Below are 48301 nucleotides of genomic sequence, written 5' to 3'. Positions count from 1 at the left end.
AGCTGACGAGAAAACAAAAATCGAAACAGCAATTACAGCACTAGAAGAAGTTAAGTCTGGTAATGATAAAGAAGTAATCGATGCGAAAACTCAAGAGCTAATGCAAGCAGCACAAAAGCTAATGGAAATCGCTCAACAGAAAGCTCAAGCACAACAAGGTGCTGAAGCGGGTGAGCAACCTAAGCAAGAAGATGATGTAGTAGACGCTGAATTTGAAGAAGTTAAAGACAAATAATTGAGATTTAGTCGCTAGAAAGCTCGATTCCTGTGTCGGAAGTGCTCATTTGCGTTCGCAAACTCCGCGCTTCTTCCTTGGACTCAAACTTTCTAGCTTATAAATCAACAATTATTTCTAATTAGAAACTGATGTTTTTTATTAGAATTCTTCGTTGAAAATATATTGCGGGCGTTGGAGTTTTCTCTACCGCCCGCAAATTTGTAATTAGGTCAATCTAGATAATCACTTTCGGTTTGTGCTGATCCTAATTATCTAGATTGAACTCATACTGATGGTGTCACTGCCGGCAGTATCAAAAGAATTGGTGACCAAAGCATGTCTAAACGTGATTTTTATGAAGTATTGGGCGTAAGCCGTGATGCTTCTGAGCGTGATATTAAGAAAGCCTATAAACGTCTAGCGATGAAATTCCACCCTGACCGTAATCAGGGCGATGAAACAGCGCCAGAAAAGTTTAAAGAAGTAAAAGTAGCGTATGAGATCTTAACGGATGCTCAAAAACGTTCAGCTTATGATCAATACGGTCATGCAGCCTTTGAACAAGGTGGCATGGGCGGTGGCGGCTTCGGTGGCGGTCAAGGTGACTTTGGCGATATCTTTGGCGATGTGTTTGGTGACATCTTTGGTGGCGGTCGTCGTGGCGGTGGTCAACAACGTGCACAACGCGGTTCAGATTTACGTTACAACATGGAACTTACGCTAGAAGAAGCGGTTCGTGGTTGTGATAAAGAGATTGAAGTACCAACATTAGTGTCTTGTGATCCATGTGAAGGTACTGGCGCTAAGAAAGGCACTTCTTCATCAACGTGTAGCACTTGTCATGGTCATGGCCAAGTTCAAATGCGTCAAGGTTTCTTTGCGGTACAGCAGGCTTGTCCTACTTGTCATGGTAAAGGCAAGATCATTAAAGACCCATGTAATTCTTGTCATGGTGAAGGTCGCGTTCAAAAAACGAAAACACTTAATGTTAAGATCCCATCAGGTGTTGATACTGGCGATCGCATTCGTTTATCTGGCGAAGGTGAAGCGGGAGAGCACGGCGCTCCAGCAGGCGATCTATACGTACAAGTGCACGTGAAAGAGCATAATATCTTTGAGCGTGACGGCAACAACTTATACTGCGAAGTGCCAGTAAGCTTTACGATGGCGGCATTAGGTGGTGAAGTTGAAGTTCCTACTCTTGATGGTCGTGTAAGCTTAAAAGTACCTCTAGAAACGCAAACAGGCCGTATGTTCCGTATGCGTGGCAAAGGTGTGAAAGGCGTTCGTACGCACAGTACGGGAGACTTAATTGTTAAACTGATTGTTGAAACACCGGTTAAACTTACCAAACGTCAAAAAGAGCTTCTTCAAGAATTCCAAGAATCTTTTGATGGTAAAGATGCGAAAAAGCACAATCCGAAATCTGAAGGTTTCTTATCAGGTGTTAAAAACTTCTTTGATGATTTAACTAAATAAGTTTATTGCTCAACGAATAAATTGAAACCTAATGATATTAATTTTATATCATTAGGTTTTTTTTATGCCAAAAACAAATGATAAAGTACGGTTTATTTACACCTTTTTGACCGTTACTTATACTTCTCGTTTATTATGTAACCAATTATGTTTTTAGCTTCTTAATAGATGAGAGAGTCGACATGGTGTTATTTAAACGGACATTATTACTGTTTATTGTTTTATTATTTGGTTTAGCTTCTGCTAATGCAGAAATCATGCAAGGTGGAAAAACAGTACCAAGCTTCAAGCAGGATGCGGCGTCTATTCGTCATACTTATGAAACCCAACTCTATACTCTATCGGCATTTAAAGCTGGCCACTATGGTTTACGCATGTATCGTCAAACGATGGACCCTAAATATTCAGCGGCGGTTTGGTCTGATATGGCGCGAGTGGCAAGTCGACTTAATCAATTCTCTTCGGAAGTTCATACACCCGAACAAATAGATATCTATGCTCAAAAGCGATTAAGTAGCTATGTTGATGACACTGACATTCGCAGTACTTTACGTTACCAAGCGACAAAAAATATGCCTGAGTATTTCTATCTTGGTGTGGATTTACTTGGCTCAATGGCTCGTGCTAATGAATATGGTTTAAAGCATCGTAACGATAAACAGTTGCGAGAAATTATCCGTCGTTATGATTTTAAAAAATACGCGACTAATGAAGCGATGATTAAAGCATGGGCAGCTCAGCTAGCGAACCAAGTTTATTGGTTACGTCAATTAGGTGAGCAGGATGTGGTTGATGAGTTTGTTGAAGCATTCAAATTAGCCTACCCAGATAATAAAGATGCAGCGCTTTCTAAGCAGCAGTATGGCAATAAAATCTATGGCTTAACGCATATTTTATTAGCCGACTCTCAATATTATCAATACCCCCTAAAAGAGTCTGATCATCAATGGATATATGATTATCTGCGTAATAATATTGATACTATTTTAGAAAGAGCCAAAGAAGACATTATTTCAGAAGTAGGAATTACCTTCTTATTGGCAGGGTTAGAAGATGACCCTGTAGTCTATAAAACACAAAAACACATTCAAGATGCGATTAACCGTGAGAAGAATATGGTGCCATCAACATCAAATAGTACTGATTTAACTGATGGTGAGCACCGTAATGTATTAGCGATAATGTTACTCGATTGGCAAACGCCACATGCCGCACCGACGATTCAAAATGAACCAAAGGTATTCAAAAGTAAACCGTATGGTCTTGTGAAAAAGTAATACCATTCTGGATAAGTAGTTGTTCAGATAATTGCGTAGGAAAAATCGATTATAGCAAGGCATAAATTACAGTAACTAGTGGATCTAATTACAAAATTTATAACGCAGATATAATCGATTTTAACAAGCAAGAATGATCAAATACTTATGTAGATTGGTATAAATAACTACTTGATGTTATAAGTTACTGAAATAAAAAACGCCCAGAGATAGTGATATCGCTGGGCGTTTTTATTTGAATCAGATCAGGTGATTAGAGATTATTACGCTAGGCCTTGAAGCTTAACGAATTTCTCTAATAACTCTTCATCTGTTTCTACGTTGTTTGGATCTGAAATAACGCAGTTACTGATAGGGCAAACTGACTGACACGTTGGCGCATCATAGTGGCCTTTACATTCAGTACAAAGGTCTGGATTAATTTCGTAAATCTCATCACCCATACTGATTGCTTCATTTGGGCACTCAGGTTCACACATGTCGCAGTTAATGCATTTCTTATTGATCAATAACGCCATTACTTACTTGCCGTGTGGATTACGAGTATCTTCACCCGTGTGTAAGTTACGCATTAGCAGGCCGTATTCTAGATCAACGTTTGCAGGAACAGGAATGAAGACAAAGTGACCATTGCCTTTTGCTTCATCAACAGCTTCACTCTTACGGTTTTCCATTACATCTAGAGTCAGTGTCAGGTTACCTTGTGGTGTCATGATCTCTACAGAGTCACCGACTAAGAATTTATTCTTAACATCAACTTCAGCTAAATCACCACGGCGTTTACCTGTGAACTCACCAACGAATTGTTGAGAATCAGAGATAGAGTAACCGTAATCGTAGTTTTGGTATGCATCGTGTGTATGACGACGTAGGAAACCTTCTGTGTAACCACGGTGAGCTAGGCTTTCTAGCGTACCCATTAGGCTTTCATCAAATGGTTTACCTGCAACCGCATCATCAATCGCTTTACGATAAACTTGCGCAGTACGTGCACAGTAGTAGAAAGACTTAGTACGACCTTCAATTTTAAGAGAGTGAACACCCATCTTAGTTAGACGTTCTACGTGTTGGATAGCACGAAGATCTTTAGAGTTCATGATGTAAGTACCATGCTCGTCTTCAAATGCTGCCATCTTCTCTTCTGGACGGTGTGCTTCAGAAAGAAGAACTACCTCATCCGTTGGTTTACCTAAGCCTAGTGTGTTGTCTGGACGTTCGTTTTGAACTTCAACGTCTTGGATCTCAACACCTGTAGGGTTAGCTTCAACGATTTGACCGTTTTCGTCTTCTTTTGCTTCTTCCGCTTTGTATTCCCAGCGACATGCATTCGTACATGTGCCTTGGTTTGGATCACGCTTGTTCATGTAACCAGATAACAAGCAGCGACCAGAGTACGCCATGCATAATGCACCGTGTACAAAGATTTCTAATTCAGTATCAGGACAGTGCTCACGGATCTCTTCAATTTCTTCTAGTGATAATTCACGAGATAAGATCACACGCTCAACACCTTGAGTTGCCCAGAATTTCACTGTTGCCCAGTTAACCGCATTGGCTTGAACTGACAGGTGAATAACTACTTCAGGGAAAGCTTCACGAACCATCATGATTAAACCAGGATCTGACATTATCAATGCGTCAGGACCCATTTCTACGATTGGCGCTAAATCACGAATGAAGGTTTTTAGCTTTGAGTTGTGTGGTTGAATATTACATACCACATATAGCTTCTTACCTTGCGCATGCGCTTCATTAATACCGATTTGTAGGTTTTCGTGGTTGAATTCGTTGTTACGAACACGAAGGCTGTAACGTGGCTGGCCTGCATAAACGGCATCTGCACCGTAGGCAAACGCATAACGCATATTTTTAAGGCTGCCCGCAGGCGAAAGTAGTTCTGGCTTAAACATGATTGCTTCCCAATGTTGTATTCTGATCTCAGGTCAGGTCATATCACAAGGATATGAAGGAGGCCGGATTTTACATGGAAAGTGAGAGAAGTGCTAGGGTATAAAGAAAGGTTTCAGGTCGCTTCGCTTGCGATTCGACCTGAACCCTGCTTTTACTCTTTCTCTTCAATGCCACCAAGTGCTTTGAAAAGATCAGGTAGTAGAGCATCAAGCTCAGAACTCATTAGAGAGAAATCTGCATCAAAGCGTGCTGCTTTGTCTTCAAAACCAATATCTTCGTTTTGGTCTTTAATTTCGTCGCTGAATTTTAGGCGTTTTAGAGATAGGTCATCAGCAAGGATAAACTCTAAACGTTCCTGCCAAGTTAGCGCTAACTTAGTAACCATTTTGTTTGCATCAATGTGAGCGTGGATTTCATCACATACTAATTCTTGCTGCTTACAACGGATCACGCCGCCGTCTTCTAAAATTGCTTTTAGTTCCGCTTCTTCACCCATCTCAAAACCTTGAGGCGTAGTACCTGTTTTAACCCACTCAGTTAATGCATTTTCAATAGGTTGAGTTGAAGTTAGAGGAACTACAGGCAAGCTGCCGATAGATTTACGAAGCAACGCTAATACATCTTCCGCTTTTTTGTAACTGCCAGCATCAACAATAATAAACCCAGCTTCTGGAAGAATTAATGCATAGGTTTGTTGGTGCTTGCTAAATGCTCGTGGAAGAAGATCAATAACGATGTCATCTTTGATAGAGTCTTTCTCTTTTTTCTTAAGAGGACGACCTTGCTCAAGTTCCATGGCATCAATTTTTGCGTTCATTGATTCTTTAATCACTGACGCGGGTAACATTTTTTCTTCTTTTTTAGCACAGATCAGAATATTTTTGCTTGCGACGTGAGTCAGCATATCACCATGACGGCCCATTGCAGTTACCCAGCCAAACTTTTGCATATCTTGGCTACCACAAGGTGTGAAACGGAAATCGTTCAGTTGTTTTTCAAGTTGCTCAGGGTTGAGATCAACTTCTTTAGTAAAACGATAAATTAAACAATTTTTAAACCACATCATGCTGCTGAATTCCTGTCTTTTTTAAGTGCGCTTATGATAGGAGATTTTGTTGAATATTGCTTGTATAGATTTCAGGTTCTTGGATAAATGACACTGAGATAGTATTTCATTGATGAGAATATGAACTTTTCTTTTCAATAGTCACAAAAGTGTCATAATTAGCTTTAATAATAGCGTTATAAATTTTGTTGGCTAATTTAGGTAAAAAGAATGTCTAGAAGGATACTTGTTGTAGAAGATGAAGCGCCAATCCGTGAGATGCTGTGTTTTGTATTAGAGCAGAAAGGATATGAACCGATAGAAGCAGAAGATTATGACACTGCACTTGGTTTACTCTGCGAACCTTACCCTGATTTAATTTTGTTGGATTGGATGTTGCCAGGTGGCTCAGGCATCAATTTAATCAAACACCTTAAGCGCGATGAATTTACCAAAAAAATCCCAGTAGTTATGCTAACAGCTCGCGGCGAAGAAGAAGATAAAGTTCGCGGCCTTGAAGTGGGTGCAGATGATTACATTACCAAACCATTTTCACCAAAAGAGTTAATGGCGCGCTTAAAGGCCGTTATTCGTCGAGTATCTCCAACCTCTGTTGAAGAGTTGATTGATGTTCAAGGGTTAAAATTAGACCCAGTATCACACCGTGTTACAGCCAATGATAAAGCATTAGATATGGGTCCGACAGAATTTAAAATGCTGCACTTCTTTATGACTCATCAAGAGCGTGTATACAGCCGTGAACAACTATTGAATAATGTTTGGGGTACGAATGTATACGTAGAAGATCGTACGGTTGATGTTCATATTCGTCGTTTACGTAAGGCATTAGAAATGGAAGGGCATGATCGCTTAGTGCAAACCGTTCGTGGCGCGGGTTATCGTTTCTCTGTTCAAACGTCTTAATTCTTAAATATAAATAGAAGCAAAAGGTAAAATACATGGTTGAACGTCTCTCATGGAAAAAGCTCGTTGGAGAACTGGCGTTTTTTTACGTACCTTGGGTGATTGTTGGGTATTTATTTGATGCGCTATGGCCACTATTATTCCTTGCTTCATTTATTTTATTAATTTGGCATTTACATAATCAAATCAAAATGTCGCGCTGGCTGCATGAGGGAAGAAAAGCAACACCACCGTCAGCCTCAGGGAGTTGGGAGCCGATTTTTGATGAGACTTATCGTTTACAAAAACGCCATAAAAAACGTCGTAAAGAGCTGTCTGCGTTAATTCGTCGCTTTCGACAAGGGGCAGAAGCGCTGCCTGATGCTGTAGTGGTATTTCGTCACGAAGGTAATATCGTATGGTGTAATAGCCTAGCTCAATCGCTGCTGGGATTCCGTTGGCCTGACGATTCAGGACACCCTATTACCAACTTAATTAGAACCCCTGATTTTGTGCAATATTTAATGGCGCAACAGTTTGATATTCCATTAGATATGCCATCACCAATTAACACGGATAAGACACTTGAAATACGTATTGTGCCGTATAGTGATGGTGAGTTTTTAATGGTGGTCCGTGATGTGACACAAGTTAAGCAACTAGAAGGTATGCGCCGCAACTTTTTTGCTAACGTTTCTCATGAACTACGTACACCAATGACGGTGCTTCGTGGCTATTTAGAAATGTCTGAAGACCCAGATATGTTGGTTGGCCCAATGTGGAATCGAGCGCATGGGGTGATGACTGAGCAATTATCACGCATGGAAGGCTTGGTTGAACAATTACTGACGCTGTCGAAAATTGAAGCCGCAGCGACGTCTCAATTAGAAGATCATGTTGATGTGCCTTCTATGTTAGATATTTTAGAGAAAGAAGCCATCGCATTAAGTGGTGAGCGTAATCACAGCATTCGTTTTGATGTCGATCCTCGCCTTAAGGTATTAGGGGATGAAGATCAGTTACGCAGTGCGATTTCAAACTTGGTTTATAACGCGGTAAAACATACTACTGATGGCGCAGATATTAGTGTTGAGTGGCAGGCAACGAACCTAGGGGCTAAATTAAGCGTAAAGGATGGTGGGCAAGGAATTGAACCACAGCACATTCCTCGATTAACAGAGCGTTTTTATCGCGTAGATAAGGCGCGTTCAAGAGATACTGGTGGTAGTGGACTTGGACTGGCAATTGTAAAACATGCACTTAGTCATCATGACTCACAGTTAGAAATACAGAGCCAATTGGGTAAAGGAAGTACTTTCTCGTTTGTTCTCCCTAAAAAATTGATTTTAAAGTAATGGAATAATGAAGAAGACGCAGTATAAACAGCAGCGATGGTTTAGGGTATTAATTCCCGTGGGATTGCTTTGGCTGGGGTTTATATCAAATGCGTTTTCTTATGATGGAAAACTCGCTCCCTATGAAAGAGTTGCCGGAATTTCTGGTAACTTATCCTCAATAGGCTCAGATACGTTAGCGAATATGATGACTTTATGGGCTGAAGATTTTCAACGTATTTATCCTAATGTAAATATTCAAATTCAAGCATCAGGATCGTCAACGGCACCGCCAGCATTAATTGAAAGTACGGCTCAGTTTGGCCCTATGAGCCGGCGGATGCGGCAAAGTGAAAAAGCCGCATTTGAACGCCAATTTGGTTACCCGCCAACTGAAATCCGAGTTGCTATTGATGCGCTCGGAATTTTTGTGCATCAAGATAACCCAATAAAAGGACTTAACTTTAGTCAGCTCGATGCTATCTTTTCGGCAACATTACGATGTGGTTCTGTAAAACCCATTAATCGTTGGCAAGATTTAGGTGTAAACAGTAGTTGGTCTAAACACCGAATTCAATTATTTGGTCGAAATTCAGTCTCTGGTACTTATGGTTACTTTAAAAAGAACGCCTTATGTAACGGTGACTTTAAAGTGAATGTCAACGAACAACCAGGATCGGCATCCGTAGTTCAAGGTGTTTCGGCATCATTAAATGGCATTGGTTACTCCGGTGTTGGTTATCACATGTCGGGTGTAAAGCTGTTGCCAATTACAAGGGAAGGGACGAACTATATTGAACCAAGTACTGACAATATTATTAGTGGTCAATACCCTTTAGCTCGTTTTTTATATATTTATATCAATAAGCCACCAACAGCCAAACTGCAGCCTTTAGAAACCGAATTTATTCGTTATATGTTGTCATTAGAAGGGCAGAAAAGAGTTGAGCAGGATGGCTATATCGCATTATCGGAACGTTTTGTCTTACAAGAGCTTTCTAAATTAGATCTCCATTAAGTTGTCATTATAGTGTCATTCCTATACTGAAAAATACGTAAACAATCATTTAATAAATACAGAGGTTATCTCATCATGGCATACGCCAAACCTAATCAGATTATCCGAGACAGGCAACGCTATGTTGTCGATCTGATTATGCGTATTTGGGTGAAATCCAGTGGCATAGGGATCATCGCAGCTCTTATGCTTATCTGTTTTTATTTATTGGCGGTTATTGCGCCTATTTTTACTTCTGTAACGGTTGAACCTTTATCTCAATATTCAGCATCATATGATAATGCCACCCTTGCTATTGGCTCTGATGAACAAGGAAAAATGGCTTACCGAATTGATGATAAAGGCCGAGTTCAGTTTATAGATCTTCTTAACAAGAAGCAGGTCAGTGAAACACAAATTATCACGAATCCCACGGCTTTTGCTGCCACCATTGAAAGCCAAGATTGGTTCGCTTTTGGGGATGTAAAGGGCCAAGTGCAGTTTGCTCAAATTGGCTTTCAAACTAATTACAAACAAGGGCTTCGCCAACTTATTCCTTATGTTGAAAGCTTTACTCCATTTCCTCTGATTCAAATTGATGAACAAAAGAAGGAGCTTACACAAGTTGCGCTTAGCTTAACGGCAACCGAAGGGGTTGTTTTAGCACAAACCAAAGATAAGCGATTGTTAGGGGTAGAACTTGATAGTGTGATTAACCAAATGACGGGTGAGTCCATTTGGAAAGCGATCCCGATTGAGTTTGAAGGGGATGCGTTAGATAAGACGAAAAAATTATTATCCATGGTGATCACTCCAAATAATGATTTTTTGTATTTCTTATATCAACATGAGCTACAAGTTTGGACATTAAAAGATCATAAAGCCAATTTACGAGAGCGTATTGCATTAAAAGAGTCGGCACAGAAACTGACGTTATTATCTGGCGCTCATTCAGTTTTGGTCCAATTTGACAATGGTAGCTTATCTCAGTGGTTTGATACGATTAAGGATGAAAAACGTCAACTAACCTTAATTCGAACCTTTAATGTCGATGCTCCGATCAAGAAATTAGCACCAGAGGTGTACCGTAAAGGCGTGACGATTATTGATGCTAAAGGCAATGTATCTTTAGTTCATACGACAACAGAAAAAACGCTGTATAGCCAGCATCTGTTTAATGAAGAAGTATTGGCGGCAACTCAGCCTCCCAATGCAGAGAAGCTTATTGTATTAACTCAAAAAGGGTGGCAATGCTTTGAGGTAACCAATCCGCACCCTGAAGTCAGTGTTCAATCGGTATTTGGAAAAATATGGTATGAAGGCTATCCGGAGCCTGCCTATATTTGGCAATCGACAGCAGCGAACGATGATTTTGAATCTAAATTCAGTTTAATGCCATTGGCTTTTGGAACCTTAAAAGCGGCTTTTTATGCGCTTATTTTCGCAGGCCCAATAGCCATTGGTAGTGCCATTTATACCGCTTACTTTATGTCTTCTAATGTTCGCCGATATGTAAAACCGACGATTGAGATAATGGAAGCACTGCCGACGGTGATCATTGGTTTATTAGCGGGTATTTGGTTAGCTCCTATTGTTGAGAATAATCTCGTTGCCGTATTTAGCTTATTTGTACTCTTTCCATTAAGTATGATTATTATTGCGTTCATTTGGCACATATTGCCATCGCATATCATGCGAAAGCTCCCGCGAGGGCAGCATGCAATATTATTGATCCCGGCCTTGATAGGGGTTGGGTATCTGATTTTTCAATATGGGTACGTTATTGAAAATTGGTTGTTTAATGGTGATTTACGTAGTTACCTTGGTGATAACGGCGTGGGTTACGACCAGCGTAATGCGTTAGTGGTGGGGATTGCCATGGGCGCCGCGATTATTCCGACAATTTATACCATAGCGGAAGACGCTATTTTCTCAGTACCAAAACACTTATCTGAAGGCTCGTTAGCATTAGGGGCAACGCAATGGCAAACATTAACCAAAGTGGTGTTGCTAACGGCGAGTCCAGGTATTTTCTCAGCGGTAATGATGGGATTAGGGCGAGCAGTTGGTGAAACCATGATTGTATTAATGGCGACCGGAAACACCCCGATTATGGATGGTAATATTTTAGAAGGAATGAGAACCCTTGCCGCAAATATTGCGATTGAAATGCCAGAATCAGAGATAGGAAGCACTCACTTTAGAATGCTTTTCTTAGCTGCATTTTTACTGTTTGTGTTTACTTTTTTTGTGAACTCTTTGGCTGAGTGGATACGCCAAGGGTTGCGTGAAAAGTACCGTAGTTTATAGGTTTGATCTGAATGAAGGTAAATAAATGAAGCATTGGATTAAATCAGGTTCACCTTGGATATGGCTAACCGCAGGCTCTGTGAGCATTAGCATGATTGCCGTTCTTGGTATTTTGTTATTAATTGGTTGGAAGGGCTTATCCTATTTTTGGCCTACAGCATTGCAAGAATGGCACACAACAGATGGACAAGTGATTGTCGGGCAGTTGTATGATGTTGAAAAGTTTCATGGGAAAAGTTCAGAGAACCAAGAGCGTTTAATTATAAAAGTTGGGAATCGAGATATTAATGGATTCGATTTTATTAATATTAATCAGGATAAGATCCAATCGGTTACCAAACCTAAAGATCTTGTTGTGGTTGATCGACTCCAACATGGTAAATATTTTGGCACTATTATTGAAACATCGAATGGCCTTGAGCTTAACCGACAACAGGTAGAGGCATGGGTTAGAAGTGAAAAAGCGAAAATTGATTTATTAGAACAAGAGCAATATAAGCTTTATCGTCAACTTGATGCATTACCAAGTTCTGGCTTGCCTAGTAATGAGCGTAAGCAACAAGAAAGTGTGCTTAATGAACAAGTAAAAACAATTTCAACTCAATTAAGTTATAGTTATTTAACGTTAAAAGACAGTCAAGGAAAGAGCTATAAGTTAAGCAGTGATAATGTGGTGGATATCTGGTTTCCCAATGCGATGTCACTGCAAGAAAAAATAGGCCATTGGTTTGATGAGTTGTATGACTTTGTTTCTGATAGTCCGCGAGAAGCGAACTCGGAAGGCGGTGTTTTCCCAGCTATTTTCGGTACTATTTTATTGGTTCTTCTTATGTCTGTTATTGTGATGCCATTAGGGGTTATTGCTGCGATTTATCTTCATGAATATGCAAAACCTAATATGTTGACTAGGTTAGTTCGAATAGCTGTGATAAACCTTGCAGGTGTGCCGTCCATCGTTTATGGCGTGTTTGGTTTGGGGTTCTTTGTTTATGTGGTGGGTGGAACGCTCGATCAGCTGTTCTATTCTAATGAGTTGCCGACCCCTACATTTGGAACGCCTGGTTTATTATGGTCGGCATTAACCTTGGCTATTTTAACATTACCCGTCGTTATTGTTGCAACAGAGGAGGGGCTCAGTCGTATTCCAAACTCAGTACGTCATGGCTCCTTAGCATTAGGTGCAACTCAGTTTGAAACCTTATGGAAGATCGTTTTGCCTATGGCAAGCCCTGCTATTATGACGGGATTAATTTTAGCGGTAGCAAGAGCCGCGGGAGAGGTCGCGCCTCTTATGTTAGTTGGTGTAGTAAAACTGGCTCCTTCTTTACCCGTTGATAACATTGCGCCCTATTTACACTTAGATAGAAAGTTTATGCACCTTGGTTATCATATTTATGATGTTGGTTTTCAGAGCCCCAATGTTGAAGCGGCAAGACCTATTGTGTATGCAACGGCCTTTTTATTAGTCACGGTTATCATTGGATTAAATTTAACGGCTATCGCGATTCGTAATAATTTACGAGAGAAATATAGAACATTGGAGTTATAACTGTATGTATTCATTATCACCGGATCTCTCTTTTCTATCGCCAATAGACGTAAATAATTTATCAGATGAAAATACAGCCATAGAGATTAATAATCTTAGTTTAAATTATGGTAAAACGTCAGCACTATCGAATATTGAAATGCGTATTCCTAAGGGGCAGGTAACGGCGTTTATTGGGCCGTCCGGCTGCGGTAAATCAACCTTATTACGTTGTATTAATCGCATGAACGATTTGGTTGATAATTGCAAAATTAAAGGGGCAATTAAGTTGTTTGGTGATGATATTTATCAACCCAATACTGATATCCCTTCACTGCGTCGCCGTGTAGGAATGGTCTTCCAAAGGCCAAATCCGTTTCCTAAATCAATTTATGAGAATGTGGTTTACGGTTTACGTTTACAAGGGATTAAAGAAGCGCGAGTATTAGATGAAGCGGTTGAAGATGCGTTGAAAGCAGCTGCATTATGGGATGAAGTCAAACATCGATTACATGAAAATGCCTTTGGGTTATCAGGCGGTCAGCAGCAACGCTTAGTTATCGCTAGAGCTATCGCTATTGAGCCAGAAGTATTATTACTCGATGAGCCAACGTCAGCATTGGATCCTATTTCTACTCTGACGATTGAAGAGCTTATCTATGAGCTAAAAAGTAAATATACCGTTGTTATTGTGACGCATAATATGCAACAAGCAGCGCGAGTGAGTGATCACACCGCTTTTATCAATCAAGGTAAATTGGTTGAATACGGTAATGCAAATACGATTTTCACATCGCCAGTACATAAGCAAACAGAAGACTACATTACAGGCCGTTATGGATAACCTCCTACGATAGGCTAATAATAAAATAAGGACATACCATGCAACTTGGTCGACATATTTCAGGCCAATTTAACACAGAGCTTGAAGCCATTAGAACTCATGTATTAACCATGGGTGGGATGGTGGAGCAGCAGCTTACCTATGCATTAGAGGCATTGCATAATCACGATGCTGATTTAGCAAAACGAGTAATGCATGAAGACCATAAAGTAAATGCTATGGAAGTTGCAATTGATGAAGCGTGCACTCGCATTATTGCTAAGCGACAGCCGACTGCCAGTGACCTGCGTTTGGTTATGGCGATAATCAAAACCATTACCGATCTAGAGCGTATTGGTGATGTAGCTTCTCAAATAGCAAAAGTATCACTAGAAAACTTTTCGAATAAACACCAGTCGTTATTGGTTTCTCTTGAGTCTCTAGGTCGTCAATCCGTTAAAATGATGCATTCAGTGTTGGATGCTTATGCTCGAATGGATGTAAAAGCAGCCACAGAAGCGTATAAGTTTGATGATAAAATAGACGCGGAATATGATGCTGTTATTCGTCAGTTAATGAATTATATGATGGAAGATCCAAGCTCTATTCCAAGCGTGATGAAAGTAATGTGGGCGGCTCGTGCAATTGAGCGAGTGGGGGATCGTTGCCAGAATATTTGTGAGTACATTATTTATTTTGTTAAAGGTAAAGATGTGCGCCATATTGGCGATCAAAATATAGATGATGTGATCAAGTAAGGATTTGGCTTAAAAATAATAATCATAGTGTTACTTTTTGAACTATGCTGTATTTATCAGAATTAATGCGTATATTATGAACTGTCGTACTTATTATGCGATGAATGATACAAAAAAAGATTCAGTTAATAATCATAAATTACAGTAATAAAGGAATATATTATGAAGAAGATTTTAGTTGGTACTTGCGCGGCGTTATCTATGGTTTCATCATTCGCTATGGCGGATAGTACACCTGTGATGTTTTCATCATTGAATGGATTTAACGCACCAGCAGCAAGTGAAGTAAAAGGCGTTCGTTTAGCGGCTCTTCATGGTAAAACTGGCGATGTAACCGGTGTCGATTTTGCTCTTGGTATGTCAGAAAGTGATAATCTAACCGGTGTTAACTTCCCGCTATTTATTGGTGCAAACAAAGTTAATGGCAACATGACAGGTGCATCTTTTGGTCTGTTTAACTGGCATATGGGTGATGACTTAGGTGCGAACCTAGGTTTTGTAAACATCACGAATAATGTTAAAGGTGCAAACGTATCTGCAGTGAACTATTCTGAAGGCTACACCATGGTTGATGTGGGTGTTGCTAACCTTTCAAATGATTCACACGTTCAAGTTGGTTTCTTCAACATGACATCTGACATAAAAGGCGTTCAGGTTGGTTTGATTAACTGTGCAGAAAATGGTTTCCTACCTTGTTTCCCAATCGTAAACTTTGCGATGTAATTTGATTCAATTCGATATTAAATAAAAATGGCGCTGTTTAAATAAACAGCGCCATTTTTGTATCTGAACTTAATGTGATTGGTATAATTATACCAATTCCAGTAATTCTCTAGTCATTATTACTGGTTAAATCACATAATAGCTTCGTTAAAAATTATTTAAGTAGAATAACTACTTATCAGAATTTTTGCCTTGCTCTTAAGTGGTTTCCCTGCGTAATAAATAGACCATTTAATTAATGGCAATGGTATTAAAAAGTGAATGTCATACCGATATTGAAGTTAGTTGATAAATCATAAGGAATATAAGTATCACTCATTGGAAAGTAGTTTAAGTCAACACCGGCTCTTAGTCCTAAATGGTCCGTTGCTTGGAAAACATAAGATGCGCCAATGCTTGAGCCTAATGCACTTTCTTTTGTAGTTTCGCCACTTTTAGTTTTCTTTCCATCATAATCGGCAAGACCGACCTCAAGCTGCATACCATGCATTTTTGATGCGCCAAACATCTGCTGAATACCAAAACGGTATGAATCTATGGTTTCGTCATACATAGAACTGCTATAAACCGTACGTCCATAACTGATAAATGCAGCATCAAAGCCAAGTGCGTCAGTCACACCTGCTTGAATACCAAAGCCGCCGTAAGGACCGATTTTAATTTCAGGAGAAAGGTGGAAGTCATTAGCAAAAGTGTTTGCGCTAAATAGGGTTGCAATAGCAAGAACTAGGTGTGATTTTTTCATAATGGATACTCTCTCATAATCGTTTTAAAAAAGCATCCGTGCTTTGTTTGATCTTTAATTGTTTTGATGGAGCTATAGTAAGAAATCCTTGCATACATCACTAATCACTAGTGTTTATCTCATTCATAACCAGAGCTTATTAATGAGGAGGGGAGTTTTAGGCATAAAAAGTAAAAAGCCCCTGCACCAAGTTACCTATGCAGGGGAGAGAGTTACCAACAGGTAATTATTTATCTTGTAGCATTGATTTTATTGATATAAATAAAATAATTAGAGGGAGTGAAAGCATAATTAAGAAAGTCATAAATCCCCAACGTTTTAAAAGCGTAAATTGAATCCAACTTCATAACTGTTTTCTGTTCTTGTTTTATCTAGCCAATCAGAAAAAAAACAGATTCGCGCCATTCGTGAGAAGTATATGAAATGTACAAAAAATCCTCTAATCCCTTAAAAGAATAGAGGCTTTAACGTTGAGTTATTAATGAGAGAAATGAATAAGACTAATAACTAGTGGTTATTATTGAGCAAGGGTTGCAGTATGTTTTTTAACCATAGCATGGTCGGGTTATTTCTATTTTTATGATGATAATAAGCACAAACTTTTGGATTAATATCTTGATTATCAAAGAGTATTTTTAAACTTCGTAATTGAGTCTGATGTTCAATATCTAAAAATTTTGAGGCAGGAAACATCATGTCAGAGTTATGAATAACATCAATAACGGCTGATGGTAATTCAGATCTAAAACCAATATTTGCTTCTAAGCCTTTAATCTTTAATATTTTTTCAGCTAAAGATTGATGAGAATTCCAATCAACAGCAATGACAGTTGCTAATTCAAAATGAACGCCATCTTTTACTTCAATACTGTTACCTTCATATGGGTGGTCTTTTCTTACATAGCCAGTAAAACGGTCTTGAGCGATTGGTTTTTGAATTAACTCTTTTGGTGCGTGGCCTATCTCATAATTAAGGCCTAATTGAACTTCATCATTAATAATGTCGGTCATTGTTGATTTGGACCAGTTTAATAATTGTACTTGAACATTGGGTGCTTCAGCTCTGATTGCTTGAAATAACTTATTGGCAATAGCGCTTAAAAGAAAAGGAGATAGCGCTAGTTTTATAACACCTTCAAGTTCTTGAGGGTTAAACTCATTACTTTCATTTAATGTAGAAGAAAGCTCATCGAGTATTGGGGATATGCTTTCCGCTAGCTGATTTGCGTATTCAGTTGCACGCAGCCCGTGATGGGTTTTGACAAACAACTCATCATTAAAATGATCACGTAAGCGTTGTAAAGCTTTACTGATTGCAGGCTGAGATACAAATAAGCGATCAGAAGCTTTACGCATATTTCGTTCTTGATGTAGAACGATAAATGTCCTTAAGAGGTTTAAGTCTAAACTGGAGAATAAATCTTTAGCCATAATATCAATCCTTTGATTTTTTATTATTTGAACAAAGAAATTAAGAAGGGTAAAGAAAAAAAGCCTCTGTATGAGAGAACAGAGGCGATACTACCGGTATGGTGAGTTGTCAAAGACAGAAATAGAGTTGCAGTAGAAATCTATTACTAATTTGGTATCAGTATTAGATAAAAGTGCCCTACCAATCCTTAGTGGGGGATTTTAGACATGATACATTTGAAGTAATGTTAAGTGCTCTCTAGAAGTTAAGTTAGGTTTTAATAAGAGAAGTGAAATGTAAAAGATAGCAATTATTGATAGCGTCAATGCAACTTTCTTCATCTAATATGAGTCTCAATATTAATTATCTGTTTCCGTTTGATGGAATGAATAATATTGAGATAGGCGATTGTTTTCTAATCACCTGTAATTATATTGGTTATAAGTATTACTTATTTCTTCGGTTTATTTTCGTTCTTGATTATAATTTTTCTTTAATGTTTGCTTCTGATAATAAATCTGTAATCAATTGATTTATCCAATGGTGTAGGGCATTTTTTTTATGCCTTTGATGGTAGTAACTATAAATAGGATAGTTTAATGGAATATCATCAAAACAGAGGTCAATACGTCTTAAGCCTGAATATTGATGTATAGGAAAAAGTGAGGTAGAAGGGAAGTACATATCCGTATGCTGAACCACATCTATTAATGCCATTGGAAGTTCTGAGCGAAATCCTATTTTGTGTTCAATATCCATATTGGTTAGAACTTCACTCGCTAAGCTTTTATTATCGTTCCAGCCAGGGATGATTAATGATGCAAGTTCATAGCCTTCAAAATCATAAGGTGTCGCGATAGTTTTCTTTATTGGGTGATCCTTCCTAATGATTACGCAACCTGTTATTGTCATTAGGTTTTTTGAAAGTAATTCTTTTGGAACCTTGTCATATTCGTAATTGATTGCCATATCTAACTTGCCTTTAGAAAGATCATCAAAAGTTGATGCTGACCAATTTACAAGTTGTAGATCGACATTGGGTGCCTTTTCTTTTATTTCATGAAATAACGCGCCAGATAAGCAGGTTAATACTTGAGGTGCTAGAGCTATTTTTAGCATTTTATTTAAATTTGCGGGCTGAAATTCTTGAGAGGCGTTTAATACTGAAGATAAACCATCTAAATAAGGCTGGATATTTTCAGCTAACTCTTCAGCAAAAGGGGTTGGTTTAAGACCATGACGAACTTTAATGAATAGCTCATCATTAAAATGGTTACGCAGTTTTTGTAGCGCTTGGCTGATTGCCGGTTGTGAGACAAATAAGCGTTCAGAGGCTTTGCGCATATTTAACTCTTGAGAAAGAATTAAAAAGGTTCTCAATAAATTTAAATCTAATGTAGTGAACAGATCTTTTGCCATAGTGAATTATTTCCTTATAAATTTAAAATTATTTAATCACTCTTCACGCTTCCTTCACGATCTATCCTCTATAGTACCTACATAACGAATTAAGACCAAGCTTAACCCCATGATTATAGGATTGAATTTATAATGAAAAAGTATTTATTTTTGCTAATGACTGCAACTTCAACAGCAACGATTGCGGCACCATACGTTGGTTTAGAATATGGTGTAACAAACATGAGTCATGATTACTCATCTACTTTTTCAGAAAATACTGGAGATATTACGCTAACTCCTGATGATTCAAGTTCAGCCTTTGGTGGCTTTGTTGGCTATCGTTTTAACGATTTTGGTCTAGAATTAGGTTATAAGAAATTTGAGAGTGATGACTCGAAGGGTAGCGGTAAAACGTTATCGACCGAGAAACCTGGCTATACAGAAGAACGTGAATGGGATGCCGATTTAGATGCGAGTCAATTTACGTTTAAACCAGTCTATTTCTATAATATTAATGAAAAGCTACAGTTAAAAACGGGCTTAGGTTTAACGTATACTCAATATAAATTTGACTCTTCAGCTTATACTGAACATGAAAATGATTTAACAGATCATGAGTATACAACGGATTATGTTCCAGGTAATTCTAAATCAGAAAGTGCTTTAGGTGGTATTGCAAGCATAGGTATTGAATACATGGTGATCCCAAACCTAGCTCTAGGTGCTTCAGCAAGTTATCAAGCGGATAGCGTAGCTAATTCTACATCGTTCATGTTGAGTTCAGCTTACTACTTCTAATATAGCGTTATCAGTATTTAATTATAAATTTCGGACACAATAAAATGAAAAAAATTATCTTAGCAAGCACATTAGTATTAGCATCTTCAACAGCATTTGCTGCACAAAACGCCCCTGTTACAGGTGGATTCAATGGTCCTAGCTCTGTTTCAGTAAGTACTGTGCGTTCAGCGTTAGATTCAGATGATGATGCAGCGGTAGTATTGACTGGTTACATTACGTCATCACTGGGTAATGAAGAATACCAATTTAAAGATGCTACTGGTGAAGTAAGAATTGAGATTGATAATCAAGATTGGAACGGTATCGAAGCAACACCAGAAACGAAATTAGTTATTCATGGTGAAGTCGATAAAGAGTGGACAGAGACGATGATCGACGTTAACTCTGTTCAACTAGCAAAATAGAAAACGCAGTTATCTAATAATAAAAATGCCAGGGATAAAGTCTCTGGCATTTTTTCATTAGCGTAAGCGGTTATTTAATTATTTGTCTTACAGCATCAATTTTTTTAGCATCAGTAACTGGAACAATAAAATCATCCAAATCGCCCGTTCCCATTTTTACGCCGTCTAATACTAATTTCATTTTACTTGGACGAGTTGATTTTCCAGATAAATGAATTTCAGTTATGCCTGTCTTTTCAATGATCTCTTTTGCATTGTCAGCGGTGACGCCTGCTCCCGCCAATATTTCAAATCGCCCATTTGCTAATTTAACCATTTCAGTCAAAACGTTAATACCATCGTAGGCATTCGCTGCAAGTCCTGAGGTCAGAATGCGTTCACATCCAAGCTCTGCAATATTTTCAATCGCTTTTTTATAATTAGAACATTGGTCAACGGCGCGGTGGAAGGTAACGCCTAAGTCATTGTCATTAGCGATTTTCATTAGCCGTGCAGACAATGGCATATCAATATCGCCATTGGCTTTTAATACTCCAAAGACGACACCCTGTAAGCCAGCTAATTTTGCCGCATGAATATCTTCAATCATGGCTGATATATCGTCGTTGTCATACAAAAAATCGCCTTGGCGAGGGCGGATCATGGCATAAACAGGAACAGAAGAAATAGCGGCTGCTTTTTTCATAAAACCAAAGCTTGGCGTTAAGCCACCAAGAGCAAGTGAAGAGCAAAGCTCAATACGATCAGCACCACCACTAATGGCATTATGCAGTGATTCTAAGTTATCAATACAGACTTCAATTTTAATAGACATGATGTGTAGAAAAAATAATTGGGAATAGAGTAGTGTAAGGGATATTCAACCTTAGATGTGTGAAGAGGTCGTCAGAATTACGTGCGAGAACAAAGAAAAAGCCCCGAAGATAACTTCAGGGCTTTTAGTATTAGGCAAACTTTCTGATTTTAGGCTACTGCGTTTATACGCTTTTAATATTCTAGCCACATGCACCGTTGAGCTTAGGTGCAGTTGAGTATTTGATGTAAATACTCTAGGTTAGCAATTACTTGCTTAGGTCGTCAGCGTGTTCAGATAGGAATGCTGCAACGCCTTTTGGAGATGCGTCCATACCTGCTTTACCTTCTTCCCATTGTGCTGGACAAACTTCACCATTCTTCTCGTGGAAGTTTAGTGCGTCAACCATACGTAGCATTTCGTCAATGTTACGACCTAGTGGAAGATCGTTAACTACTTGGTGACGAACAAGACCGTCAGCATCGATTAGGAAAGAACCACGGAAAGCAACGCCAGCTTCTGGGTGCTCAACGTCGTATGCTTTACAGATTTCGTGCTTAACGTCAGCAACTAGTGGGTACTTAACTTGACCAATACCGCCATCTTCGATAGCAGTGTTACGCCATGCGTTGTGAGAGAATTGAGAATCGATAGAGATACCGATTACTTCTGCGCCTTTAGCTTGGAAGTCAGCTAGACGGTTGTCAAAAGCGATTAGCTCTGAAGGACAAACAAAAGTGAAGTCTAGAGGGTAGAAAAATACTACCGCTTTCTTACCTTTAGTGAATTCTTTGAAGTTGAAGTTATCAACGATTTCGCCATTACCTAGAACAGCTGCAGCAGTAAAGTCTGGTGCTTGACGACCTACTAGTACCATTTTTGAATCTCCTAAAAATTAGATTTCCCAAACTTCGTGTTTGGCTTTGTTTTTGAAAACAATAAATTGTTTCAACAGGACAAACTATAGTACAAAAGGTATGATTGAAAAAAGCGAATTAAATAGATTAATGTAATCGAGAAAAACGATGAACAAATGGCCATCATTAAAACAGTTACACTACTTTATTACCCTGCATGAGACTCGCCATTTTGGTGACGCAGCAGAAAAGTGTTTTGTCAGCCAATCAACATTAAGTAAAGGAATACAAAATCTTGAAGAGTTAATTGGTTGCCCTTTATATGAACGAGATAAAAAGACACTCGTGTTTACACCTATTGGTGAAAAAGTAGTAGAGCAAGGACGAGAGCTATTAGCTAAAGGCCAAGATTTAATTGAGCTAGGGTCACTTTGCCAAGGTGATGCGATGCAAGGGCAGCTTCGAGTCGGTTGTATCCCGACTATTGCGCCTTTTTTGTTGTGCGATTTAGTTCAAGAAGTGAATCAAACCTACCCACAACTAACTCTCTTACTAAGAGAAGACACGACAACTAATTTATTAGCGGCGTTGAGACAAGGTCAGTTGGATGTTCTTATTCTTGCTTTGCCTGTTGATATCGGTGGAATGGAGAGCCTAATTGTAGGGCATGATCCGTTTAAAATGGTCATAAGTAAAGATCAAGCACGCTCAATCTCCACTCCGATTCATTATGATGATCTCCCGGATGAATACGTCTTCTTATTAGAAAAAGAACACTGTTTAACGGAACATGCTGTCTCTGCATGTAAATTGACGAAAAAAGAAAAAATTAATCCATTCACGGCAACCAGTCTGCACACTTTGGTTCAGATGGTTGCAAATGGATTAGGTACTACCTTTATTCCTCAAATGGCGATTAAACATGGTTTATTAGATAACCAAAACCTTGTGGTGGTTGAGCCACCGGGTCAAGAAGCGTCGCGAGCTATTGGCTTAGTTTGGCGCCCAAGCTCTTCTCGTTTACAGGCTTTTCATCAGTTAGCTGATATTGTTAAGCATATTTTATAGCTTTATTTTTGTACTTAAGGCACTTATTTATTGATTTAAATAGGTGCCTTTCTACTTTTGAATGATAGGGCAATTAGTGACCAGATTCTCACTTTTCTATATTTCTTATTAAACAGATCTGACCAGTTTATTTCTTCTCTTCTTGTTGTATATCGCCACTTTCTTTTTACTCCCCTCTAAATAAGCTCAAGTGTTATCAATTTTTTATGCTATCCCGCTGTTTTCTTTGTGAAATTAAAACTGTGAATTTTACATGTTCAATTTTACAAGTTTAATTTGTGTAATTTTACAACGTAAATAGCAGATCATCCCCTGATGTCCATGTTATCAGTTTGTAAAAATTAAACTTTGACAATTCTCTTTATAGAGCATTTACTCATAACTCAACTTTCTGATTTATGTCGACATCTTATTGAAATATCAAGGCAGTATTAGCCTTTAGTAGGGGTTGTAATTCATTCGCTCTTTCGAGAATGTAATAGACGTAAACAGCAAGAACGATAAATAGGATGAAACATGAATACTGATTCGTAGTGTTTTAGTTACAAATGTAATTTTGCCGGAGGCGCAGACCATGACAGATACCATGACGACGAAAGAACAAGAATTATCCATTATTGGGCCGAGTCTTCCTCAAGTTGATGAAGTATTAAGTGCAGGAGCGATTCGCTTTCTTACCCATCTTGTCGAAAAGTTTGCGCATCGAGTTCCTGAACTTTTAGAAACCCGCAAAGTAAGACAGCGAAAAATAGACGCAGGACAACTGCCCGATTTTTTAACGGAAACACGTTCAATCCGAGAATCTAAATGGAGTATTCAAGGTATTCCAAGTGATCTTCAAGACCGACGTGTTGAGATCACAGGCCCAACAGACAGAAAGATGGTAATTAATGCATTGAATGCAAATGTAAAAGTATTCATGGCTGATTTTGAAGATTCATTAGCACCGTCATGGGAGGCGGTACTTAATGGTCAAATTAATCTTCGAGATGCAATGAACGGCACAATCCAATACACCAACCCTCAAACTCAAAAGGTATATCAGCTTAAGCAAGATCCTGCGGTATTGATTTGTCGAGTTCGAGGTTTGCATCTTCCAGAAAAACACGTGCTTTTTAACGGTGTTGCAATTCCCGGAGCTTTGTTTGATTTCGCGCTTTATTTCTATCACAACTACCAGACGTCATTAAAAAAAGGCAGTGGCCCGTACTTCTATCTTCCTAAACTACAAGCCTACCAAGAAGCGGCGTGGTGGAGTGATGTATTTACCTTTGCTGAGCGTGAGTTTGGTTTAAAGCAAGGTACGATTAAGGCGACAGTACTGATTGAAACCTTACCTGCTGTGTTTGAAATGGATGAAATTTTATACAGTTTGAAAGAACATATTGTTGGATTGAATTGTGGCCGATGGGATTACATTTTTAGCTACATTAAAACCTTGAAAAATCATCCGAATCGCGTGCTACCTGATCGCCAAGTGGTGACCATGGAAAAACCGTTTTTAAATGCCTATTCACGATTACTGATCAGAACGAGTCACCGAAGAGGAGCGTTTGCGATGGGAGGAATGGCCGCCTTTATCCCATCGAAAGATCCGGTAAAAAATGATTGGGTGTTAAATAAAATTCAAACCGATAAATCACTGGAAGCCAATAATGGACACGACGGTACTTGGGTTGCTCATCCTGGGCTAGCTGATACTGCAAGAGCGGAATTTGACAAGGTTTTAGACTCGCGGATCAACCAATTGGATATTAGCCGAGAAAATGACCATCCCATTACCGCAGAAGAATTATTAGCACCTTGTGAAGGAGAGAGAACAGAAGAGGGCATGCGTCATAACATTCGAGTCGCGGTTCAATATATTGAAGCGTGGATCACAGGTAATGGGTGCGTGCCTATTTATGGATTAATGGAAGATGCTGCAACGGCAGAAATATCACGAACGTCTATTTGGCAATGGATACAACATGGGAAAACCTTAGATACAGGCGCTGTTGTAACGGCTGATTTGTTTAGAACCATGTTATTAGAAGAGATGAAAGTTATTGAACAAGAATTGGGAACAGAACGCTTTGATTCTGGCCAATTTACTCAAGCAGCAAAACTGATGGAGCAATTGACCACCAGTGATCAACTAACAGACTTTTTAACACTACCTGGCTATGAATACTTATAAGAGAGGGAACTATTATGACGACATTTAAACCGCAAACTCGCCAACAACAAATTGATGCATTGGAAAAAGACTGGGCAGAAAATCCACGTTGGGATGGAGTAACTCGTCCTTATACCGCTGAAGAAGTTATTAATCTTCGAGGATCTTTTGCACCAGAAAATACCATTGCACAAAAAGGGGCTGACAGGCTATGGGAGCTGGTGAATGGCTCATCAAAAAAAGGGTATGTAAATTGTCTTGGCGCACTAACGGGTGGACAAGCAGTTCAACAAGCGAAGGCGGGAATTGAAGCTATTTATTTGTCAGGTTGGCAAGTAGCAGCGGATAACAACACTGCATCAACCATGTATCCAGACCAATCGCTATACCCGGTAGATTCGGTACCTTCGGTAGTGAAACGTATTAATAATGCCTTCCGTCGTGCGGATCAAATTCAATGGTCAACAGGAACAACACCTGAAGAGGGAATTGATTATTTTCTTCCGATTGTTGCCGATGCAGAAGCCGGTTTTGGTGGTGTACTTAATGGCTATGAGTTGATGCGTAATATGATTGAATCAGGTGCGGCTGGGGTTCACTTTGAAGATCAGTTAGCGTCAGTAAAAAAATGTGGTCACATGGGAGGCAAAGTATTAGTACCAACTCAAGAAGCGGTACAAAAACTAGTAGCTGCACGACTAGCAGCCGATGTGGCAGGCACAACGACATTGGTTATTGCAAGAACCGATGCCAATGCCGCAGATTTGCTAACCTCAGATTGTGATCCTTATGATCAAGAGTTCATTGAAGGGGAGCGTTCGGCTGAAGGTTTCTATAAAGTGACCGCAGGTATTGATCAAGCCATTTCTCGTGGTCTGGCGTATTCACCTTATGCTGATTTAGTGTGGTGTGAAACCGCAACGCCATGTTTAGAAGAAGCGCGTAAATTTGCAGAGGCGATTCATGCAGAGTATCCAGATCAACTGTTAGCCTATAACTGTTCGCCATCGTTTAACTGGGAGAAAAACCTGGATTCAGAAACGATTGCTAAGTTCCAACAAGAGCTGGCAGACATGGGGTATAAATACCAGTTCATTACGTTAGCGGGTATTCATAACATGTGGTTTAACATGTTTGAACTAGCGCACTCTTATGCACAAGGTGAGGGAATGCGTCATTATGTTGAGATGGTTCAGCGTAAAGAGTTTGAAGCAGCAGATAAGGGCTATACTTTTGTTGCACACCAACAAGAAGTAGGTACAGGCTACTTTGATAAGATGACAAATACCATTCAAGGTGGAAATTCATCAGTGACCGCACTAACAGGCTCAACAGAAGAAGAGCAATTTAAAACCAACGCTTAATTAATGCTAACCCCATATCCACATAATAAAAAAGAGTCGAATTATCACGTTTTAGGGAGAATGGAGTCTCCCTTTCTTTTTTCCTGTTAATTATTGCTATTCATCGATCTCCATAGGGTCGACTTCCTCTTGCAGCTCTAATAGATTAATGGCGATGGTCACAAAATCTGAGTCTGTAATTATTCCTACCAACTTCCCATGGTCAACAACAGGTAAACAACCCACCTTGTGCTTTTGCATAAATAAAGCCGCAGATTTTAATCCACCGTGCGGAGAAATACTCATTACATTTTCATGCATAATGCTATTTAGAGGGATATCAAGCACAGAAAACTCTTCTAATGTTGGTTTCTCTAAACAAGAAGATTGCGCAGACAATAGATCTCGTTGAGTGACGAGGCCAATTAATGCTTGGTCTGTATCTACAATGGGTATGTGCCTAATACAGTGTTCGTCCATGAGTGCTTTAGCATCTTCTAAAGAGTTGGAGCGAAGCAATGTATGAGGGTGAGTCGTCATCATGTCTTTAACGGTAAACATAGTGTGCTCCTGCTATCGATAAGTCCTACAGTAAATATAGTGCGAGATGAAAGAGAAAAGTGAGAGCTAAGTTGATTTTTGAAGAGATAAAAAGATTGATGCGACTTTCTCTGTTTAATGTCAATTTCATTAGTTAAAGTACATGTTTATTGAAAAATTGAGAGGTATATTGCTTCATCTCTTGCTATTGCTCTGGGCGTGAATATACTACTCTGTCTGCCATTTTTGATGAAGAAGTAAACCATGCAAGTATCCGATTTCCACTTTGAATTACCCGATGAACTTATTGCTCGCTACCCTCAACCAGAGCGTACGGCAAGTCGCCTATTACACCTAAATGGTAATAGCGGTGAATTAATTGATGGTCAGTTTACTGATGTGCTTGATTTAGTACAGAGTGGTGATCTTGTTGTATTTAACAACACTCGTGTTATTCCAGCTCGTATGTTTGGTGTTAAAGCATCAGGTGGCAAGCTAGAAGTATTAGTTGAACGAGTGCTTGATGAGCATTCAGTATTGGCTCATGTTCGTTGTTCTAAATCACCAAAACCGGGTAATCAACTATGGTTGGGTGAAAACCAAGAATACGAAGCGGAGATGGTCGCTCGTCACGATACCCTGTTTGAAATTCGCTTTACTTCAGAGAAAAAAGTATTAGATATTTTGGACGAAATTGGCCACATGCCATTACCTCCTTATATCGACCGTCCAGACGAAGACGCGGATAAAGAGCGCTATCAAACGGTATACAATGAAAAACCGGGGGCGGTTGCTGCTCCAACGGCGGGTTTACACTTTGATACAGAGATTTTAGAAAAAATGAAAGCAAAAGGCGTAGAATTTGCCTACGTTACGCTTCATGTTGGTGCAGGAACATTCCAGCCTGTACGTGTCGATAATATCTTAGAACATCACATGCATTCTGAATATGCAGAAGTATCTCAAGAAGTGGTTGATGCCATTAAAGCAACCAAAGCTCGTGGTGGCCGTGTTGTTTCTGTTGGAACGACTTCGGTTCGCTCATTAGAAAGTGCGGCGCAACATGCATTAAAGCAAGGCACAGAGCTAGCACCATTTTTTGATGATACTGAAATTTTTATCTACCCAGGCTATGAATTTCAAGTTGTTGACGCTTTAGTAACAAACTTTCACTTACCAGAGTCTACACTTATCATGCTTGTGAGTGCATTTGCAGGGTATGAAAATACAATGAAAGCTTACGATCAAGCGGTGAATAATCAATATCGTTTCTTTAGTTACGGTGATGCGATGTTTATTACGAAGAAAACCGCGTAATAAAGAGTCGATGGCTGTATTAAAGCCAGTAATATACTAGATTGAAATTTCACTCACGGAGCCAGTGAAAGTAGGAAAACAGGACGTTTTCGACCATATAAACTGCATTATTTGGTTTTATGGAGGTGTGGCATTAATGTTTTATTAATGTCGCAAATTAAACAAGTTGTCAGATTGTTTCTCTGGCTTATTGGAGGTTTCGTGAAGTACGAACTACTCAAAAAACAAGGCCGCGCACGTCGTGGTCAATTACAATTTGACCGTGGTACGGTTGAAACACCAGCATTCATGCCTGTAGGTACTTACGGTACTGTTAAAGGGATGACTCCGGAAGAAGTGAAAGGTACTGGTGCTGAGATCTTACTAGGCAATACGTTCCATTTATGGTTACGCCCTGGTCAAGAGATCATGAAACTGCACGGTGATTTACATGACTTCATGAATTGGAAAGGCCCTATCTTAACGGATTCAGGCGGTTTCCAAGTATTTAGTCTTGGTAAAACACGTAAGATCACTGAAGAAGGTGTACATTTCCGTAGCCCTGTAAACGGTGATAAGGTCTTTATGGATGCTGAGAAATCAATGCAAATCCAATACGATCTTGGTTCTGACGTAGTTATGATTTTTGATGAATGTACTCCGTACCCAGCAACGCATGACGAAGCGCGTATCTCAATGGAGCGTTCTATTCGTTGGGCTGACCGTAGCCGTAATGAATTTGATCGTCAAGAAAACCCGAATGCACTGTTTGGTATTGTTCAAGGTGGTGTATACGAAGATCTGCGTGATGTGTCTGTTGAAGCGTTAACTAAGATTGGTTTTGATGGTTATGCTGTTGGTGGCCTAGCAGTAGGTGAACCAAAAGAAGACATGCACCGCATTTTAGAGCATACATGTCCACAATTACCTGAAGATAAGCCACGATACCTAATGGGTGTTGGTAAACCAGAAGACTTGGTTGAAGGCGTTCGTCGTGGTATTGATATGTTTGACTGTGTTATGCCAACTCGAAATGCACGTAATGGTCACCTATTTGTGACTGGCGGTGTGATCAAGATCCGTAATGCGAAACATAAAACAGATACAACACCATTAGATCCTGAGTGTGATTGTTATACTTGTCAGAATTACAGCAAGTCTTACTTACATCACCTAGATCGTTGTAATGAAATTTTAGGTGCTCGTTTAAATACGATCCATAACTTACGTTATTACCAACGTATTATGGCGAGCATTCGTAAGGCTTTGGAAGAAGAGCGCTTTGAGCAGTTCGTAGAAGAATTCTACGCACGTCGCGATCGTGAAGTTCCGCCATTAAAAGACCTTTAAAAACAGAGTTATCACCCATATATCTACTAGATATGTGTATGGTCACATTTTAGAAACTGGAAATTAAAATTAGATACGAGGACGTTATTAAATGAGTTTTTTCATCTCTCAAGCTCACGCAGCTGGTGAAGCACCACAAGGCGGTGGTATGCAAATGTTTATCATGCTTGGTATGTTTGCAGTTATCTTCTACTTTATGATTTATCGCCCACAAGCGAAACGTCAAAAAGAGCATAAGAACCTAATGTCTTCTATGGGCAAAGGCGATGAAGTTCTTACTGCGGGTGGTTTAGTGGGTAAAATCACTAAAGTATCTGAAGAAAATGATTACATCGTAATTGAGCTTAACGCAAATAACGAAGTAACAATTAAGAAAGACTTTGTTTCAGCTGTTCTGCCAAAGGGCACTCTGAAATCACTATAAAAATTGTACCCTCTAACTTCGGTTAGGGGGTATTTTTCGTTAAGGACATCGCTGTGTTAAACCGTTTCCCTTTATGGAAGTATTTGATGGTAGTTTCAGTACTACTTATCTCAGCTCTCTATGCACTTCCAAACCTTTATGGTGAAGATCCAGCAGTTCAAATCACGGGTAGTCGTGGTACAGAGGTTCAAACCTCAACGCTGGATGTTGTTGCTGAAAATTTAAAAAATAATGACATTGCGTATAAGTCTATTGCATTCGAAAATGGCAGTGTTCTTGTTCGCTTTAACGATACTGATTCCCAAATCAGTGCTCGAGATATTATCAATGAATCGTTAGGTAAAGATTACATTGTTGCATTAAACCTTGCTCCGCTTACTCCTGATTGGTTGACATCTATTGGTGCTGCACCAATGAAGCTGGGTCTAGATTTGCGTGGTGGTGTTCACTTCTTAATGGAAGTCGACATGGATGCGGCAATGACTAAGCTAATTGGTCAACAAGAAGAATCTTTCCGTACTGATCTTCGTGAAGCTAAGATCCGTTACCGTGCGATTCGTGATTCTGGAAAAGATGTGATTGAAGTGGTACTTCGTGATCAAGAGCAATTAGCTGAAGCCAAAAAAGTATTGTCTGATGTTCATCGTGATATGACCTTTGTAGAATCTGAATCAAATGGTCAATTCAAATTAACAGCAAGATTTACAGATCAGCGCCTACAAGAAATTCGTAATTATGCAGTTGAGCAAAACATTACGATTATTCGTAACCGTGTGAACGAATTAGGTGTTGCTGAACCGCTTGTTCAACGTCAAGGTGCAAGTCGCATCGTAGTTGAGCTACCGGGTGTACAAGATACAGCGCGAGCAAAAGAAATTTTAGGTGCAACAGCGACTCTGGAATTCCGTGAAGTGGATGATAGAGCGGATCTTGCTGCAGCTGCAAATGGTCGAGCGCCAGCAGGTAGTGAGATCAAAGAAGATCGTAATGGTCGTCCAGTTGTTCTTAAAAAGCGTATCATTCTTGGCGGTGAAAGCATTACAGATGCAAGTTCAAGCGCTGATGAGTATGGCCGTCCTCAAGTAAACATCTCACTAGACAGTGAAGGTGGCAGCAAGATGACTGCGTTCTCTCGTAAAAATATCGGTAAGCTAATGGCGACGGTATTTACAGAGTACAAAGACAGTGGTCGTCGTACACCTGAAGGTCGCGTTATTCTTTCTAAGACGGAAGAAGTGATTAACCAAGCAACGATTCAATCAGCACTTGGCCGTAGCTTCCGTATTACCGGTATCGACTCTCAAGCTGAAGCTCATAACCTAGCACTTCTACTTCGTGCTGGTGCTCTGATTGCACCTATCTCGATTGTTGAAGAACGTACGATTGGTCCATCAATGGGTCAACAGAATATCGATATGGGTATTCAAGCGTGTATTTGGGGTATGGTTGCAGTAATGATCTTTACTTTGGTTTATTACCGCGGTTTTGGTCTTGTTGCGAACTTAGCCTTAATGGCAAACTTGGTATTAATCATTGGTGTTATGTCGATGATCCCTGGTGCGACGATGACGCTTCCTGGTATTGCCGGTATCGTATTAACGGTAGGTATGGCAGTCGATGCTAACGTACTTATTTTCGAGCGTATTCGAGAAGAGCTGCGTGATGGGCGTAATCCACAACAAGCGATTCACCAAGGTTATGCGAATGCCTTCAGTACGATTGCCGATGCGAACATCACAACGTTAATTACGGCTATCATCCTATTTGCTGTAGGTACTGGCGCAATTAAAGGTTTTGCTGTTACGTTATCTATCGGTATTTTAACGTCAATGTTTACTGCGATTGTTGGTACTCGTTGTGTGATTAACTTAGTTTACGGCGGTAAGCGCGTAGACAAGCTGTCGATCTAAGGACTCATTATTATGTTTCAATTAATGAAAGCAGAGAAAACGATCGACTTTATGCGTTGGTCTAAAGCTGCCTTTCTTTTCTCAATGTTGATGATTGTTGCTTCTATCGCAACATTATCGACAAAGTGGTTAAACTGGGGCTTAGACTTCACGGGTGGAACTCTGATTGAAGTGGGCTTTGAGCAGCCAGCACAACTACCAGATATCCGTAGTGCGTTAGAAGCGAAAGGTTTTGGTGATGCAACGGTTCAAAACTTTGGTACTGCACGTGATGTTATCGTTCGTCTTCAACCTCGTGAAAACGTAAAAGGCGAAGAACTAGGCAACCAAATCATCAGTGCAATTAAAGAAGGCACTGGTGAGCAAGTAGAGATGCGTCGTATTGAGTTCGTTGGTCCAAATGTGGGTGATGAACTGACAGAGGCGGGTGGTTTAGCTATTCTCGTTTCTTTGTTATGTATTTTGGCTTATGTTTCGATGCGTTTCCAATGGCGTTTAGCTGCTGGTGCGGTATTGGCATTAGCACATGATATTATCATTACGTTAGGTATTTTCTCTTTCTTACAAATTGAAGTTGATTTAACGATTATCGCGGCACTGTTAACGGTGGTGGGTTATTCCTTGAATGATACCATTGTTGTATTTGACCGTATTCGTGAAAACTTCTTGAAAATGCGTAAGGGTGATTCTAACGACATTATTAATGATGCGATTACACAAACATTAAGCCGTACATTAATTACATCAGCAACGACGCTATTTGTAGTTATTGCATTGTTCACTCAGGGCGGTGCGATGATCCATGGCTTTGCGCTTGCATTGCTATTAGGTATCACGATCGGTACCTACTCTTCTATCTATGTAGCATCAGCATTGGCTCTGAAATTAGGCATCACTCGTGAGCACCTAATGCCAACACCTGTTGATAAAGAAGGTGAGGAAGAATTTGAGCAAATGCCGTAAAGGACTTGCTTGATATTGAACTCATAAAAAATGGACCTTAATCGGTCCATTTTTTTATTTTGGTATAACAGCAATTATAGTTTGTCTAAATCACGTTCGATTTCTTCAATTTTGCTTGCAACAACTTTCTCTAAATGGCGAAGATCTTTCAATATTTTCTTTTTTACATCCGCGGCTGTTTCTTTTTCTGGACGAGTGATTTTATTTAGCTCATCGATAATAAGCGTTAGATTACGATTAATTTCAGTGGTTTCTTTATAGCGATGACTGCCGCCATCAACAAGAACATTTTTTACTTGGCGCGGGTATTTAAATTTTACACTCTTTGCAAAAAGTTCGCCTTTTTGCTTACCAAAGTAAATTTTTAATACGTCTTTTTGTGCTTCTTGTCGTAGAGAGTAACGCTCTATTTTCTCAGGATCTGATATTCCAAGGTTAATTAAGTGTGGGTACATAGCTAACTCCATTATTATTATGCAAAAACATTAATTGATAAGGTTATCAACATTTTCAATTAATGCTGCTTTTAGTTCCGCTTGCTTTTCATCATCTAGTCGTCCGCCCAGATCTGAGGTTAATATAAATAAATCTTCAGCTCTCTCACCAATGGTTGTGATTTTTGCAGCATGAAGATTAATGCCAAGCTGAGCGAAGGTAGCGCCGACGGTAGCGAGTAATCCAGGTGTATCCAATGCAACAAATTCCATCAATGTTCGCTTTCCTGTTCTTGTAGGTAAAAACTCCATACGTGTTTTTACTGTAAAGTGTTGTAGCTGACGTGGTGGGCGACGTGTTTTGATGTGAGTTTCTTGGGTTTCAAGTTCAACGGCATACAGTTGAGCAATCAAGCGCTGTTGTCTTTCTTCATCTATAGGGTCATCGTTTTGATCTAAAACCATGAAGGTATCAAGCGCGTAACCATCTTTACTCGACATGATTTGAGCATCATAGATAGTAATACTGCGTCTATCCAATTCCGCTGCAACCGTGGCAAATAGGTGAGCTTTATCTTTACTGTAGATAAATATTTCTGTGCCACCACGAGTTGGATTTTTACTGATGAGAATGAGTGACTTCTCTATGTCTGAATGATTTAGAAGGTTGCTTGCGTGCCATGCAATTTGTTGATGGGTATGACGCAAGAAATAATCAGCTTTAAAGCGACGCCATAGATCTTCAATTTGCCATTGCGTAAATCCTTCAGATCTAAGTTGAGCTGAAGCCATGTGTTGATTATGGCGAATACGATCACGCAGGTCGGGTGGGTTTTCTAACCCTCTACGCAGGGCTCTTTGAGTCGCATTATATAAATCAGCAATTAGAGAGCGTTTCCAGCTGTTCCAAAGATCAGGATTAGTTGCACAAATATCGGCAACGGTCAGGCAAACTAAATAGTCGAGACGTTCTTCATCTCGAACTTGTTTGGCGAACTCGGTTATCACATCAGGATCATAAATATCACGGCGCTGTGCAGTGACAGACATCAATAAATGACTTTTTACCAACCAAGAGACTAAGTTTGCTTCGGGTTTTGAAAGTCCATGAATAATACAAAACTCGTAAGCATCGACGGCACCTAATTCTGAGTGATCTCCCCCACGTCCTTTGGCGATATCATGAAAGATAGCCGCGATGATTAATAGTTCTTTTTTAATCATTTTTGGATAGACTTCGCAGCAAATAGGGTGTTTTTCTCGGTTTTTTGGGTCTGAAAATTTATTAATGTGTTTTAGTAAGCGAATACTATGTTCATCTACGGTATAGGCATGAAATAAATCAAACTGCATTTGTCCAACAATGTGGCTCCATTGAGGTAAATAAGCAGAGATAACACCTAACTTATGCATTGAACTAAAGGCATTATGGAGCGCATTTGGGTGTTGAGTTAGTTGTAAAAATTTTTCACGTGCTTCTGGGATATCACATAAAAAACGATTCAAACGGCGTCGAGCTGTGCGTAATTGTCGCATTGTTGGAGGGGAAACGCCTTCAATACTAGAATCACTGGCCATTAATAAGAACATATCCAGAATGGTATCAGGACGAGCTTGGAATAAAGCAGGCTTTCTTGCTTCAATAAGACGACCGCGACGTTGAAAATCATTATTGATAATAATGGCTTTGGTTTGTTCACCTTGGTTAAGGATAGCTTGGTCGAATATTTTTAATAGCATGCTATTAAGTTCTGCAACACGTCGTAAAGTGCGGTAGAACTCTTTCATCATGCGCTCGACACCACGGTTGCCTTCACCGATAAAACCTAAATGTTCAGCGACAGAAGCTTGATGGCCAAAGGTGAGCCGATTATCGTAACGTTTTAGCTCAATATGCAAAGCAAAGCGAACGCGCCATAAGAACTCTTGGCATTCTAATAATTCTCGATACTCCGCGTCTGTTAAGAAACCAGCTTGGCTCATCTCAAGCAGAGAGGTAGCACCAAAATGACGTCGAGCAATCCAGCTAAGGGTGTGAATGTCTCTTAGCCCACCAGGACTTGATTTAATATCGGGCTCTAAGTTGTAAGTGGTGTCGTGATAGCGACTATGGCGTTTTTTTTGCTCATCAATTTTAGCTTGATAAAAGGATTCACTTGGCCAGAAACTATCTGAGTGAATATTCAGTTTCAATTGATGGGCAAGTTCTTTATCTCCGCAGATATAACGCGCTTCTTGTAAATTGGTCGCTACGGTTAAATCGCTTTTTCCAATTTCGATACATTCAGATAAAGTTCGAACACTATGACCGACTTCTAGCTTTAAATCCCAGAGTAAGGTAACGAAATGGCTGACTTTTTGACAAAATCCCTCGTCAGTATTTCCTTTGGTAAGCAATAGGATATCAATATCAGACAAAGGGTGAAGTTCACTGCGCCCATAACCACCAACAGCAATGAGCGAGGTGTCTGAGGTGTCATTGAATGCAAAGAAAGCCCAAAGGCGAGAAAGTAATTGGTCAAAATAATCAGCACGTTGTAGCACTAAGTCTGACACTGGTAAACTTTGATGGAAACAATCAATTTGATATTGAGAGAAAAGGGCAAGCTGATGTTTTAGCTCTGTAATCGTGAGTTGCTGATCAGATAAAGCAAGAGGAGATGTATAGTTCATAGCAATCCTTGCTAATGTAAAACAGAAGACCGAAGCCTTCTGTTTATTTTAATGTTTGATTATTTATTGTTCATATGACGAGGGATACTTTCTTCAGCGCGAAGTGTTAATACTTCGCAACCGGTTTCTGTAACCAAAATAGTATGTTCCCACTGGGCGGTATTCTTACCATCACCAGTATAAACTGTCCAACCATCATTATCGTCTTGTAGGCAACCAAATTTACCTAGGTTAATCATTGGTTCGATAGTGAAGGTCATGCCTTCTTTTAAAATGGTTCGATCGTTATTCTTATAATGAACAATTTGAGGCTCTTCATGGAATTCAGAGCCAATGCCGTGACCGCAATAATCACGAACAATTGAACATTTAGGTGTTGTACCTTTAATGTATTTTTGGATAGCAGTGCCAATCTCACCAAGTTTTACACCCGGTTTCACTTTACGCATACCAACATATAAGCTTTCTTGAGCGATTAAACATAGACGCTTATCGGTAGCGCTTACGTCACCAATTAAAAACATCTTAGAAGTATCGCCATGATAGCCATCTTTAATTACAGTAATGTCGATATTAAGAATATCACCATCTTTTAAAACCGCAGGTTTTACGAAACCATTGTATTGCTCATCTTGTGTTGCTGGAATGCCGTGACACACAATATGATTGATTGATGTGCAAATAGATTTAGGGAAGCCATGGTAGTTCAGTGGTGCAGGGATAGCCCCTTGCACTTCAGTAATGTGCTTATGGCAAATTTGGTTAAGTTCCTCAGTGGTAACCCCTGCTTTTACATAAGGTTCAATCATCTCGAGTACTTCTGCGGCCAGTTGACCGGCTATGCGCATTTTTTCAATTTCTGCGGCGTTTTTAATTTTTACTGACATGGGCTTTTCTCTATCTAAAATAAATCGTATTAAACGATAATGGTTCTTAGTTTACCTAGCCAATCTTTATCTTTCAATTATAAGGTGAATTGAGAGCGTGGATCAGTCAAATGATCGTTTAATCGTAGTGAATTATGTGAAAAGGGTAGATTTTAGCCGCGTTTTTATGGTATAAAGCGCGCCGGATTGGTGAACAATTTGTTCTCAATACCGACTATACTTTAATTTTAAATCACACACATACCGTCACGCTGTCCGGGGTGCTCAACTTTTTTGATTTTTTATCAAATGGTTAGGGTCGGATTACAAGCGGGGTATGTGGAGGCTTAACCCCATTTAATAGAGGAATTCTCAAATGGCAACTGTATCAATGCGCGATATGCTTAAAGCTGGTGTTCACTTCGGTCACCAAACTCGTTACTGGAACCCAAAAATGAAGCCATTCATCTTTGGTGCTCGTAACAAAGTTCATATCATCAACTTAGAAAAAACTGTACCAATGTTCAACGAAGCTTTAGCAGAACTTGCTAAAATCGGTAACAAAAAAGGTAAAGTTCTTTTCGTTGGTACTAAGCGCGCTGCATCTGAAGCTGTTAAAGAAGCTGCAATCAACAGTGACCAGTACTACGTGAACAACCGTTGGTTAGGCGGCATGCTTACTAACTTTAAAACTGTTCGCCAGTCTATCAAGCGTTTAAAAGAATTCGAAGTTCAATCTCAAGACGGTACTTTTGAGAAAATTACTAAGAAAGAAGCGCTAATGCGTACACGTAGCATGGAAAAACTAGAGAAATCTCTAGGCGGTATCAAAAACATGAACGGTCTTCCAGACGCGTTATTTGTTATCGATGCTGATCACGAGCACATTGCAGTTAAAGAAGCAAACAACCTAGGTATCCCAGTATTTGCTGTTGTTGATACTAACTCAAACCCAGATGGCGTTGACTACATTATCCCAGGTAACGATGACGCAATCCGCGCTATCCAACTTTACCTAAACGCTGCTGCTGATTCTGTAAAGTCTGGTCGTAACCAAGACGTTGCAGCTGTAGCTGAAAAAGACGGTTTCGTAGAAGCTGAATAATATTTCGATTCGTCGAAAATATTATTTGCTCCTAGTGAGTCTTTTGGTTTCGTAGTAAACTAAAAATAGTTAGCAGGGGCCCAATTTGGCCCCTGATTTTTAACTTTATACCTATTTATATTGAGGAATTGAGAATGGCAACTGTAACTGCTGCTCTAGTTAAAGAACTTCGTGAACGTACTGCTGCTGGTATGATGGAATGTAAGAAAGCACTTGTTGAAGCTGAAGGCGACATCGAGCTAGCGATCGAAAACATGCGTAAATCTGGCGCAGCAAAAGCGGCTAAAAAAGCAGGCAACATCGCTGCTGAAGGCACAATCATCATTAAAGAAGAAGCTGGCGTTGCTGTTCTTCTTGAAGTTAACTGTCAAACAGACTTCGTTGCTAAAGACTCAGGCTTCCTAGCATTTGCTAACGAAGTTGCTGAAACTGCTCTAGCAGAACGTCTAGACATCGAAGCGCTTCAAGCTAAATTTGAAGATGCTCGTATCGCTCTAGTAACTAAAATCGGCGAAAACATCAGCATCCGTCGCGTTCAACTAGTTGAAGGTGTTGCTTTAGCTGCTTACCGTCACGGTGAGAAAATCGGTGTTGTTGTTGCTGGTGAAGGCGAAGCTGAAACACTTAAGCACATCGCTATGCACGTTGCTGCTTCTAAGCCTGATTACGTTAACCCATCTGACGTACCAGCTGAAGTAGTAGCAAAAGAGCAAGCTGTTCAAGTTGAAATCGCTATGAACGAAGGCAAGCCTCAAGAAATCGCAGAGAAAATGGTTATCGGCCGTATGAAGAAATTCACGGGCGAAGTTTCTCTAACAGGTCAAGCTTTCATTATGGAACCTAAGAAAACTGTTGCTGAAATTCTTAAAGAAAAAGGCGCATCAGTATCTAACTTCGTACGTCTAGAAGTTGGTGAAGGTATCGAGAAAGCGGCTGAAATGAGCTTTGCTGACGAAGTAGCTGCAGTACAAAAAGGTTAATCCTTTCGTATTGTTGATAAAAAAGACCGTGGCCATGCTGCGGTCTTTTTGTGAATGCTCAATAAATAATAAGTTATGATGATAATTGTGCCCTTTTGTGTATTTAAGTTCTAATATCAAAAGGCTACAGTTATTTCGACAACTCTTAGTGAAAAGGTAAGAACCATGACGACGAACCCGAAACCAGTATATCAGCGTATTCTATTAAAACTTAGTGGTGAAGCACTTCAAGGCGAAGAGGGTTTTGGTATCGACCCTGCAACACTTGAGCGTATGGCTCAAGAAGTAAAAGAACTGATTGAACTTGGCGTACAAGTTGGTGTTGTAATCGGTGGTGGTAACCTTTTCCGTGGTGCAGGCCTTGCAGAAGCAGGTATGAACCGTGTTGTAGGTGACCACATGGGTATGCTAGCAACGGTAATGAATGGCCTTGCAATGCGTGATGCGCTTCACCGTGCTTATGTGAATGCTCGTGTAATGTCAGCGATTCCACTTAAAGGGGTATGTGACGATTACAACTGGGCGGATGCAATCGCTCAACTTCGTCAAGGTCGTGTAGTGATCTTCTCTGCAGGTACTGGTAACCCATTCTTTACGACAGATTCAGCAGCGTGTTTACGTGGCATTGAAATTGAAGCTGACGTAGTATTAAAAGCAACGAAAGTAGACGGTGTATTCACTGCTGATCCAGTATCTAACCCAGACGCTGAATTGTATGATAAACTGGATTACAGCACAGTTCTTGAAAAAGAATTAAAAGTTATGGACTTAGCTGCATTTACTCTAGCTCGCGATCACGAAATGCCAATTCGTGTGTTCAATATGAACAAACCTGGTGCATTACGTCGCGTTGTTATGGGTGAAGCTGAAGGTACTCTAATCAGTAACGCTAAATAATAGTCCGAAATAAAAATAACAATTAAGGTGAAGTTGTGATTAACGAAATCAAAAAAGACGCTCAAGAGCGCATGGAAAAAAGTGTAGAAGCACTGAAAAACAATCTATTAAAGATTCGTACAGGCCGTGCTCATCCAAGTCTTCTTGCTGGTCTTTCAGTAGAATACTATGGTGCTAAAACACCTATTAATCAAGTTGCTAACATTATTGCTGAGGATTCTCGTACTCTTGCAATTACTGTTTTCGATAAAGAACTTGCTGGTCTTGTTGAAAAAGCAATCATGATGTCAGATCTTGGCCTAAACCCAATGTCTGCTGGTACAGTAATTCGTGTACCACTTCCACCGCTAACTGAAGAGCGTCGTAAAGACCTAGTTAAAATCGTTCGTGGTGAAGCTGAAAATGGTCGTGTTGCTGTTCGTAACATCCGTCGTGATGCTAACGGTGACGTTAAAGCGCTTCTAAAAGAGAAAGAAATCTCAGAAGATGACGATCGTAAAGCACAAGATGAGATCCAAAAATTAACTGATGCTGCCGTTAAGAGTATTGATGAAGTACTTGCAGTTAAAGAAAAAGAGTTAATGGAAGTATAATTTACTTTTATTACTCATTGTTCAGACTGATGTTTTTATTTAAATAATGATATGATATCCGTGATGAACACGATAAGAAGCGCTATGTGTAGACATTAGCGCTTTTATTTTTAAGGGAGTTATATGGCCAGTCAAATGAATAACGAGTCTTTATCATTAGAAGTATTACCCAAGCATATTGCGGTAATTATGGATGGTAATGGACGTTGGGCGAAAGCTCAGGGAAAGCCTCGTGTATTTGGTCATAAAGCGGGTGTTGATGCGGTAAGAAAAACCATATCAGCAGCCAGTAAATTAGGAATCCGTGCCATAACGCTTTTTGCTTTTAGTAGTGAAAATTGGCGTCGTCCTGAAGAAGAAGTTAGTGTTCTTATGGAGTTGTTTATCACGGTTCTTTCTCGTGAAGTAAAACGTCTCCATAAAAATAATATTCAATTACGTGTTATAGGTAATACTTCTCAATTTAGTACTCGTCTTCAGAAGAAGATTCTAGAGGCTGAAGCTGTAACTGCTGAAAATACAGGCTTAGTACTAAATATCGCGGCGAATTATGGCGGGAAATGGGATATCACCCAAGCAGTAAAACGTCTTGCTTATCAAGTAGAGCAAGGCAACTTACAGGCAGACAGCATTGATGAAGCTGCGATAGCATCTAAGTTAATGATGTCAGATTTGCCTGATGTGGATTTGATGGTAAGAACCAGTGGTGAGTGCCGTATAAGTAATTTTATGTTGTGGCAAATGGCATACGCTGAGTTCTATTTCACTGACCAATATTGGCCAGACTTCAACGAGCAAAGCTTAGCAGATGCTGTAGCTTGGTTTGTAAGTCGAGAAAGACGATTTGGGTGTACCGGTGAACAAATCCAAGCTCTAATGAACGAAAAGGATCAATAAAGTTTGAAACAGCGCATTATTACCGCTCTTATCTTAGCCCCTTTGGTTATTGCTGGCATTTTTATGTTACCAATGCAGGGCTTTCTTATTGCTATTGCTGCAATTACCTTAGTAGGATTTTGGGAGTGGACTCAGTTTACTGAATCAAAATCTCGTTATATCGCTTTAATTCCTTCTGTTGCGGCCTTAGCGGCATCTCTTTTCTTATTGCCTACCTCTACACTAGAACTTGCAATACCAAGTGATGGCCACCAAGCAGTACTGCTTATCGGATCAATTTGGTGGTTAATTGCATCAGGGTTAGTACTTACTTTTCCAAAAAGTAAAGCATTGTGGCAAAACAACCTTCCTTTAAAACACATTTTTGGTTGGCTAACCATGATCCCGTTTTTATGGAGTATTTTACTACTTCGTGCGGATCACTACGCTTTTGACAGTTTTTACGGTGCTAAATTAGTACTGCTAGTTTGTCTTTTGGTATGGGCTGCCGATAGTGGTGCTTATTTTGCTGGCAAATCTTTTGGTAAACGTAAAATGTCGCCAGCAGTGAGCCCAAACAAAACTATTGAAGGATTAATTGGTGGTATTATTACCGCGATTATTATTGGCTGGACAGCAGCATCTGCGTTTGATATTCGTTTTGAAAGCACCGCGGCAATGCTAGGTATATTTATCGCAACCATCATTATTTCTGTGTTAGGCGATCTCGTTGAAAGTATGTTTAAACGAGCGTCTGGGATCAAGGACAGCGGAACCATTATCCCTGGCCATGGCGGCATTTTAGATCGTATAGATAGCTTAACAGCAGCATTCCCAGTATTTGCTTTCTTATACTTCCTATAGACCAAGAGCTCTTCTTTATTGAAGAGTGAAATTAAGGTCACGGTAATTTATGCGGTAGATATTATAATCTACCGTTTTTCTATTTTTTCAATGGCAAATTATTATGCGCAAGTTAACCATTTTAGGAGCAACAGGCTCCATTGGCAGTAGTACGCTTTCAGTCGCAAAACATAACGCCGAACAATTTGAAGTTGTGGCTTTAGGTGCAGGATCTAATGTTGAGAAGATGCTGGAACTTTGTTGTGAATGGCAGCCAAAATATGTCGCAATGGCGTGTCAATCTGCAGCTGATGAACTAAAAGAACAATTTAAAGCACATCAGATCACAGCAGAAGTATTCTCTGGTGAAGAAGGCTTGTGTCATATTGCCCAGCTTGATGAGGTTGATACCGTAATGGCAGCGATTGTCGGTGCGGCAGGTCTACTTCCAACGATGTCAGCGGTTAAAGCGGGTAAACGTATTTTACTTGCAAATAAAGAAGCCTTGGTGATGTCGGGGCAATTGTTTATTGATGCGGTTGAACAATATGGTGCTGAGTTATTGCCTGTAGATAGTGAGCATAATGCTATTTTTCAATGCCTTCCGGAGTCTATTCAAACCAATTTAGGCCGTTGTGATCTTGATGCTCATGGTGTGAGCTCTATTTTATTAACAGGCTCAGGCGGCCCTTTCCGTTATACTGATGTCGCTGAGCTTGATACGGTTACCCCTGAGATGGCAATTGCGCATCCAAATTGGTCAATGGGGCCTAAAATTTCAGTTGATTCAGCAACCATGATGAATAAAGGCCTTGAGTATATTGAAGCTCGTTGGTTGTTTAATGCGAATAAAGAACAATTGAAAGTTGTCATCCACCCGCAATCAGTGATTCATTCAATGGTGCAATATAAAGATGGCTCCGTTCTCGCGCAAATGGGGCTACCAGATATGAGAACACCCATTGCATGTACCATGTCTTACCCTAAAAGAGTAAATGCAGGTGTTGAACCGTTAGATTTTACCAAAGTTGGTGAGTTTAGTTTCATCGCTCCTGATTTTTCTCGTTATCCATGTTTAAAGTTGGCGATTGATGCGTGTTACTTAGGCCAGCATGCGACTACTGGATTAAATGCTGCAAATGAACAGTCAGTTGCTGCTTTTTTAAACGGTGAAATTAAATTTACCGATATCGCTCGAATTAATGAGTTGGTTTTGAACAAAGTATGCGCAAACTTCCAAAACCTTGAGCTAGATAGCTTGGAAAGCCTGATTGACCTAGATAGAATGGCGCGTCATTATGCCGATGAGGCAATTAAAAAGGTTTAACTATGTCAGAACTTCTATGGAATTTAGCATCATTTATTATTGCACTAGGCATTCTTGTTGCCGTGCATGAATACGGCCATTTTTGGGTTGCGCGCCGTTGTGGTGTCATTGTTGAGAAGTTTTCAATTGGTTTCGGTAAAGCGCTTTGGAGCAAAAAAGGCAAAGACGGCACTGAATACAGTATCTCAATGATCCCGCTTGGTGGTTATGTGAAAATGCTGGATGAACGTGTTGATGAAGTTCCTGAAGAGTTAAAAAAACACGCATTTAATAATCGTCCATTATGGCAGCGCAGTGCCATTGTTGCCGCTGGGCCAATAGCAAATTTCTTGTTTGCAATTGTGGCATGTTGGTTAGCATTCATGATTGGTGTGACGGCACTTAAACCCGTCGTTGGTCATGTCGATAATGGTTCTATATTTTCTCAAGCAGGAATTGCATCTGGTGTGGAACTAAAAGCCATTTCAGGAATCCAAACTTCCGATTGGGAAGCGGTGAATATGGCCATTGTTTCTCATATTGGTGATGAATCAATGACGGTGACTTACAGCGATAAAGAGAATATCGGTGTTGATGTGACAAAACGTCTTGATTTAACTAACTGGGCGTTTGACCCAGAAAAAGACTCTCCAATGTTGTCACTTGGTTTTCTTCCGTACCGCCCAGCGTTAACTCTTGATGTTGCAAATGTTAGTAGTAACAGTGCTGCTGAAAAATCGGGTTTATTAGTTGGTGACCGCTTACTTTCAGCTAATGGTCAAACGTTAACTGAATGGCAAGGTATGGTCGATGTGATACAAGCAAATCCAAATAAAGCCGTTACTATCGCCGTTATGCGTGATGGTAAAGAGATTGCTTTAACTCTGACCCCAGACAGCAAAGAAACGGCTACGGGAGAGGTAATAGGCTTTGCTGGTGTTTCTCCGATATTTGAAGAGTGGCCAGAAGGCTATCGCTATGAGAAACAATATGGTCCAATCGTTGCTTTTGGGAAAGCGATTGAAAAAACAGGCAGTATTATTGATTTAACGTTAACGATGACAAAGAAATTGTTCACCGGTGACGTCGCTTTAAATAACTTAAGTGGCCCTATTTCTATTGCAAAAGGAGCAGGGACAACAGCCGAATATGGGTTAGTATCATTTTTAGGATTTTTAGCCCTAATTAGTGTTAATTTAGGTATTATTAATTTATTACCTCTTCCGGTTCTGGATGGCGGACATTTACTCTTTTTTGCTATTGAGGGCATTACGCGTAAACCAGTACCAGAACGAGTTCAAGAGATTGGTTATAAAGTAGGTACAGTAATGATCATGTCATTAATGGCTGTCGCTTTATTTAACGACTTTATGCGCCTTTAAGTAGTAGCAGGGAATTATAAAACGTATTATGGCGATGAAAAAATTGTTGATTGCTTCACTGCTGTTTAGCAGTGTAGCAGCGCAGAGCGCAGAAACATTTGTAGTGGATGATATACGCTTCGAGGGATTACAGCGTGTCGCATTAGGTGCAGCATTACTTAAAACTCCAGTTCGAATTGGCGACTCAATGAGTCAGCAAGACGTATCTCAAGTCATTCAAGCTTTATTTGCTTCAGGTAACTTTGAAGATGTAAAAGTATACCGTGATGGTAATGCATTACTAATCAAGGTTACTGAGCGTCCGACGATCGCGAATATCTCTTTTTCTGGCAACAAAGCCATTAAAGAAGAGCAGATGCAGCAGAACTTAGAAGCGTCATCGATTCGTGTTGGTGAAGCACTTGATAGAACAACCTTAAGTAATATTGAAAAAGGGTTAGAAGATTTCTATTACAGTGTTGGTAAGTATAACGCGACGGTTCACGCGGTTGTTACTCCACTTCCACGTAATCGTGCTGACTTAAAGTTTGTTTTTACTGAAGGTGTTTCGGCAAAAATCCAGCAAATTAACTTTATTGGTAATGAAGTATTTACCGATGATGAGTTATTGGGACGTTTTAATCTAAACGTAGATGTGGCTTGGTGGAACTTCTTAGCGGATGAAAAATATCAGAAACAAGTTCTTGCTGGTGATATTGAAGCGTTACGTTCATATTATCTTGATCGTGGTTATTTAAAGTTTCAAGTTGATTCAACTCAAGTCTCTATCTCTCCGGATAAAAAAGGCGTTTATATCACACTGACGATAAAAGAGGGTGAACCTTATACTGTTAGTGGCGTTAAATTCCAAGGCGAGTTAATCGGTAAAGAAAAAGAGTTTCAAGAACTGGTTCCTTTTGAAGATGGTGACGTTTATAACGGTTCTGCAGTTACTCGTTTAGAAGAAAATATTAAACGTATTTTAGGTGAAGCGGGTTACGCTTATCCTCAAGTTCGTACCATGCCTGAATTTGACGATGAGAACCAAACTGTATCTTTAGTAATTAATGTCGAAGCGGGCAATCGTATGTATGTTCGCGATATTAAATTTGTCGGTAACACCTCGACTAAAGATGAAGTATTGCGTCGTGAAATGCGTCAAATGGAAAGTGCTTGGTTAAACTCAAAGTCGATTGAGACAGGTAAAAATCGTTTGAATCGTCTAGGTTTCTTTGAAACGGTTGATGTACAAACTATTCGTGTTCCTGGTTCTGATGATCAAGTAGATCTGGTTTATTCTGTAAAAGAAGCCAACTCAGGTAGCGTAAACTTTGGTGTCGGCTACGGTACTGAATCAGGAGTCAGCTTCCAGGTTGGTCTTCAGCAAGATAACTTTATTGGTTCTGGTAACCGTGTTGGTATCAATGCGATGATGAACGATTACCAAAAGAACATCAGTTTAGATTACCGTGACCCTTACTGGAACCTTGATGGTGTAAGTTTAGGTGGTAAGATCTTCTATAACGAATTTGAAGCGTCTGATGCAGGTATTGTTGACTATACCAACCAAAGTTACGGTGGCAATTTAACATGGGGTTTCCCATTTGATGAGCTGAACTATTTTGAGATTGGTGTTGGCTATACTCATAATAAAATCGGTAACCTGGATGAGAATGAACAAGTAAGTAAGTTTAAAGAGTCGGTTGGTGATGCTTATGATGACAAAAACAATGAGTTAAACTTAAATGATTTTGATGTCACCTTATCGTGGACGCGTAATAACCTGAACAAAGGGTATTTCCCAACGGCAGGTAACTATCAACGTGCATCATATAAAATATCAACGCCAAACTCTGATGCTAAATATTTTAAAGCGCAGTATGAAATTCGCCAATACTTCCCATTAACCAAAAAGCATGAGTTTGCTTTATTAATGCGTGGTAAAGCGGGTTATGGTAATGGTTATGGGCAAACTGAGGGTAATGATAATCTGTACCCATTCTACGAGAACTTTTATGCCGGTGGTTTTACAACCTTACGTGGTTTTGGCTCAAACTCAGTAGGCCCTAGAGCGGTATATGCTCAAGGTTCAGGTTCTGCTGGAGGAAACAATCCAGAATATATCGTTACAGATGATTCAACCGGTGGTAATGCGACAGCATTAGCCAGTGTCGAATTGATTGTACCAACCCCATTTGCAAGCGAAGAAACTCAAAGCCAAATTCGAACTAGTGTGTTCTTTGATATGGCAAGCGTGTGGGATACGGAAGCGCAATATAGTGACAGCCAAATCGCAAGCGGTAGTCAATATTATTACGACTATTCAGACCCAAGTAACTTCCGTTCTTCATACGGTGCAGCGCTGCAATGGATGTCTCCAATGGGACCTTTGGTATTCTCAGTAGCGAAACCTGTGAAAATTTATGAAGGTGATGATGAAGAATTCTTCAGTTTCACCATCGGTCGAACTTTCTAAGCATTGATAGCTCTAATAGAAAAGTGTTAATGTAAACTGTATTAGTTTATATACGATAATAGTTAAGTAAGGATATGATTTTGAAAAAATTAGTGAAAGCAGCCGCTTTAGGCGCAGTACTGGTAAGTGGTTCATTTTTTGCTAATGCAGCAGAAGCAGCAACCAAGATTGGCTATGTAAATATGGCTCAGATCGTTCAACAAATGCCGCAACGTGAAGCAATTTCTGAAAAACTTCGTGCTGAGTTTAAAGATCGTATCGATGAGTTGCGCAGCCTTGAATCGAAAATCAAAGATAAAGTTGAAACGATCAAGCGTGATGGTGAATTACTTGGTGCATCAGGTCAAACTAAACTAGAGCGTGAAATCGCTTCACTTCAGTCTGATTACAAACTAAAAGCACAAGCTTTAGATGAAGATAACCGTCGTCGTCAAGGCGAAGAGCGTCAAAAACTGATTATGCAAGTTCAACAAACTGTTGAAAAAGTAGCAAATAAAGAAGGTTACGATATGGTTGTTGATGCAGCGACACTGCTTTGGGCAAAACCAGAAGACAACCTATCAGAAAAAGTTATTAAAGCAATTAAATAAGGTTCACCATGACACGTATTACGCTTGCTGAATTGGCAGAAAAACTTGGTGCAACAGTTCATGGAAATGGAGATGTTGTTGTTCACTCTATCGCTTCGATGAGTAAAGCTTCTGAAGGCGATATTACATTTCTTTCAGATGCTAAATACCGCAAGCACTTAGCAGAATGTAAAGCGTCTGCGGTGATAGTAAAAGAAGCAGATATTGAATTTTGCCAATCAAACGCATTAATAATGAAGGACCCGTACCTAGGGTTTGCATTAGCGGCGCAAGCGTTAGATACAACACCTGCACCAGCAACAAACATTGCCGCATCAGCTTACATCGCTGACGATGCCATTATTGGTGAAGGCGTTGCTATTGGACATAATGCAGTGATTGAATCAAAAGCAGTGATTGCTGATGGTGCAATTATCGGTGCGGGTTGTTTTATTGGACAAGAAGCCAAAATTGGTAAAAATACGAAATTATGGGCAAATGTCTCTATTTACCATCGTGTTGAACTTGGTGAATCGTGTCTCGTACAATCAGG

General features: G+C 39.8%; 43 protein-coding genes and 1 pseudogene (1 of these 44 only partly in view). 32 read left to right on the top strand and 12 right to left on the bottom strand.

What is annotated here, in order from left to right:
- From dnaK to PVK63_RS17265, 3 genes and pseudogenes are all read left to right on the top strand, one after another.
- A pseudogene (dnaK, locus tag PVK63_RS17275) lies at positions 1-235 on the top strand (molecular chaperone DnaK); the annotation flags it as partial.
- Positions 236-553: 318 nt separating this feature from the next.
- Positions 554-1696, top strand: a complete 1143-nt coding sequence (gene dnaJ, locus PVK63_RS17270; protein WP_105062839.1) for a molecular chaperone DnaJ — start codon at positions 554-556, stop codon at positions 1694-1696.
- A 182-nt stretch (positions 1697-1878) separates the two neighbouring features.
- Positions 1879-2973 (top strand): DUF3541 domain-containing protein, encoded by a 1095-nt coding sequence (locus PVK63_RS17265; RefSeq protein ID WP_130085967.1) that lies wholly within the window; start codon positions 1879-1881, stop codon positions 2971-2973.
- A 263-nt stretch (positions 2974-3236) separates the two neighbouring features.
- On the opposite strand, the gene PVK63_RS17260 is transcribed toward PVK63_RS17265, so the two are convergent.
- The 3 genes from PVK63_RS17260 to rdgC all read right to left on the bottom strand — a co-directional run bounded on the left by PVK63_RS17260 (position 3237) and on the right by rdgC (position 5947).
- Positions 3237-3491, bottom strand: a complete 255-nt coding sequence (locus PVK63_RS17260) for a YfhL family 4Fe-4S dicluster ferredoxin (protein ID WP_063659444.1) — start codon at positions 3489-3491, stop codon at positions 3237-3239.
- A 3-nt stretch (positions 3492-3494) separates the two neighbouring features.
- Positions 3495-4883 carry a prephenate-dependent tRNA uridine(34) hydroxylase TrhP gene (gene trhP / locus PVK63_RS17255; protein ID WP_130044005.1) on the bottom strand — a complete coding sequence of 463 codons (1389 nt, stop codon included), beginning with the start codon at positions 4881-4883 and terminating at the stop codon, positions 3495-3497.
- A gap of 152 nt (positions 4884-5035) precedes the next feature.
- The gene (gene rdgC, locus PVK63_RS17250) at positions 5036-5947 is read right to left on the bottom strand and encodes a recombination-associated protein RdgC (protein ID WP_207215638.1); all 912 of its coding nucleotides are present in this window, start codon (positions 5945-5947) and stop codon (positions 5036-5038) included.
- A 213-nt stretch (positions 5948-6160) separates the two neighbouring features.
- Here rdgC and phoB point away from each other — a divergent pair, with 213 nt between their 5' ends.
- From phoB to PVK63_RS17210, 8 genes are all read left to right on the top strand, one after another.
- Positions 6161-6853, top strand: a complete 693-nt coding sequence (gene phoB, locus PVK63_RS17245) for a phosphate regulon transcriptional regulator PhoB (RefSeq protein ID WP_130044007.1) — start codon at positions 6161-6163, stop codon at positions 6851-6853.
- 35 nt (positions 6854-6888) lie between these two features.
- Complete coding sequence (gene phoR / locus PVK63_RS17240) at positions 6889-8187, top strand: phosphate regulon sensor histidine kinase PhoR (RefSeq protein ID WP_130085968.1); 1299 nt, start codon at positions 6889-6891, stop codon at positions 8185-8187.
- Positions 8188-8194: 7 nt separating this feature from the next.
- Positions 8195-9184 carry a PstS family phosphate ABC transporter substrate-binding protein gene (locus PVK63_RS17235; protein WP_130044009.1) on the top strand — a complete coding sequence of 330 codons (990 nt, stop codon included), beginning with the start codon at positions 8195-8197 and terminating at the stop codon, positions 9182-9184.
- Between the two features lie 75 nt (positions 9185-9259).
- Positions 9260-11473, top strand: a complete 2214-nt coding sequence (locus PVK63_RS17230) for an ABC transporter permease subunit (RefSeq protein WP_130085969.1) — start codon at positions 9260-9262, stop codon at positions 11471-11473.
- Between the two features lie 25 nt (positions 11474-11498).
- Complete coding sequence (pstA, locus tag PVK63_RS17225; RefSeq protein ID WP_130085970.1) at positions 11499-13022, top strand: phosphate ABC transporter permease PstA; 1524 nt, start codon at positions 11499-11501, stop codon at positions 13020-13022.
- A 4-nt stretch (positions 13023-13026) separates the two neighbouring features.
- Complete coding sequence (gene pstB / locus PVK63_RS17220; protein WP_130047722.1) at positions 13027-13845, top strand: phosphate ABC transporter ATP-binding protein PstB; 819 nt, start codon at positions 13027-13029, stop codon at positions 13843-13845.
- Positions 13846-13883: 38 nt separating this feature from the next.
- Entirely contained in the window at positions 13884-14582 is a 699-nt protein-coding gene (gene phoU, locus PVK63_RS17215) for a phosphate signaling complex protein PhoU (protein WP_130044013.1), read from the top strand.
- 162 nt (positions 14583-14744) lie between these two features.
- Positions 14745-15305, top strand: a complete 561-nt coding sequence (locus PVK63_RS17210; RefSeq protein ID WP_130044014.1) for a VC2662 family protein — start codon at positions 14745-14747, stop codon at positions 15303-15305.
- A gap of 250 nt (positions 15306-15555) precedes the next feature.
- Here PVK63_RS17210 and PVK63_RS17205 read toward each other — a convergent pair whose 3' ends face one another.
- The 3 genes from PVK63_RS17205 to PVK63_RS17195 all read right to left on the bottom strand — a co-directional run bounded on the left by PVK63_RS17205 (position 15556) and on the right by PVK63_RS17195 (position 18880).
- Positions 15556-16050 (bottom strand): hypothetical protein, encoded by a 495-nt coding sequence (locus PVK63_RS17205; RefSeq protein ID WP_130047721.1) that lies wholly within the window; start codon positions 16048-16050, stop codon positions 15556-15558.
- A gap of 507 nt (positions 16051-16557) precedes the next feature.
- Positions 16558-17481, bottom strand: coding sequence for a LysR family transcriptional regulator (locus PVK63_RS17200; protein ID WP_130085971.1), 924 nt, complete (start codon positions 17479-17481; stop codon positions 16558-16560).
- Positions 17482-17941: 460 nt separating this feature from the next.
- The gene (locus tag PVK63_RS17195; RefSeq protein ID WP_130044020.1) at positions 17942-18880 is read right to left on the bottom strand and encodes a LysR family transcriptional regulator; all 939 of its coding nucleotides are present in this window, start codon (positions 18878-18880) and stop codon (positions 17942-17944) included.
- 132 nt (positions 18881-19012) lie between these two features.
- Here PVK63_RS17195 and PVK63_RS17190 point away from each other — a divergent pair, with 132 nt between their 5' ends.
- Both PVK63_RS17190 and PVK63_RS17185 read left to right on the top strand, forming a co-directional pair.
- On the top strand, positions 19013-19660 hold the full coding sequence (locus PVK63_RS17190; protein ID WP_130085972.1) for an AcfA family outer membrane beta-barrel protein: 648 nt from the start codon (positions 19013-19015) through the stop codon (positions 19658-19660).
- 44 nt (positions 19661-19704) lie between these two features.
- Positions 19705-20067, top strand: coding sequence for a YgiW/YdeI family stress tolerance OB fold protein (locus PVK63_RS17185; RefSeq protein ID WP_130085973.1), 363 nt, complete (start codon positions 19705-19707; stop codon positions 20065-20067).
- A 70-nt stretch (positions 20068-20137) separates the two neighbouring features.
- Here PVK63_RS17185 and PVK63_RS17180 read toward each other — a convergent pair whose 3' ends face one another.
- Complete coding sequence (locus tag PVK63_RS17180; protein WP_130085974.1) at positions 20138-20881, bottom strand: copper homeostasis protein CutC; 744 nt, start codon at positions 20879-20881, stop codon at positions 20138-20140.
- A gap of 247 nt (positions 20882-21128) precedes the next feature.
- The gene (locus PVK63_RS17175; protein WP_122034387.1) at positions 21129-21737 is read right to left on the bottom strand and encodes a peroxiredoxin C; all 609 of its coding nucleotides are present in this window, start codon (positions 21735-21737) and stop codon (positions 21129-21131) included.
- 148 nt (positions 21738-21885) lie between these two features.
- On the opposite strand from PVK63_RS17175, the gene PVK63_RS17170 reads away from it, so the two are divergent.
- The 3 genes from PVK63_RS17170 to aceA all read left to right on the top strand — a co-directional run bounded on the left by PVK63_RS17170 (position 21886) and on the right by aceA (position 26307).
- Positions 21886-22785 carry a hydrogen peroxide-inducible genes activator gene (locus tag PVK63_RS17170; RefSeq protein WP_130044024.1) on the top strand — a complete coding sequence of 300 codons (900 nt, stop codon included), beginning with the start codon at positions 21886-21888 and terminating at the stop codon, positions 22783-22785.
- A gap of 574 nt (positions 22786-23359) precedes the next feature.
- Positions 23360-24964: a malate synthase A gene (gene aceB / locus PVK63_RS17165; RefSeq protein ID WP_274440785.1), complete on the top strand. Its 1605-nt coding sequence runs from the start codon at positions 23360-23362 to the stop codon at positions 24962-24964.
- 14 nt (positions 24965-24978) lie between these two features.
- Positions 24979-26307, top strand: a complete 1329-nt coding sequence (gene aceA, locus PVK63_RS17160) for an isocitrate lyase (protein WP_105055318.1) — start codon at positions 24979-24981, stop codon at positions 26305-26307.
- Between the two features lie 96 nt (positions 26308-26403).
- Here the strand turns inward: aceA and PVK63_RS17155 are convergent, their stop codons facing one another.
- The gene (locus tag PVK63_RS17155; protein WP_130044027.1) at positions 26404-26847 is read right to left on the bottom strand and encodes a CBS domain-containing protein; all 444 of its coding nucleotides are present in this window, start codon (positions 26845-26847) and stop codon (positions 26404-26406) included.
- 243 nt (positions 26848-27090) lie between these two features.
- On the opposite strand from PVK63_RS17155, the gene queA reads away from it, so the two are divergent.
- The 5 genes from queA to secF all read left to right on the top strand — a co-directional run bounded on the left by queA (position 27091) and on the right by secF (position 32769).
- Complete coding sequence (queA, locus tag PVK63_RS17150) at positions 27091-28143, top strand: tRNA preQ1(34) S-adenosylmethionine ribosyltransferase-isomerase QueA (protein ID WP_130085976.1); 1053 nt, start codon at positions 27091-27093, stop codon at positions 28141-28143.
- Positions 28144-28344: 201 nt separating this feature from the next.
- Entirely contained in the window at positions 28345-29472 is a 1128-nt protein-coding gene (gene tgt / locus PVK63_RS17145) for a tRNA guanosine(34) transglycosylase Tgt (RefSeq protein ID WP_130047711.1), read from the top strand.
- 91 nt (positions 29473-29563) lie between these two features.
- A complete protein-coding gene (gene yajC / locus PVK63_RS17140; protein WP_130044029.1) occupies positions 29564-29896 on the top strand; it encodes a preprotein translocase subunit YajC in 333 nt (110 codons plus the stop codon).
- A gap of 53 nt (positions 29897-29949) precedes the next feature.
- Positions 29950-31806 carry a protein translocase subunit SecD gene (gene secD / locus PVK63_RS17135; RefSeq protein WP_130085977.1) on the top strand — a complete coding sequence of 619 codons (1857 nt, stop codon included), beginning with the start codon at positions 29950-29952 and terminating at the stop codon, positions 31804-31806.
- Positions 31807-31818: 12 nt separating this feature from the next.
- On the top strand, positions 31819-32769 hold the full coding sequence (gene secF, locus PVK63_RS17130; protein ID WP_130044031.1) for a protein translocase subunit SecF: 951 nt from the start codon (positions 31819-31821) through the stop codon (positions 32767-32769).
- Positions 32770-32843: 74 nt separating this feature from the next.
- Here secF and PVK63_RS17125 read toward each other — a convergent pair whose 3' ends face one another.
- The 3 genes from PVK63_RS17125 to map are packed head-to-tail and all read right to left on the bottom strand — an operon-like array spanning position 32844 to position 36763.
- A complete protein-coding gene (locus PVK63_RS17125) occupies positions 32844-33224 on the bottom strand; it encodes a DUF3461 family protein (protein ID WP_130044032.1) in 381 nt (126 codons plus the stop codon).
- Between the two features lie 30 nt (positions 33225-33254).
- Complete coding sequence (gene glnD / locus PVK63_RS17120; RefSeq protein ID WP_130085978.1) at positions 33255-35876, bottom strand: bifunctional uridylyltransferase/uridylyl-removing protein GlnD; 2622 nt, start codon at positions 35874-35876, stop codon at positions 33255-33257.
- A gap of 59 nt (positions 35877-35935) precedes the next feature.
- The gene (gene map, locus PVK63_RS17115; protein ID WP_130044034.1) at positions 35936-36763 is read right to left on the bottom strand and encodes a type I methionyl aminopeptidase; all 828 of its coding nucleotides are present in this window, start codon (positions 36761-36763) and stop codon (positions 35936-35938) included.
- A 355-nt stretch (positions 36764-37118) separates the two neighbouring features.
- Here map and rpsB point away from each other — a divergent pair, with 355 nt between their 5' ends.
- The 11 genes from rpsB to lpxD form a co-directional block, all read left to right on the top strand.
- On the top strand, positions 37119-37847 hold the full coding sequence (rpsB, locus tag PVK63_RS17110) for a 30S ribosomal protein S2 (protein ID WP_130047709.1): 729 nt from the start codon (positions 37119-37121) through the stop codon (positions 37845-37847).
- 134 nt (positions 37848-37981) lie between these two features.
- On the top strand, positions 37982-38827 hold the full coding sequence (gene tsf / locus PVK63_RS17105) for a translation elongation factor Ts (RefSeq protein WP_130047708.1): 846 nt from the start codon (positions 37982-37984) through the stop codon (positions 38825-38827).
- Between the two features lie 165 nt (positions 38828-38992).
- Positions 38993-39724 carry a UMP kinase gene (pyrH, locus tag PVK63_RS17100; protein ID WP_130047707.1) on the top strand — a complete coding sequence of 244 codons (732 nt, stop codon included), beginning with the start codon at positions 38993-38995 and terminating at the stop codon, positions 39722-39724.
- 35 nt (positions 39725-39759) lie between these two features.
- Positions 39760-40317, top strand: coding sequence for a ribosome recycling factor (gene frr / locus PVK63_RS17095; protein ID WP_130044038.1), 558 nt, complete (start codon positions 39760-39762; stop codon positions 40315-40317).
- A 135-nt stretch (positions 40318-40452) separates the two neighbouring features.
- The gene (locus PVK63_RS17090; RefSeq protein WP_207215639.1) at positions 40453-41214 is read left to right on the top strand and encodes an isoprenyl transferase; all 762 of its coding nucleotides are present in this window, start codon (positions 40453-40455) and stop codon (positions 41212-41214) included.
- 3 nt (positions 41215-41217) lie between these two features.
- Positions 41218-42057 carry a phosphatidate cytidylyltransferase gene (locus PVK63_RS17085; protein WP_130044040.1) on the top strand — a complete coding sequence of 280 codons (840 nt, stop codon included), beginning with the start codon at positions 41218-41220 and terminating at the stop codon, positions 42055-42057.
- Positions 42058-42160: 103 nt separating this feature from the next.
- The gene (ispC, locus tag PVK63_RS17080; RefSeq protein ID WP_130085980.1) at positions 42161-43363 is read left to right on the top strand and encodes a 1-deoxy-D-xylulose-5-phosphate reductoisomerase; all 1203 of its coding nucleotides are present in this window, start codon (positions 42161-42163) and stop codon (positions 43361-43363) included.
- Between the two features lie 2 nt (positions 43364-43365).
- Positions 43366-44724 carry a sigma E protease regulator RseP gene (rseP, locus tag PVK63_RS17075; protein ID WP_274440786.1) on the top strand — a complete coding sequence of 453 codons (1359 nt, stop codon included), beginning with the start codon at positions 43366-43368 and terminating at the stop codon, positions 44722-44724.
- Between the two features lie 28 nt (positions 44725-44752).
- Positions 44753-47179 carry an outer membrane protein assembly factor BamA gene (bamA, locus tag PVK63_RS17070; RefSeq protein ID WP_274440787.1) on the top strand — a complete coding sequence of 809 codons (2427 nt, stop codon included), beginning with the start codon at positions 44753-44755 and terminating at the stop codon, positions 47177-47179.
- Between the two features lie 74 nt (positions 47180-47253).
- A complete protein-coding gene (locus PVK63_RS17065) occupies positions 47254-47769 on the top strand; it encodes an OmpH family outer membrane protein (protein WP_130044044.1) in 516 nt (171 codons plus the stop codon).
- Between the two features lie 8 nt (positions 47770-47777).
- On the top strand, positions 47778-48301 hold the 5' portion of the coding sequence (lpxD, locus tag PVK63_RS17060; protein WP_130047702.1) for a UDP-3-O-(3-hydroxymyristoyl)glucosamine N-acyltransferase. 496 nt of this gene lie beyond the right edge of the window; the window shows 524 of its 1020 coding nt (coding positions 1-524); its start codon is at positions 47778-47780; its stop codon lies off the right edge, out of view.

It is taken from the genome of Aliivibrio sp. S2TY2, assembly GCF_028765525.1.
GTDB lineage: Bacteria > Pseudomonadota > Gammaproteobacteria > Enterobacterales > Vibrionaceae > Aliivibrio > Aliivibrio finisterrensis_A.
The sequence above is the reverse complement of the archived record's forward strand: the minus strand, read 5'-3'. Positions and strand labels throughout refer to the sequence as shown.

Excerpts from the sequence above, each read along its gene's own strand:
- dnaJ (WP_105062839.1), top strand. The coding sequence starts at position 554 with ATGTCTAAACGTGATTTTTATGAAGTATTGGGCGTAAGCCGTGATGCT.
- PVK63_RS17265 (WP_130085967.1), top strand. The coding sequence starts at position 1,879 with ATGGTGTTATTTAAACGGACATTATTACTGTTTATTGTTTTATTATTT.
- PVK63_RS17260 (WP_063659444.1), bottom strand. The coding sequence starts at position 3,491 with ATGGCGTTATTGATCAATAAGAAATGCATTAACTGCGACATGTGTGAA.
- trhP (WP_130044005.1), bottom strand. The coding sequence starts at position 4,883 with ATGTTTAAGCCAGAACTACTTTCGCCTGCGGGCAGCCTTAAAAATATG.
- rdgC (WP_207215638.1), bottom strand. The coding sequence starts at position 5,947 with ATGTGGTTTAAAAATTGTTTAATTTATCGTTTTACTAAAGAAGTTGAT.
- phoB (WP_130044007.1), top strand. The coding sequence starts at position 6,161 with ATGTCTAGAAGGATACTTGTTGTAGAAGATGAAGCGCCAATCCGTGAG.
- phoR (WP_130085968.1), top strand. The coding sequence starts at position 6,889 with ATGGTTGAACGTCTCTCATGGAAAAAGCTCGTTGGAGAACTGGCGTTT.
- PVK63_RS17235 (WP_130044009.1), top strand. The coding sequence starts at position 8,195 with ATGAAGAAGACGCAGTATAAACAGCAGCGATGGTTTAGGGTATTAATT.
- PVK63_RS17230 (WP_130085969.1), top strand. The coding sequence starts at position 9,260 with ATGGCATACGCCAAACCTAATCAGATTATCCGAGACAGGCAACGCTAT.
- pstA (WP_130085970.1), top strand. The coding sequence starts at position 11,499 with ATGAAGCATTGGATTAAATCAGGTTCACCTTGGATATGGCTAACCGCA.
- pstB (WP_130047722.1), top strand. The coding sequence starts at position 13,027 with ATGTATTCATTATCACCGGATCTCTCTTTTCTATCGCCAATAGACGTA.
- phoU (WP_130044013.1), top strand. The coding sequence starts at position 13,884 with ATGCAACTTGGTCGACATATTTCAGGCCAATTTAACACAGAGCTTGAA.
- PVK63_RS17210 (WP_130044014.1), top strand. The coding sequence starts at position 14,745 with ATGAAGAAGATTTTAGTTGGTACTTGCGCGGCGTTATCTATGGTTTCA.
- PVK63_RS17205 (WP_130047721.1), bottom strand. The coding sequence starts at position 16,050 with ATGAAAAAATCACACCTAGTTCTTGCTATTGCAACCCTATTTAGCGCA.
- PVK63_RS17200 (WP_130085971.1), bottom strand. The coding sequence starts at position 17,481 with ATGGCTAAAGATTTATTCTCCAGTTTAGACTTAAACCTCTTAAGGACA.
- PVK63_RS17195 (WP_130044020.1), bottom strand. The coding sequence starts at position 18,880 with ATGGCAAAAGATCTGTTCACTACATTAGATTTAAATTTATTGAGAACC.
- PVK63_RS17190 (WP_130085972.1), top strand. The coding sequence starts at position 19,013 with ATGAAAAAGTATTTATTTTTGCTAATGACTGCAACTTCAACAGCAACG.
- PVK63_RS17185 (WP_130085973.1), top strand. The coding sequence starts at position 19,705 with ATGAAAAAAATTATCTTAGCAAGCACATTAGTATTAGCATCTTCAACA.
- PVK63_RS17180 (WP_130085974.1), bottom strand. The coding sequence starts at position 20,881 with ATGTCTATTAAAATTGAAGTCTGTATTGATAACTTAGAATCACTGCAT.
- PVK63_RS17175 (WP_122034387.1), bottom strand. The coding sequence starts at position 21,737 with ATGGTACTAGTAGGTCGTCAAGCACCAGACTTTACTGCTGCAGCTGTT.
- PVK63_RS17170 (WP_130044024.1), top strand. The coding sequence starts at position 21,886 with ATGAACAAATGGCCATCATTAAAACAGTTACACTACTTTATTACCCTG.
- aceB (WP_274440785.1), top strand. The coding sequence starts at position 23,360 with ATGACAGATACCATGACGACGAAAGAACAAGAATTATCCATTATTGGG.
- aceA (WP_105055318.1), top strand. The coding sequence starts at position 24,979 with ATGACGACATTTAAACCGCAAACTCGCCAACAACAAATTGATGCATTG.
- PVK63_RS17155 (WP_130044027.1), bottom strand. The coding sequence starts at position 26,847 with ATGTTTACCGTTAAAGACATGATGACGACTCACCCTCATACATTGCTT.
- queA (WP_130085976.1), top strand. The coding sequence starts at position 27,091 with ATGCAAGTATCCGATTTCCACTTTGAATTACCCGATGAACTTATTGCT.
- yajC (WP_130044029.1), top strand. The coding sequence starts at position 29,564 with ATGAGTTTTTTCATCTCTCAAGCTCACGCAGCTGGTGAAGCACCACAA.
- secF (WP_130044031.1), top strand. The coding sequence starts at position 31,819 with ATGTTTCAATTAATGAAAGCAGAGAAAACGATCGACTTTATGCGTTGG.
- PVK63_RS17125 (WP_130044032.1), bottom strand. The coding sequence starts at position 33,224 with ATGTACCCACACTTAATTAACCTTGGAATATCAGATCCTGAGAAAATA.
- glnD (WP_130085978.1), bottom strand. The coding sequence starts at position 35,876 with ATGAACTATACATCTCCTCTTGCTTTATCTGATCAGCAACTCACGATT.
- map (WP_130044034.1), bottom strand. The coding sequence starts at position 36,763 with ATGTCAGTAAAAATTAAAAACGCCGCAGAAATTGAAAAAATGCGCATA.
- rpsB (WP_130047709.1), top strand. The coding sequence starts at position 37,119 with ATGGCAACTGTATCAATGCGCGATATGCTTAAAGCTGGTGTTCACTTC.
- tsf (WP_130047708.1), top strand. The coding sequence starts at position 37,982 with ATGGCAACTGTAACTGCTGCTCTAGTTAAAGAACTTCGTGAACGTACT.
- pyrH (WP_130047707.1), top strand. The coding sequence starts at position 38,993 with ATGACGACGAACCCGAAACCAGTATATCAGCGTATTCTATTAAAACTT.
- PVK63_RS17090 (WP_207215639.1), top strand. The coding sequence starts at position 40,453 with ATGAATAACGAGTCTTTATCATTAGAAGTATTACCCAAGCATATTGCG.
- ispC (WP_130085980.1), top strand. The coding sequence starts at position 42,161 with ATGCGCAAGTTAACCATTTTAGGAGCAACAGGCTCCATTGGCAGTAGT.
- rseP (WP_274440786.1), top strand. The coding sequence starts at position 43,366 with ATGTCAGAACTTCTATGGAATTTAGCATCATTTATTATTGCACTAGGC.
- bamA (WP_274440787.1), top strand. The coding sequence starts at position 44,753 with ATGGCGATGAAAAAATTGTTGATTGCTTCACTGCTGTTTAGCAGTGTA.
- PVK63_RS17065 (WP_130044044.1), top strand. The coding sequence starts at position 47,254 with ATGATTTTGAAAAAATTAGTGAAAGCAGCCGCTTTAGGCGCAGTACTG.